The organism is Acidovorax sp. KKS102, from assembly GCF_000302535.1.
Classification (GTDB): Bacteria; Pseudomonadota; Gammaproteobacteria; order Burkholderiales; family Burkholderiaceae_C; genus Acidovorax.
Genome location: NC_018708.1, coordinates 5,097,268 through 5,154,481, shown reverse-complemented (window position 1 = coordinate 5,154,481; position 57,214 = coordinate 5,097,268). Strand labels below are relative to the sequence as shown.

Genomic DNA, 57,214 nt, shown 5'->3' with positions numbered 1-57,214 from the left:
AGCGCCGCTGTACCTCGGCATCTGGGCCAAGCAGGGCAGCAAGGGCGTGAAGTACGACGCCGAAAAGACCGGCTACGGTTTCCGCTCTGAAGTGGCGTGGGACAACTACATCAGCGCCCAGCCCACGTCGTGCCAGATGAAGCGGCCATCCTAGGCACCCCCCCGCGCCGCTCCGGCGGTGCGGGCTTCAACCCAGCCAGCCCTTGGGCACCTTGTCGGCCTTTTTCTCCACGGGATTGGCGGTGAGTTTTTCTGCCGCGTACTGGCGCATGAACTCCTTGGCCTTGTCGGGCCGGGCCGTGAGCCAGGCGTCGTAGGCGCCTTCGTTCAGGATGGCGGGCATGCTCTTTTCGCTGCCGGGCTGGCCGTAGCGGTGCAGCAGGGCATGGTTGTTGGCGTTCACCGTGAGCAGGCAGTAGCTGATGATCACCTCGCCTGACTCGGCCCCTGCGCCCTGCCAGCGCGCCCACAGGCCCGCCACGCCCATCGGCTTGCCGTCCACGCGCGCAACGCGGGTGGGCACGGCCTTGCCGCTGCGCAGGTCGTCTTCATAAAACGCCACCATCGGCACGATGCAGCGCTGGCCGTTCAGCCACGCGTCGCGGAACGCGGTGCCGGTGGAGGCCAGGTCGGACTTGGCGTTGACCAGCTTGGGCGCGCGCAGCTTGGCGTCGGATGCCGACTTGACCCAGTGCGGCACCAGGCCCCATTGCGCGGGCACCAGCACCCGGGTGGAAGCGGCGTCGCTCGGGGTGTCTGAAGCCGTCGTGGGGGCAGCCTCTTCAACCGCACTGACTATGCTGGCCGGCCCTTGGGCCAGGGCGGTGGCCGTTGCTGCATGCACGATGAAAAAGCCCGGCTTGCGGGGCCACAGGTGGCGTTCACCCAGCGCCGCAGGGGGCTCGACCGCAAACGCCTCGCGGTAGGTGTCGGCGTGCTGCAGGGTTTCGTAGTGGGTACTCATGGAGCCATGGTACCTGCGTGGTGATGGGTGTCAGGCCATGTTTCAAGTAAAGCGGGTTGGTAGCGCTAGTGCAATATGCCTGACTAGCTATCAATAGCGTAGCAAATGGGATGCCGTCACCGAAAGCTCCCTGGCAGGCCGTGATGTGCGTCAAGCCCGTTGTCGCCTGCGTTCTGACGTGTGCTGGCGCGGTTTTCACAATGGCCGCATGGACTTCGCACTCTCCCCCCTGGCCCTTGCACTGCGTGATCGCCTGCTGGCTTTCATGGACCGCTATCTGCTGCCCTACAACGCCGCTTGGCACGCGTCCGTGGCGGCGGGCGACTACCCGCCGCCGTTTGTCGAAGACCTCAAGGCGCTGGCGCGTGAGGAGGGCCTGTGGAACCTCTTCTTGCCCACGCTGCGCGACGACGAGCCGGGCACGCGCCTGTCCAACCTGGACTACGCGCCGCTGGCCGAGGCCATGGGCCGCCTGCCCTGGGCGGCCGAGGTGTTCAACTGCCATGCGCCAGACACCGGCAACATTGAGCTGCTGCACCGCTTTGCCACGCCCGCCCAGCGCACCCGCTGGCTGGTGCCGTTGCTGAACGGCCAGATGCGATCGGCCTTTGCGATGAGCGAGCCCGATGTGGCCTCGTCCGACCCTACCAACCTGCAAACCACGGTGCGGCGCGAGGGCGATGACCTGGTGCTCAGCGGCCGCAAGTGGTTCATCACCGGTGCCGCGCACCCGCAGTGCCAGTTGCTCATCGTGCTGTGCCGCAACGCAGATGCCGACAGTGAAGAAGGCCACCATCGCCACAGCATGGTGCTGGTGCCGGTGAACACACCAGGTGTGCAGATCGTGCGCAACATCTCCGTGCTGCACCACCACGCCCCGGAGGGGCATTGCGAGATTTTGCTGCGCAGCGTGCGCGTGCCTGCGGACTACCTGCTGGGCGATTGGGGCGCGGGCTTTGCGATGGCGCAGGCGCGCCTGGGGCCGGGCCGCGTGCACCACTGCATGCGCACCATTGGCCAGTGCGAGCTGGCGCTCTCCCTGGCCACCGAGCGCGCGCTGGAGCGCACGGCGTTCGGCAAGCCGCTGGCCGATCAGGCCAACGTGCAGGAATGGCTGGCCGAGTCGCGCATCGAGATCGACCAGGCGCGCCTGCTGGTGCTGCATGCGGCCTGGCTGCTGGACCAGGGCGGCGCTGCTGATGCGCGCACCGTGCGTGCCCAGGTCGCCGCCATCAAGGTGGTGGCCGCGCGCCTGCAGCAGCGCGTGGTGGACCGGGCCATGCAGATCTTTGGCGCGATGGGCCTCTCGCCCGACACGCCGCTGGCCGCCTTCTGGACCTGGGGCCGCGCGCTGCGGCTGATGGACGGGCCCGACGAGGTGCACCTGCGCACTGTGGCGCGCCACGAGCTGGCGCAGGCGCGCGCGGGCCTGGGGGCATCGGCGGCGTACTTCACCACCCCCGAGCAGCTGCGCGCGCCGCCGCATCTGAGCGCCTGAGGACGGAGACCCACGGAGACCGAGTGCCCGTGCGCGCGGGCCACAGCCGCTGCTTCCCACCTTCCACCGTGCACTTGGTACTTGGCAGCGAAGGCCGGTGTGTTGATACTGCTGGCTCCACCGCCAGCACCGAGGTCTGACCACCATGCACACCCCCACCCACCGCGCTCTCGCCGTTGTCCTTTCCGCCACCGTGCTCGGGCCCGGGCTTTGGGCCACGGCCCACGCCCAGACGCAGAAGCTGCGGCCCGGCCTGTGGGAGAACAGCGTGACCATGAAAAGCCAGAGCGGCCAGCTGGAGGCCGCGATGGCGCAGATGCAGAAGTCCATGGCCAGCCTGACGCCTGCGCAGCGCAAGCAGATGGAACAGGCCATGGCCCAGCAGGGTGTGAGCATGGGCCCCAGCGGCAACACCGTGAAGGTCTGCATCAGCCCCGAGCAGGCCGACCTGGACCGCATCCCGGCGCAGGAAGGCTGCACGCAGAACGTGCAACGCACGGGCCCCAATGCGGTGGCCATGACGTTCAGCTGCAAGGGCACTCAAGGCCAGCCGCCCACCACGGGCGAGGGCACGATGACCTTCCAGGGGTCCACGGCCTACACGGGCAATTTCAAGGTCAAGACCACGTCCAACGGCAAGCCCGAGCAGATCGACATGGTGCAGAACGGCAAGTGGCTGGCCGCGGACTGCGGCGAGATCAAGCCCGTGCGCTAGTCCCAGAGGCCACGGGGCGGTGGGTGGCCGGCGCCACCACCACGCGGTTGCGGCCCAGGGCCTTGGCGTGGTACAGCGCCTGGTCGGCGCGTTCGAGTGTGTGCTCCACGGTGTCGCCCGGCAGGTGCTGGGCCAGGCCGATGGACACGGTGAGCTGCAGCGAGCCTGCGCTGTGGGCAATCTCCAGCGCCTGCACGGCCTGGCGAATGCGTTCGAGCAACTCGCGCGCATGGTCTGCCGAGGTGTCGGTGAGCATCAGCACAAACTCCTCGCCTCCCCAGCGGGCCAGCACGTCGGTGTCGCGCACGCTGGCGCGCACCGTGCCCGCAAAGGCCTGCAGCGCGCGGTCGCCGGCAGCGTGGCCGTGCTGGTCGTTGATGGGCTTGAAGTGGTCGATGTCCAGCTGCGCCAGCAGCAGCGGGCGGCCACTGCGCAGGCTGCGGCGGTGCTCCAGCGCCATCAGGTCGAGCATGGCGCGGCGGTTGATGAGGCCCGTCAGCTCGTCGCGGGTGGCCAGTTCGCGGTTGACTTCGAGCGCCTGGGCCAGTGCCTCGCGCTGCTGCTGCAGCTTGGCGCGGATGCGCTGGATGCGCAGGTTCAGCGCAATGCAGCCGCTGAGCACGATGAGCACCATCAGCGCATAGGCGGTGTCCAGGTAGCCCGAGGCATTGGCATTGAAGCGGGAGCTGACGCCGATGGCGCTGGCAAAGGCCAGCAGCGCATACACGCCAATGCCGATCACCTCAGCCACCGTGAGGCCGAAGGTGCCGAAGAACAGGATCATCGCCAGCACGCTGGGCACCAGCCCGCGCGCATCGCCTGCCAGCACATAGGCCACCGCACCGCTAGTGATGGTCCAGACCATTTGCGGGATGGTGAGCGAGGGGTCGCGCAGGCGGGCGGTTTCGCCCGAGCGGATGAAGGCCGTCATGACCACCAGGCCGCCCACCGACAGTGCGGCCCACCATTGCACTGCGGTCTGGTCCACGGAGGTGCTGGAATGCGCCACCAGCAGCATCACCCCGGCGCTGCCTGCCATCAGCGTGAGCGCCAGCAAGGCCATGCCCACCAGCGTGCGCCGCCGGGGGTCGGTGGAGAGGATCACATCCTTGAGGCGCTGCCAGCGGGCGGGTGGGCGCAAGGTGGGGGGCTCCGGCCAGGAGGGAGGGCCGCGCGGAGCGCGGGCGGGGTGGCTCGAAACCCGTGTGATCCTGGGTTACCGGCTGGTCGGAGATTTTACGGTGAGGTAGTGCCGTGCGTATAGCCCCCCAGCGCTTGTCCGGGCCTTGACCGGGCCTGGGGCCCGCGTGGCGAGCCCGGCCTGCGCGCAGGGTGTCGCGCTACAGCGTGAGAGCGGCCAAGGCGGCCAGCGGGGCCGTCTCCGCGCGCAGCACGCGCGGGCCCAGCGTGACGGGGGCGAAGCCGTGTTGCAGCGCCAGGTCTTCTTCCGCAGGGCTCAGGCCACCCTCGGGGCCGGAGAGGAATAGCATGGGGCGCTGGGCATCGCCGCTGCCTGTGGCTTCACGCAGCGGCACGGTGCCGGGCCGCAGCGACAGCAGCAGGCGTCGGGCGGCGTTTTGGGTGTCCTGGGCTTCCGGGAGCGTTACGCCCTGCCCTGGTGAACGCAGCCAGCCCGCCAGGTCGATGGCGGGGTGCACCACGGGCACACGGTTGCGGCCGCATTGTTCGCAGGCGGCCACGGCCACGGCCTGCCAGTGGGCGATCTTCTTGTCGGCGCGCTCGCCCTTGAGCTTGAGCACGCTGCGCTCGGCCACCAGCGGGGTGATGCTGGCCACGCCAAGCTCGGTGGCTTTTTCGACCAGCCAGTCCATGCGCTCGTTGGCGGTGATGCCGGCCAGCAGGTGCACGGCGCGGGGCGCCTCGCGCTCGATGGCGTGGTGTGCGCCCACGAGCACGCGCACATCGCTGCGGCCCATCTTGACGACGGTGGCGTCGAACTCGCCACCGGGGTCGCCCGCGCCCTGGCCGCCGTGGAACAGGGTGATGCCGTCACCGGGCTGCAGGCGCAGCACCTGCACATGGCGTGCGGCGCCCGGGGGCAGGTCCAGCTCGGCGCCGGTGGCGAGGGGAGCCGGGCAATGGAAACGGGGCATTTGCTATCTTTGTAATAGCTACTAGCGCATGATTTGTCTGCGCTTGAGCCGGTTTTTGCTTGATTTTTTGGGGCGTGCCGTGAATGCAGGGCGCTGTGGCTACATGCGGCCGTACGCAAAGCCCACCACGGGCTCGGTGCCTTCGATCTGGTCCAGCATCTTGAGCAGCGGCCCCAGCTGCCGGTAGCGGTTGGCCGTGGCGCGGATGTACGCAATGAACCGGGGCGCATCGGCCAGGTACTTGGGCTTGCCGTCGCGCAGCGTCAGCCGCGCAAAAATGCCCGCGACCTTGAGGTGCCGCTGCAGGCCCATCCATTCCACCGCGCGGTAGAACTCGCCAAAGTCATCGCCCCAGCCGCTGGCGCTGTTGGCGCCCAGCAGTCCGGCCTTGCGCGCCTTCTCCCAGTAACGCACGGTAATGTCGATGACGAATTCTTCTTCCCAGCTGATGAACGCGTCGCGCAGCAGGCTGGCGATGTCGTAAGTGATGGGGCCGTAGACCGCGTCCTGGAAGTCCAGCACGCCCAGGGGCGCGCCTGCTTCTACAGGTGCCATCAGGTTGCGGGTCATGAAGTCGCGGTGCACATAGACCTGCGGGGCTGCCAGGTTGTGGGCCACGATGGCATCAAAGGCGCCTTGCAGCGTGGCCTGCTGTTTGTCGTCCAGGGCGATGGCGCGGTGCTTGGCGAGGTACCAGTCGGGGAACAGCGCCAGTTCGCGGCGCAGCAGCGGCTCGTCGTAGGCGGGCAGCACGCCGGGGGCGGACGCCTTTTGCCACTGCAGCAGCACATCGGTGGCCTGCTGGTACCAGGCGTAGGCGTCCCGGGGTTTTTCGGGGTTCAGCCGCTCGATCACGGTCTGGTGGCCCAGGTCGGACAGCAGCATGAAGCCGGTGGGCTCATCAAACGCCAAGATCTGGGGCACGTTCAGCCCGGCGACGGCCATCAGGCCCTGCACCTGCACAAAGGGCTTGCAGTTTTCCTTGTCGGGCGGCGCATCCATCACGATGCGGCTGGCGCCCGTGCCCGTGTCGATGCGCAGATAGCGGCGGAAGCTGGCGTCGGCCGACGCGGGGCGCAGGGTGTCAGGCAGCAACTGGTGCGGTCCCACCAGGGGGGCCAGCCAGGCGTCAAAGGCCGCACGGCGGGCGGCATCAGGCCAGCTGACGTGGGTGGGGGCGGCGGGCGCAGCTGGTGCGGCCACGGTGGCGCCCAGGGGCTGGCCAGCGGGCGATGGGGGGATGGGGTGGCTCATGGATAATCCGATTTTACAAACCGGTCGTGGCTGGCGCCGTGCGCGTGGGCCAGGGCCGGTCCCTTTGTCCGCTACCGCCCCATCACCCCACGTGCCACGCTGCCAGCCACCCACCGTGCAGAACCTCACCTCCCTTCGCGCCCGGCCCGCCACGGCGAAGTCTGCACGGCTGCGGCCCCCCGTGCCCCGCGTACTGGCTGTGGGCGTTGCGCTGGCCTGGTGTGGCCTGCCGCTGGCGGCCCTGGCCCAGGACGCCGCCGCGCCCAGCGCCTGGGATGCGCCTCCGGCGCTGCGGTCCTCCCCGCTGCTGCAGGAAAAGATTCCCGACGCCGTGCGCTCGCAATTGCCCGTGTTTGTGAAGGGCGATCACATCAGCGGCCAGACGGACCTGAATGCGCTGATTGAAGGCAACGCCGAGTTGCGCCGGGGCGACACGGTCATCCGCGCGGACCGGCTGGACTACAACGTGCCCGAGGACCTGGCCAAGGCCAACGGCAAGGTGCGCATCAACCGCGCAGGCAACGTCTACGAAGGCACGGCGCTGGAGCTGCGGGTGGAGGCCTTCGAGGGCTTCTTCAGCGATGCGCGCTACCGCTTTCTGGCCACGCAGGCGCACGGAGATGCGACGCGGGTGGACTTTGTGGACCGCTACCGCGCCGTGGTGCACAACGGCACCTACACCACTTGCGAGCGTGGCAACGAAGAAAGCTGGCAGCCCGACTGGGTGCTGCGCGCCGCCACCATCCGCATCGACAACGAGGAAGAGGTCGGCACGGCCGAAGACGCGGTGCTGGAGTTCAAGGGCATCTCGGTGCTGCCCATTCCGTACATCACCTTCCCGCTGTCGGAAAAGCGCAAGTCCGGCCTGCTGCCGCCTACCATCGGGCTCGACAGCCGGGACGGCGTGACCTACATGCAGCCGTACTACTGGAACATCGCCCCCAACCGCGATGCCACCTTGCGCGCGGCGCTCATGACCAAGCGGGGGGCCAATGTGGGCGGCGAGTTCCGCTACCTGGAGCCGACCTACAAGGGTCAGATCAGCGCCGATGTGATGCCCACCGACCGCCTGCGCGACCGGGTGCGCTGGAGCTTCAGCGGCAAGCACGAGGGCGCGTTCGATACGGCCATTGGCGGGCTGGGGCTGAACCTCAACCTCAACCGGGTCAGCGACGATAACTACTGGCGCGACTTCAGCCGCGCCACCGAGCAGCTGCGCCAGCGCCTGTTGCCCAACGATGCCATCCTGTCCTGGGGCCGCAACGACATGTCGGCCACGGTGCGCACCCTCAAATGGCAGACGCTGCAGGATGTCACCTCGCCCATCGTGCCGCCGTATGACCGCATGCCGCAGGTGCAATGGCGCTACAACCCCTCGCAGCTGGGCGGCGGATTCGACGCCAGCGTCGAGCTGGACACCACGCGCTTCGAAGCAGCCCGCGCGCTCACCGGCCAGCCCAACGCCGACCGCAGCTACGCCATGGCGCAGATCAGCCGCCCCTTCCTGTCGCCGGGCGGCTTCATCACCCCGCGCCTGCAGCTGCATGCCACGCAGTACCAGTTTGATTCGGCCCTCTCCAACGGCCAGCGCTCGGCCAGCCGCACACTGCCCACCTTCAGCCTGGACAGCGGCCTGGTGTTCGAGCGCGACACCGCTTACTTCGGCCGGGCCTTCCTGCAGACGCTGGAGCCCCGGGCGTTCTACACCTACACGCCCTACCGCGACCAGAGCATGCTGCCGGTGTACGACACGGCGGCCAATGACTTCAACTTTGCAACCATCTACACCGAGAACGCGTTTGGCGGCAACGACCGGCTGGCCGACAACAACCTGCTGACCCTGGGCGTGACCACCCGCATGCTGGACCCCGACACCGGTGCCCAGGCCGCGCGCTTCGGCATTGCGCAGCGGGTGCGGTTCTCGGACCAGAAGGTGACCTTGCCAGGCGGCACGCCGGTGAGCGAGCGCCTGTCGGACCTGCTGCTGGGCGCGGGCATCAACTGGACACCCCAGTGGGGCTTTGACTCCACCGTGCAGTACAACCCCAAGACCGGGCAGTCCATCCGCTCCACCATCGGCGCGCGCTACAGCCCCAGCAACTACCGCACCGTGAGCGCGGCCTACCGCCTGCAGCGTGGCACCAGCGAGCAGATCGACATCGGCTGGCAGTGGCCGCTGAACGACCTGTGGGGCGACAAGGGCAAAGACCTGGGCCCCGGCCGTGGCCAGGGCGGCGGGCGCTGGTACAGCGTGGGCCGATTGAACTACAGCATGAAGGACCGCAAGCTGGTGGACACCGTGGTGGGCTTCGAGTACGACAGCTGCTGCTGGATCGGCCGCGTGGTGCTGGAGCGCCTGCAAAGCAGCGTGACCAGCTCCAACACGCGCCTGCTGTTCCAGATCGAATTCGTGGGCTTCTCCCGCCTGAGCCTGGGTTCCAGCCCGCTCGACTCCTTCAAGCAAAATGTGCCGCGTTACCAGAACCTGCGCGAGCAGGTCTCCACGCCCAGCCGCTTCAGCAACTACGACTAGACCATGAATCACCGTGTACTCGCACTGGCCTTGACGGCCGCGTTGGCATCCCTCGTGGCGCAAGGCGCTGCGGCCCAGGGCCTGCGTCCTTCGGGGGCCTCGTCTTCGGGCAAGACCGGGTTGTCCTCCTCGCCGTCGTCGCTGACCGCGCGCCCTGCGGCCGTGCCCTCCATCACCTTGCCTGCGCCTTCGGCCAGCACGGCTCCGCGCTCGGCCGATTTCATCGTGGCGGTGGTCAACTCCGAGCCCGTGACCAACTACGAGGTGCGCTCGCGCCTGGCACGTGCCGAGGCGCAGATCGCCAAGCAGGGCGGTGCCATGCCACCGCGCGATGCGCTGGCACGCGAAGTCCTTGAACGCATCATTCTGGAAAAGGTGCAGCTGCAGCAGGCGCGTGAATCGGGCATCAAGGTCGATGACTACGCCGTGTCGCAGGCCGAGCAGGGCGTGGCCCGTCAGAACGACATGACGGTGGACGAGCTGTATGCGCGCCTGGCCCGCGACGGCATGAGCAAGGACCGGTTTCGCGAAGAGTTGCGCAACCAGCTGCTGCAGCAGCGCCTGCGCGAACGCGAAGTCGAAGCACGCGTGAAGGTCAGCGACCTGGATGTGGACCAGTTCCTGCGCGAAGAGCAAAAGGGCACGGACGTCGCTGCCATGGAGATCAACCTCGGCCATGTGCTGGTGGTGGTGCCTGAAAACGCCACCCCCGCGCAGGTGGCCGAACGGCAGGCACGCGCACAGCGCGCGGCCGACAAGGTGCGCGCGGGCGAAGACTTTGCGGCGGTGGCCCGCGAGTTCTCCGATGCGCCCGAAGGCCAGCGGGCTGGTGGGTTACTGGGCCTGCGGCCTGCAGACCGTTATCCGGAACTGTTCGTGAACTCCACCCTCGGCCTGCCGGTGGGCTCCATCGTGGGCCCGGTGCGCTCGCCAGCGGGTTTTCACGTGCTCAAGGTGGTGGAACGTGTGACGGCGGGTATGCCGACCACGGTGGTGCAAAACCATGCGCGCCATATCCTGCTGCGCACGGGCCCCCAGTTGTCCGAAGCCGCTGCCGCCGCGCGCTTGGCCGACTACCGTCGCCGCGTGCTGGCGGGGCAGGCCGACTTTGCAACACTGGCGCGCGAGCATTCACAGGACGGCAGTTCCAAGGAGGGTGGTGATCTGGGCTGGGCCAACCCCGGCCGGTATGTGCCCGAGTTCGAGCAGGCGTTGGACGCCCTCAAGCCTGGCGACATCAGCGAACCTGTGGTCTCGCGTTTTGGCGTGCACCTGATCCAGCTGCTGGAGCGCCGCGAGGCCAAGCTCACCCAGCGCGAGCAGCGCGACATGGCACGCAACGTGGTGCGCGAGAAGAAACTCGACGAGGCCTATGCCACCTGGGCGCAAGAGCTGCGCGGGCGCGCGTATGTCGAGTACCGCGAGCCACCCCAGTGATGAATAAGTGCATCCCCCTGAGGCGCTGCGCGCCTTCCCCCTTCTCTCAAATCGCTGCGCGATTCGGGAAGGGGGACGCCGCCAGCGCGGCGGGGCGGCCCTTGCGCGGCGGCCGCTGGTCTGGATCGCGCCCCTTGCATATCTCGCATGCCGTGGCTCGGCATATCGAAGACATCAGCGAGCCAATGGCATGAAACACATTCCCCGCAAGCGCTTCGGACAACATTTCCTGTCCGACCAGGGCATCATCGACGGCATCGTGCAGGCCATTGCGCCGCTGCCCGGCCAGCCCATGGTCGAGATCGGGCCTGGCCTGGCCGCGCTGACGCAGCCCCTGGTGGAGCGACTGGGGCGCCTTACCGTCATCGAACTGGACCGCGACCTGGCCCTGCGCCTGCGCCTGCATGGGCAGCTCGATGTGATCGAGTCCGACGTGCTGAAGGTGGACTTCACGGCGCTCGCGCAGACTCTGCGCGACAAGGCCGGGCAGCCGGGATTGCGGCTGCGCGTGGTGGGCAACTTGCCCTACAACATCTCCACCCCCATCCTTTTCCACCTGCTGGACCATGTGCAGGTCATCGAAGACCAGCACTTCATGCTGCAAAAGGAAGTGATCGACCGCATGGTGGCCAGCCCCGCCACTGGCGACTACGGGCGCCTGTCGGTCATGCTGCAGTGGCGCTACGCCATGGAAAACGTGCTGTTCGTGCCGCCCGAGAGCTTCGACCCCCCGCCCCGCGTGGACAGCGCCGTCGTGCGCATGGTGCCGTATGCCGAGCCGGCACCGCTATCGATTCCGGTGCTGGAAGAATTGGTCCAGGTGGCTTTCAGCCAGCGCCGCAAGCTCTTGCGCCACACGCTGGGCCGCTGGCTCGAAGCCCGCCAGTTTGCTGGCGAATTCGACACCCAGCGCCGCGCCGAGGAAGTGCCTGTGGCTGAGTACGTGGCGCTGGCGCAGAATTGCTCTTGAATTGATAGCTCGCAGCGCTTACTGGATGGGTGCTAGCGGTCTATGGGGGCAAAAAAATGGGGTGCAGTGCACCCACATCATTCGCATCAATGGCAGGAAAAAAAGGCCTGCCTTGGGTGTGGCAGGCGCTTGATTCAATTCTGCCCTTGACGATGGGAGAGATACCATGCGAGAGACACCGCGCAAGGGCCGCCCCGCCGCGCTGGTGTCGTCCCCCTTCCCGGCGAAGCCGAGAGAAGGGGGAAGCGGCGTAGCCGCTCAGGGGGATGTACCGAGTTATGCGGCGCTGAGCCAGTACCCGGCGTTGAAAGGGCTGCTCATGCGCAGCGCCATGGGCGATACGTCCACAAGTTTGTCTGTGGGCATCTTTTCAGCGGGTTCGCCGTTGATCTCGATGCCTTCGACGGCCTGGGTGTCGCTAGCCTCGTTCGCCCGTTCTGCTTGGCTGGTGGATGCAGAACGGGCTACAGAAAAGAATAGAAACACCGGAAGGGGATCTTGCGATCGCCCCAGTAGTCGGCCGCGTCACGGAAGATGTCGAGCAGCTGCTCGCGCGCTTCCTTGTCGAACTTGCCCGTGGCCGGAATCTGCTCCAGCACCACAATGAAACCAGGCTGCGGGCCCGATTTGTGCAAAGGGTCTGTCATGCAGTCGTACAACGCATCGAAGTTCTTGCCGAAGTGCGATGGGAACGTGAATTGGGCGGCAATCAGGTCTAGCACATCCTGCTTGGACTGCGCGTGGGCCAGATTGGCGTACAAGAAATGGTGACCCATGGAGGTGGCTGCATCCTGCAGGTCCTGCACGCGGAAGGCGCGAATGGACTGCACGATGTTGGTGCGCACGCCACGCAGTGGCGTTTCCAGGTCTTTACGAAGTGGCGTCTGCATCTCCGCTACTCTTTCTTTATAAAGTCCACAAACTTCTGGCATCTCACAGGCTGCAGGATGCGGCCTGTGAATGGGGAATTCAATGGGGCGCGGCGTACGTTTTCAGGGATGGGCTGGCTGGCGCACACCGCAGGGGGTTACTCGACGATCTCGCGAAAACTGGCGTAGTGGTCGCTGGTGTAGTAGCAGGCGTCCGGTGTCCGGGGCTTGCCGCCACACACGATGCGCCGGGCTCCCCGGTCGCGCGATCCTGGTGTTCTGACGGTGTATTCACGGTAGTAGCCCCGCTTTTGGGCGGGTAACAGCCGCTCGCGATTGCCAAAAACCGATCCGTCCTTGTCGTACGGAAAGGGCCCGCCCTCACGGATCAGCGCATACGTTGTCCGCCCTTGGGGCGGCAACTCGGCCAGTGCGATGGGGGTGGTGGACCCGCTTTCGGACGGGGATTTCCGGGCATGTCCCGCAACCGGAGACAGCACGAAAGCAACACCCAAAACACACAATAACCCTGCCTTGCGCGCCCGGGTGGCTACAGCCTTCAGCATCAACGAACCTTTCAGAAACTACGGGTTAACCCGAAATTTCGAGCCGTTAGTGTCGCTCAACGGTCCCCAAAAAGCAAGCGTCTGCACAAAGATTGGGCAGACGCTGAAGGGCTTTGCAAGGGTTTTAAGTTAGCGCTTGCTACCGGATATTGGCTTATCTCGCCACGTTGGCATCGGCCACGGTGAGGGCTGTCATGTTCACGATACGGCGCACGGTCGCGCTCGGTGTCAGGATATGAACCGGCTTGGCCGCCCCCAGCAGCACGGGGCCGATGGCAATGCCGCCACCCGCCGCCGTCTTGAGCAGGTTGTAGGCAATGTTGGCGGCGTCGATGTTGGGGAACACCAGCAGGTTGGCGTCGCCAGTCAGTTCGCTGCTGGGCATGAGTGCCGAACGGGCCTTGCCGTCCAGCGCCACGTCGCCATGCATTTCGCCGTCCACTTCCAGCCAGGGCGCCTGCTGGCGCAGCAGCTCCAGGGTCTGGCGCATCTTTACCGCGCTGGGGCTGTTGCTGGTGCCAAAGTTGGAGTGCGACAGCAGCGCGGCCTTGGGCTTGATGCCAAAGCGCATCATTTCCTCGGCGGCCAGGGCGGTGATCTCTGCCAGCTCCTGCGGCGTGGGGTCGTAGTTGACGTGCGTGTCCACCAGGAACACCTGGCGGCCGGGCAGCATCAGGCCGTTCATGCAGGCATACACCGGCACGTCCTGGGCCGTGCTGTCGGCACCGCCTGCGTGCTTGCCGATCACCTGGTCGATGTACATCAGGTGGTTGGCCGTGGTGCCCCAGGTGCCGCAGATCAGGCCGTCCACTTCGCCCTTGTGCAGCATCATCGAACCGATGAGCGTGAGGCGGCGGCGCATCTCGATCTTTGCCACCTGCTGGGTGATGCCCTTGCGCTCGGTCATGCGGTGGTAGGTCTGCCAGAAGTCGCGGTAGCGGTGGTCGAAGTCGGTGTTGACCACGTCGTAGTCCACGCCTTCCTTCAGGCGCAGGCCAAACTTTTCGATGCGCTGGGCGATGATGGCGGGGCGGCCGATCAGCGTGGGGCGGGCGACCTTCTCGTCCACCACGATCTGTGCAGCGCGCAGCACACGTTCTTCTTCGCCCTCGGCATAGGCCACACGCTTCTTGGCAGCATTGCGGGCCGCGTCAAAGATGGGCTTCATTGTCGTGCCCGAGGCATACACAAAGGTCTGCAGACGGTCGCGGTAAGCGTCCATGTCGGCGATGGGGCGCTGCGCCACGCCGCTGTCCATGGCGGCCTGGGCCACGGCCGGCGCGATCTTCATCATCAGCCGGGGGTCAAACGGCTTGGGGATCAGGTATTCGGGGCCGAAGGTCAGCTTCTCGCCCACGTAGGCGGCTGCCACCACCTCGCTTTGTTCGGCCTGGGCCAGCTCGGCAATCGCGTGCACGGCCGCAATTTCCATCTCATCGGTGATGGTGGTGGCGCCGCAGTCCAATGCCCCACGGAAGATGTAGGGGAAGCACAGGACGTTGTTCACCTGGTTCGGATAGTCCGACCGGCCCGTGGCCATGATGATGTCGTTGCGCACGCTGTGCGCCAGCTCAGGCGTGATCTCGGGATTGGGGTTCGCCAGCGCGAAGATCACCGGGCGCTCGGCCATGGTGGCCACCATCTCGGGCTTGAGCACGTTGCCGGCCGACAGGCCCAGGAACACGTCGGCGCCGACCATCACCTCGGCCAGCTTGCGCGCATCGGTCTTCTGCATGAACTGGCGCTTGTCGTCGTCCATCAGCTCTTCGCGGCCCTCATAGACCACACCGGCCAGGTCGGTGACAAACACGTTCTTGCGCTGCACACCCACCTTGAGCAGCAGGTTCAGGCAGGCCAGGGCCGCCGCGCCCGCGCCGCTGGTGACCAGCTTCACGTCTTCAATCTTCTTGCCTGCCACCTTCAGCGCATTCACGATGGCAGCCGCCACCGTGATGGCTGTGCCGTGCTGGTCGTCGTGGAACACCGGGATCTTCATGCGCTTGCGCAGCTCGCGCTCCACGTAGAAGCAGTCGGGGGCCTTGATGTCTTCGAGGTTGACGGCGCCAAAGGTCGGCTCCAGCGCCGCGATCACCTCGACCAGCTTGGCGGGGTCCTTCTCGTCGATCTCGATGTCGAACACATCGACGCCCGCGAACTTCTTGAACAGGACGGCCTTGCCTTCCATCACCGGCTTGGACGCCAGCGCGCCGATGTCGCCCAGGCCCAGAACGGCGGTGCCATTGGAAATGACGGCCACCAGATTGCCGCGCGAGGTGTAGCGAAACGCGTTGGCCGGGTCCTTGACGATCTCTTCGCAAGGGGCAGCCACGCCGGGCGAGTAGGCCAGCGCGAGATCGTGCTGGTTGATCATCTGTTTGGTCGCGGCAATCGCCAACTTACCCGGCTTGGGAAACTCGTGGTACTCGAGAGCGGCACGGCGCAACTGGGCACGCTTGTCGGAATCGTTGTTGTTGTTCTGGGCCGTGGTGTTCTCGGGCATTCAGTGTCTCCAACTCAGGGGTGAGGGGCCAAAACCGTACTCCAGCGGGTCTGCAGCAGGCTGTCAGCTTTGTAAGGGTCTGCGATTGTAGGGGGATGTGCGTAAAAACCCTAGTAAGCGAATCTGCTTACCTGCGGGCTGTTTGCCCATTCATTGTGTCGTGTGGACAGGGTTTTGAGACCCCCATATCCATGCACAAAAGCTATGAGGTGTTTTGCTTTTTGAGGGGCAAGACCTCAGTTGTCCGAAACGGGTTGCTTCATGGGCTCTTTTGGCGTCAAAAGGCTGCATGCCGCGCCAGCCGTGATCATTGGGGTGCCTTGTCTTCAAACGCTATGTCGAGGCATGGAACGAAAAAAGGCCCCGCGTGGGGCCTTTGTCGTTGAAAATTGAACGCTGACGGATGCTTCAGCGGCTGCTCGGAAAGCTGAACACCGCCCCCTCACGCACGCCCGCCGAGGGCCAGCGCTGCGTGATGGTCTTGCGCTTGGTGTAGAAGCGCACGGCATCCGGGCCGTAGGCGTGCAGGTCGCCGAACAGGCTGCGCTTCCAGCCGCCGAACGAGTGGTAGGCCACCGGCACGGGCAGGGGCACGTTCACGCCCACCATGCCGACCTGGATGTGGTCGGTGAAGTAGCGGGCAGCCTCGCCGTCGCGGGTGAAGATGCAGGTGCCGTTGCCGTATTCGTGGTCATTGATGAGCTGCATGGCTTCCTGCAGCGTCTTCACGCGCACCACGCCCAGCACGGGGCCGAAGATTTCTTCCTGGTAGATCTTCATGCCGGGCTTGACGTTGTCGAACAGGCAGGCGCCCAGGAAGTAGCCTTCCTCATGGCCCGCCACCTTCACGCTGCGGCCATCGACCACCAGCGTGGCGCCTTCGGCCACGCCGCTGTCCACATAGGCCTTCACCTTCTCGAAGTGGGGCTTGGTCACCAGTGGGCCCATGTCGTTGCTGTTGTCAGTGCCGGGGCCGACCTTCATCTTGGCGATCTCGGTCTTCAGGCCCGCAATCACGGCGTCACCCACTGCGTCGCCCACGGCGATCAGCAGCGGAATGGCCATGCAGCGCTCGCCGCACGACCCGTAGGCCGCTCCCATCAGGGCGCTCACGGCGTTGTCCACGTCCGCGTCGGGCATGAGCACGGCGTGGTTCTTGGCGCCGCCCAGGGCCTGCACGCGCTTGCCGTGCTTGCAGCCTTCGCTGTAGATGTATTCGGCAATGGGGGTGGAGCCCACAAAGCTCACGGCCTTGACGCGTGGGTCTTGCAGCAGCGTGTCCACGGCCAGCTTGTCGCCGTTGACCACGTTCAGCACGCCGGGCGGCAGGCCGGCTTCGAGCGCGAGCTGGGCGATGAACAGCGCGCTGGTGGGGTCGCGCTCGGAGGGCTTGAGCACAAAGGTGTTGCCACACGCCACGGCCATGGGCCACATCCACAACGGCACCATGGCCGGGAAGTTGAACGGCGTGATGCCGGCGGTGACGCCCAGCGCCTGGAACTCGCTCCACGAATCAATCGATGGACCGACATTGCGGCTGTGCTCGCCCTTGAGCAGCTCGGGCGCGTAGCTGGCGTATTCCACGTTTTCAATGCCGCGCTGCAGCTCGCCGTGGGCGTCGTTCAGCACCTTGCCGTGCTCGGCCGTGATCATGGCGGCAATCTTGTCGGCGTTCTCCTCCAGCAGCACCTTGAGCTTGCTCATCACGCGCGCGCGCTTGAGCGGCGGCGTGTTGCGCCAGGCGGGGAAGGCGGCCTCGGCCGAGGCAATGGCGGCTTCCACCGTGGCCTTGCTGGCCAGCGCCACGCTCGTGGTCGATTGGCCGGTGGCGGGGTTGAACACCGGCTGCGTACGCTCGGTGTCTGCAACGAGCTTGCCGTCGATCAGGTGGCCGATGGTGGTGGTGACGTTCTTGTCGTGGTTCATGATGATTTCAGGTAAAAAGTGCCGGAAGCGCTAGTGCGATATGCGCCACAAGCTATCAAATTAATAGTAACTAGGCTGCCGCGGCCTGGAGCTCCAAGACCGGCAGCACATGCGCCAGCGCGCGGTCGATGTATTCCTGTTTTTCGCCCACCGGGGCAAAGTAGTGCAGCACCTCGCGCGCGGCGTCCAGCCCCTTGAGGCGTGCCAGCAGCCACGCCACCAGGTACTGCGACGCCAGGCACCCACCCGCCGTGGCCACATTGCCACGGGCGGTGAAGGCGCGCGGCACCACGTCCACGCCCGACTCCACCACCCAGGGTTTGCTGGTCAGGTCCGTGCACGCGGGCGTGCCGCGGAGCAGGCCCAGGCGGCTGAGCAAAAAGGTGCCCGAGCACTGCGCCGCCAGCAATTGGCAGTCAGGGTTCAGCGCACGCAGCTGCTCCATCAGCGCCGGGGTGTTCGCCACCTCGCGCGTCTTCATGCCGCTGCCCACCAGCACCGCATCGGCCTGGGCCAACTGGCTCAGGTCTTCATGTGCGTCGATGGTGAGCCCGTTCATGGACGTGACGCGCGGCGTGGGGCTCGCAATGCGCACCTGCCAGTCCGCGTCGCCCAGCAGCGCGATGCGGCTGAGCATGCCAAACGCCACGAGCGAGTCGAGGTCGTTGAAGGCGTCGAAGGTGAGGATAGAGATGCGCATGGCTTGGCCGCGACTGTCGGCTTACGCTGTTTCGTGCAGCGCGTCGCCCAGGGCGCTGATCAGGCGGTCGATTTCGGCCTGGGTGCTGATGAAGGGCGGTGCCAGCTGGATGGTGTCGCCACCGTACCGTACGTAAAAGCCCTTCTTCCAGCAGTTCATCGCAATTTCATACGGGCGCTTGGCGGGCTCGCCGGGCACGGCAGCAATGGTGAAGCCGGCAGCCAGGCCAAAGTTGCGTATGTCGGCCACGTGCTTGGCGCCCTTGAGGCTGTGCACCGCGTTCTCAAAGTACGGGGCCAGCGCCTTGACGCGGCCGATCATGTCTTCCTTTTGCAGGATGTCGAGAGCCGCAATGCCCGCTGCGCAGGCCACCGGGTGGGCCGAGTAGGTGTAGCCGTGCGGGAATTCGAGCATGTACTCCGGCCCGCCTGCCGCCATGAACGTGTCGTAGATCTCTTTGGTGGCCACCACGCCGCCCAGCGGCTGCGCGCCGTTGGTGACCTGCTTGGCAAAGTTCAGGATGTCGGGCGTCACGCCAAAGGCTTCAGCACCCGTCCAGGCGCCGCTGCGGCCAAAACCGCTGATCACCTCGTCAAAAATCAGCAAGATGTTGTTTTGTGTGCAGATCTCGCGCAGGCGCTGCAGGTAGCCCACGGGCGGGATCACCACACCGGCCGAGCCGGAGAAGGGCTCGACGATGACGGCGGCGATGTTCGATGCATCGTGCAGCGCAATCACTTCCAGCAGGCGGTCGGCCAGCTCCTTGCCCGTGGGCGGCATGCCCTTGTGGAACGAGCCTGCGGGTGGCTGGGTGTGGGGCAGGTGGTCGGCCTCCACGCCCTGGCCAAACAGCTTGCGGTTGGCCACGATGCCGCCCACCGAGATGCCGCCAAAGTTCACGCCGTGGTAGCCCTTTTCGCGACCGATCAGGCGCGTCTTGGTGCCCTGGCCCTTGGCGCGCCAGTAGGCGCGGGCCATCTTCAGCGATGTGTCGGCCGACTCGGAGCCCGAGCCGGTGAAGAACACATAGTCCAGCCCTGCGGGTGTCAGCTCTTTGACGCGGTTGGCCAGCTCGAACGACAGCGGGTGGCCAAACTGGAAGGCGGGCGCGTAATCGAGCTTCATGGCCTGCTTGCCAATGGCCTCGGCGATCTCGCGGCGGCCATGGCCCAGGCCCGCGCACCACAGGCCCGAGAGGCCGTCAAAAATCTTGCGGCCTTCGGAGTCGGTGTAGTAGGCGCCGCTGCCCTCCACGATCATGCGCGGGTTGGCCTTGAACTGGCGGTTGGCCGTGTAGGGCATCCAGTGCGCGTCCAGCCACTCGGCGTCCATGCGGGGGCCTTCGGCACCAGCGGCGGGTTTTTCGATGTTGACGAAGCTCATGGGGTTCTCCAGTGCAAAGGCGGCGACAAAAAGCGGACAGCCCCAGCGGCCTGGGGCTTGACGTAGGGCATTGTTGCGCCGCCTGTTAATCTCTCAAATAATCCAATATCAATGTTTACTTGACGATTTATGCAAGTAAAAGACCCCGCTCCACCCCCACCCATCTCCGCGCCTGCCGGACCTGGAAAACACCGCGCCGTGCTGGGCCAGCTCAGCGACATGGACCTGCGCCTTTTGCAGGTCTTCAAGAGCGTGGTGGAGTGCGGCGGCATGTCGGCCGCCGAGCTGGAGCTGAACATCGGCACCAGCACTGTGAGCCGCCACATCAAGGACCTGGAAGCCCGCCTGGGCCTCACGCTGTGCCGCCGGGGGCGGGCGGGGTTTGCGCTGACGGCCGAGGGGCAGCGGGTGTACGACGAAACCCTGCGCCTGCTGGCCTCGGTGCGCAGCTTTCGCGACAGCGTGGACGACATCCATTCGCGCATGGGCGGGCAGCTGGCCGTGGCGGTGTTCGACAAGACCGCCAGCAACCCGGCCGCCCGCATTGGCGAGGCGATAGCCGCTTTCACCGCCCAGGCGCCCGATGTGCAGCTGCAGCTGCATGTGGGCTCCATCAACGCCATCGAGCGTGGCGTGATCGACGGCAGCTACCAGGTGGGCATCATCCCTGCGCACCGCAGCTCGCAAAGCCTGGCCTATGCCGACCTGTTTGGCGAGACCATGCTGCTGTATTGCGGTGCGGGCCACCCGCTGTTTGGGGCGTCATCGCCCCCGGCCGACTGGCACGCGGTGCGGGGCTACCAGTTTGCGGGGCTGGGCTACCACTCGCCCAACATGGAGCTGAGCCACCAGGCCCGGCTGCAGCGCGCGGCCACGGGTTTTGACCAGGAGTCCATTGCCACGCTGATCCTGTCGGGCCGCTTTCTGGGGTTCTTGCCCGATCACTATGCCGAGGCCTTCGAGCGCCAGGGCCGCATGCAGGCCGTGAATCCGTCGCTGTTCCACTACCACTGCCAATTTGTGAGCCTGATGCGCCGCTCGCCTGCGCCCGCCCGCGCGGCCCAGGCGTTTGCGCAATGCCTGGAAGACGCGCACCGCCCCGGTCGCTGACAGGGGCATTGCGGGGCTGCGGCTTGCCAGCGACTGCGGTGAGGCGGACAATTCGCCTTCTTTGCAACATTGTGTGACATCGGGAGCAGCGCCCATGGCCAGTATTTCCTCCATCGGCAGTTCAGGCCTTCAGGCCGCCCAGTTGCGGCTGGACGCGTCGGCCAACAACGTGGCCAACATGAACACCCCCGGCTACCGCCGCGAGGTGGTTGCACAAGAAGAAGTGGCCGAAAGCGCCGGTGTGCGCGCCACGGTGCAGCGCGAACAGGACGCCAAGGGCGTGGCGCTGGAACAGGAGGCGGTGGAGCAGATGTCGGCCACCTACGCGTTCAAGGCGAACTTGCAGACCATCAAGACGCAGGACGAGATGATGGGCTCCTTGCTGGATGTGAAGGCCTGAGCCCTGCCCATTCCGCGCCCGTTTGTATTCCCGCCCCATGCCCCGCTGGCCGGGGCATGTTCGTTTCTGGCGAAGGCACAGAGGACTGCCCGTTATCACGCTTATCGCTTATCAATTGGTATGCGCCAGCCCCGCCAGGCGCTGGACCAGCCAGCGTTGAAAGGCCAGGCCCGTGGCGGTGCGGCTGCGCAGTGGAATGGCGTACATAGCGGTGCTCCTTGTCGTGAGTTTGTTCAGACGCCCTGGATGGCTGGACTGCCACTGGGCGATGCCGTAGCGCTTTGGCGTGCAGCGCGCCGGCCCGCCCGGTCCCACGCCTTTTCATGGAAGAAGAAGGCCACCGCCTGCACCGTGGGCTCCAGCAGGCTCAGAGTGAGCGAGGCCCACAGGTTGCCGGTGACGGCATAGGCCACCAGGGCGGCCACGCAGATGTGGATCAGGTAGTAGCTGCCCGTTTTCATCAGCATGGTTTGGTTCTGGCGGGCAACGCGGCGGATGAGGGACATGGCGGACTCCTACTTCTTCGGTTCAACAGAGACTGCGGCAGTGCAGCAGGGATGGTTGAATGGTAGTGATTCGCAATATCAAAAGCCAATTGATCATCACTAAAGTGCAGATAGCCGCTATCCCATGGCGCTGTGCGAAGCGCCGCAGCGCCTATCCCAAACAGACTGGTTCTGCGCGTGAACTAGTTCACGTTCGAGGCCTGAAAAAAGCCGCTGCGACCAAAGCCCCCGTTGCTATGATGGCCGCTCTTTTCAACCCCCTCTTTTGCTTTGGGAGCACACATGGCCCTCATGGACTTCATCAAGAAACAGTTCATTGACATCATTCAGTGGACCGAAGAGGGGGACGGCACGCTGGCCTGGCGCTTCCCCATGCGCGACATGGAAATCCAGAACGGCGGCACGCTGGTGGTGCGCGAGTCGCAGATGGCCATCTTCGTGAACGAAGGCCAGGTGGCCGACGTGTTCGGCCCCGGCACCTACAAGCTCACCACGCAGACGCTGCCGGTGCTCACGTACCTCAAGAACTGGGACAAGCTCTTTGAGTCCCCCTTCAAGAGCGATGTGTACTTCTTCAGCACACGCCAGCAGATCGACCAGAAGTGGGGCACGCCCCAGCCCATCACGATCCGCGACAAGGACTTTGGCGCCGTGCGTCTGCGCGCTTTCGGCAACTACGCCTTCCGTATCGCCGACCCCAAGCTGTTCCACACCGAAATCTCGGGCACGCGCGAGTCCTACCCAGTGGCCGACCTCGAAGGCCAGTTGCGTGGCCTGGTGCTGCAGAACATCAGCAACGCCATCGCGGGCAGCGGCCTGCCGTTCCTGGATCTGGCGGCCAACCAGGTCATGTTTGCCGACGCGCTGACCAAGGAACTCGCGCCCATCTTTGCCAAGCTGGGTATCCTGATCGAATCCCTCACGGTGCAGAACGTCTCGCTGCCCGAAGAGCTGCAGAAGATCCTCGACCAGAAGATCGGCATGGGCATGGTCGGCAACGACATGGCCAAATTCATGCAGTACCAGACGGCGCAGGCCATCCCCAAGTTTGCCGAGGGCGCCAGCAACGGCGGTGGTGTGGCGGGTGACGCGATGGGCCTGGGCGCCGGTGTGGCGCTGGGGCAGGTGCTCGCGCAGAACCTGCAACAGGGCCTGCAAGGTGGCGGTGCAGCAGCCCAGGCAGCGCCTGCAGCAGCGGCCGCTGCGGTGGGTGTCAAGCCCGAAGACGTGATGGCCACGCTGGAGAAGCTGGGCGAGCTCAAGTCCAAGGGCATCCTCACGCAGGAAGAGTTCGACGCCAAGAAGGCCGAACTGCTCAAGAAGCTCGTCTGACCGATTGGCTCGATTGCTATCATAAAAATAGCTGCTTGCGCTGGAGGGATAGGCGCTAAAGGCCAAAAAGGCTTCAAAACCGCTTAGTGCGGCGCGGGCAGAACACTCCACACGATGGCCACCGACCCCACCCAGCGCTATTACCGCGCGCCCTGCCCCGGCTGTGGCGCGCCGGTGGAGTTCAAGAGCGCGCAGTCCACCCATGCCGTCTGCGGCTACTGCCAGAGCACCGTGGTGCGCAGTGGCGACGTGCTCACGCGCCTGGGCAAGATGGCCGAGCTGTTTGACGACCACAGCCCGCTGCAGCTCATGGCCAGCGGGCGCATCCAGCTCGATGGCAAGGACGTTCCCTTCACCCTCATCGGCCGCCTGCAGTACAAGGGCGATGCGGGCGTGTGGACGGAATGGGCGGCCTTTCTGAATGACGGAACGCTCGCCACGCTGGGCGAGGACAACGGTGCCTACGTCTTCACCCGGCCCATCGACCCCGGCCGCGAGATGCCTGCGCCCGAGCGCTTTCGCATCGGCACCACCACGGCCATCAACGGCAAGCCCTACAGCGTGGCCTACACCGGCCAGGCGCAGCTGATCTCGGCCCAGGGCGAGCTGCCCAAGCTGCCGCCGCTGGGCCAGCCCTTTGGCATGGTCGAGTTGCGCAGCGCCGACGGCGAAGTGGTCAGCATCGACTACGGCCACACCCCACCCAATGTAGAGCGCGGCAAGGCCGTGCTGCTCGAAGACCTGCAGTTGCAAGGTCTCAAGGACGAATCGGCCAAGGACGAAAAAGGCCGCCAGTTCAACTGCCCGCACTGCGGTGCACCGGTGCAGGTACAGCTGTCCACCTCCAAAAGCATCACCTGCGGGTCGTGCGCCAGCATCATCAGCCTCGATAGCGGCGTGGGCGGCGAACTGCGCTCGGCCGAGCAGGACGAACCCGTGCAGCCCCTCATCCCGCTGGGCAGCAAGGGGCAGCTGCAGGGCGTGCACTGGCAGGTGGTGGGCTTTCAGCACCGCATGGGCGTGGAGCCCGGCGACGACGAGCACTTTGGCTGGAGCGAATACCTGCTCTACAACCAGAAGCGCGGTTTTGCGTTCCTGGTCGATTCCGAAGAAGGCTGGAGCATGGTGCGCCCCACCACCGGTGCGCCGCAGATGGCGGCCACGGGCCGCTCCGCCACGTACATGGGCACCAAGTACGACCTCAAGTACACCTATGAGGCCGAGACCACCTATGTGCTGGGCGAGTTCTACTGGCAGGTCACGCGCGGGCAGAAAACCACCAACCGCGACTTTGCCAGCAGCAAAGGCCTGCTGTCGATGGAGCAGAGCCCGAACGAGATCACCTGGTCTGCGGGCGACAAGCTCTCCAGCGATACGGTGGCCAAGGCGTTCAAGCTGGACGACAAGAAAGATGTCCTGAAGCGCGACGACCCCGGTCCATTCGTGGCCAAATCCGGCCTGGGTTGCGGCACCATCATCATCATCGCGGTGGTGATCCTGATCCTGCTCATCCTGCTGAGCCGCTGCTCCAGCTGCGATCCCCGGGTCGAAAACTGTTCCTCGTCCTCCAGCTACCGCAGCTCGGGGGGCTCGTACGGCGGATATTCGTCCGGCGGCAGCCACAAGTAGTGCAGCGTCTGCGCTTGTCCACCGTCTACCCGCCACTGTCACTGACCACACGTTTCAAGGAGATCACACCATGATGGGATTCGAATGGCTCAAACCCGCGGCATTTCTCGGGTCCATCCTCTACGCCATCATTGGCGTCATCATCTTCTGGCTGGCCTTTGTCATCGTGGACAAGATCACGCCCTATGACCTGTGGCGCGAGATCGTTGAAAAGCAGAACCAGGCGCTGGGCCTGGTGGTGGCGGCGATGTGCCTGGGCATCAGCATCATCGTGGCGGCTGCCATCCATTGACGCATCGACGTATTAACGCATTGACGCGTTTTCGAGCCCCTACCGCCTGAATGAACGAAGCGGCGCACCCGGCAGGGTGCGCTGACCGCCGCCTTGTCGTCTCTCACCCCGCCTTCCACTGCGCCCGCGCCTGCGGTGCCGCCCCCAACCTCCGGCCCCCGCCCCATCGACATTGCGCTGCTCATCAGCGTGTTCGTGGTGGCTGCCTGCGGTCTGCTGTACGAGCTGGCGGCGGGGGCGCTGGCGTCCTATGTGCTGGGCGACTCGGTGCTGCAGTTCAGCACCATCATCGGCACCTACCTGTTTGCCATGGGCCTGGGATCGTGGTTGTCGCGCTATTTCGAGCGGCAGCTGCCCGCGCACTTCCTGCGCATCGAGCTGCTGGTGGCGCTGATCGGCGGCGCGCTGCCCGCCACGCTGTTCCTGGCCAATGCGTACGCGCCGGGCGCGTTCCGGTTTCTGCTGTACGGCATGGTGCTGGTGGTGGGCACGCTGGTGGGGCTGGAGATTCCGCTGGTCATGCGCATCCTCAAGCGCAACGTGGTGCTCAAGGACCTGGTCTCGCAGGTGCTCACGTTCGACTACCTGGGCGCGCTGGCGGTGTCGCTGGCGTTTCCGCTGCTGCTGGTGCCGCACCTGGGGCTCATCCGCACGGGCCTGCTGTTCGGGCTGATGAACGCCGCTGTGGCGCTGTGGGCGGTGTGGCTGTTCCGGCATGAGCTGCGGCGCCTCCAAGCCCACTTGTTCGCCTGCCTGATGGTGGTGGGCCTGTTGCTGGCGGGGCTGGCGGGGGCCGAGCAGATCACGAGTCTGGCCGAGGACAAGTTCTACCAGGACCGCATCATCTTCACCACGGCCACGCCCTACCAGCGCATCGTGGTCACGCAGGGCCGCTATGGCCACCGGCTGTACCTCAATGGCAACCTGCAGTTTTCCGAGTCCGACGAATACCGCTACCACGAGGCCCTGGTGCACCCCGCCATGGCCGCGCACGGCGCGCCCAAGCGGGTGGCGGTGTTGGGCGGCGGCGACGGCATGGCGGTGCGCGAGATCCTCAAGTACCCCTCGGTCGAGTCCGTCACCCTGGTCGAGCTGGACCCGGCCATGACGCGCATCTTCAGCGAGAACCCCACGCTGGCAAAGCTCAACGGCCACGCGCTGCAAAACCCCAAGGTGACCATCGTCAACACCGATGCGTTTGGGTGGCTGCAGCAGGGGACGGACCTTTTTGACGTCATCGTGGTGGACTTTCCCGACCCCACTAACTTCTCCATCGGCAAGCTCTACACCAACAGCTTTTATGCCTTGCTGGACAAGCGGCTGGCGGCCAGTGGCTACGCCGTGGTGCAGACCACCTCGCCGCTGGTGGCGCGCCAGAGCTTCTGGACGGTGGTGCAGACCATCGAATCCGTGGGCCTCTCGACAGCGCCGTACCACGCCCATGTGCCCAGCTTTGGCGAATGGGGCTACGTTATTGCCAGCCGCAGGCCCTGGCGCCTGCCCGATGCCTTGCCGCCGGGGCTGCGGTTTTTGAGCCCACCGTCGCTGCCGCTGCTGTTCGACTTTCCGCTCGATATGGCGCGGGTGCCGGCCGATGTGAACCGCCTGTCCAACCAGGCCCTGGTGCACAGCTACGAGCGCGAATGGGGCAAGGTGGTGGCGCATTGAGCCATCCGTGGTCCGTGCCCCACCAGCATTCGCCGAGCGATTTGCAGGGGTTCTGCCCGCTGCCACCCACTTCACAATCGGCTACAAAGCTGTCAAGACTTGATCGCCGTGGGCGCCCCTGATGCTGGACCTTTTTTTCCTTTCTGACGCACAGCCCTATCCGCTGCTGTGGGCGCAGCACGATCCCTGGCTGGTGGCGCTGTCGGTGGGCATGGCGGTGCTGGCCTCGGTGCTGGCGCTGCAGATGGCGGGCCTGGCCCGGCGCGCCGACACCCGGTGCATGCGCCAGATGGCGCGGGGGTCCGGGGCTATGGCGCTGGGCGGCGGCATCTGGTCCATGCACTTCATCGGCATGCTGGCCTTCACGGTGTGCGCGCGCGGCCAGTTTGATGCGTGGACCACTGTGCTGTCCCTGCTGCCCAGTGTGGGCGCGTCGTGGGTGGCGCTGGGCTTGCTGATGCGCCGCGAGATCAGCCGTACCGCCCTGGTGGTGGGCGGGGTGCTGGTGGGCGCCGGCATTGGTGCCATGCACTACATCGGCATGGCGGCGTCGCAGTGGGCGCCGGTCATGCGCTACGACCCCTGGGGGTTCGCCGCCTCGGTGCTGGTGGCAGTGCTGCTGGCCATCGTGGCCCTGTGGGTGCGGTTTGGGCTGGAGCGTGTGGTGCGCTGGCGTGCCCGTTGGCTCAATGCGGTGGCGGGCGTCGTCATGGGGCTGGCGATTGCCGGCATGCACTACACCGGCATGGCGGCCTTGCGTTTTACCGATGAACCCGACGAACTGGACCTGCTGGCTGCGGCGGGTGGCACGCCCCTGGCGCTGGCCGTCGCGGCGGTGGCGGTGGGCGTTGGCCTGCTGGTGATTGCCATTAATGCCGGCCTGCGCTACCGGCAGATGTTCCTGCAGATGCGCCAGAGCGAGTCCCGCCTGCGCGCCATTGCCGACACGGCCGTGGACGGCATGGTGATGATCGACGCGCAGGGCCGGGTGCAGTCCTTCAATGCGGCGGCCGAACGCATCCTGGGCTGGCGCCCCGAGGATGTGGTGGGCCAGAACGTGTCCATGCTCATGCCTGAGCCCGACCGCTCGCGCCACGACACCTATCTGCAGCGCTACCTGCAGGGCCAGGGCGGTGGCGTGGTCGGCGCCAACAGCCGCGAGGTGCTGGCCTTGCGCCCCGACGGCAATACCGTGCCCATTCGCATTGCCGTGGGACGCGTACCGCTGGATGGCGAACCGGTGTTTGTGGGGTTCATCAGCGACCTGACCCAGCGCCGCGCGATGGAGCAGGAGCTCAAGGCGAGCGAGCAGCGTTTGCGCTCGCTGATAGGGAACATTCCTGGTGTGACTTTTCGCTGTCGCTATGACGCCGACTGGACCATGCTCTTCATCAGTGATGCCGTGACAGCGCTGACGGGGTGGCTGCCGCAAGACTTCCTGCAAGGGCGTGTCAACTTCACACAGTTAACGCTGCCTGAAGAGGTGGACCGTCTTTGGAACGAGGTGTCGGCAGCCATTGAGGAGCACAGGCCTTATCACGTGGAGTTTGGCCTGCGTGACCGCGAGGGCCGCTTGCGCTGGGTGTCCGAAAGCGGGCGCCCCGTCGTGGGGGACGATGGCCAAGTGCAATGGATTGACGGGGTCATCATGGACATGACCGCCTTCAAGGAGCGCAACGCAGAGTTCGAAAGCACCGTGCGCGCCATCAACCGCGCGCTGGCGGTAGTGGAGTTCGACATGCAGGGCCGTGTGCTCCACGCCAATGACAACTTCCTCAGTCTGATGGGCTATGGCCTCCAGGAGATCGTGGGCCAGCACCACCGCATGTTCTGCGAGCCCGCCTACGCGCAGACCGAGGCGTATGCGCAGTTCTGGGACCAGCTCCGATCCGGTCAGCTGGACGGCGGCGAATACCTGCGCCTGGGCAAGGACGGGCGGCGCATCTGGATCCAGGCCACCTACAACCCCATTTTTGACGCGCAGGGCCAGCCCTTCAAGGTCGTCAAGTTTGCGACCGACCTCACCCAGCGCCGCACCATGGAGCAAGAGCTGCGCGCCGCCAAGGAGCGTGCCGAGCAGGCCGCTGCCGCGCGCAGCACCTTCCTGGCCAACATGAGCCACGAGATCCGCACGCCCATGAACGCCATCATCGGCTTTACCGAGGCCCTGCTCGACACCCCCATGGACGCGCAGCAGCGCCGCCACCTGGGCACCGTGCAGCATGCGGCGCGCTCCATGCTGCGCCTGCTCAACGACATCCTGGACACCGCCAAACTGGAAAAAGGCGCGGTGGAACTGGAGATTGCAGACTTCTCGCTGCAGGAGGTGTGCGACCAGATCCTCGCCTCGCTGCGCATCCATGCGGGCAAGAAGGGGCTCGCGCTGCAGTGCGTCACGGACGACCGGGTGCCGCCCTACCTGCGGGGCGATGCTCTGCGCCTGCAGCAGGTGCTGCTCAACCTGCTGGGCAACGCGCTCAAGTTCACCGAGCGCGGCCATGTGCTGCTGCGGCTGGACTACCACGACGGCACGCTGGTGATGGAGGTGGAGGACACCGGCATCGGCATTGCCGCGCAGCACCTGGAGCGCATCTTCGACCCCTTTGCACAGGCCGACGCGTCCACCACGCGGCAGTTCGGTGGCACCGGCCTGGGCACCACCATCTCGCGCCAGCTGGTCGAGCTGATGGGCGGCAGCATCAGTGTGCGCAGCACCCTGGGGGTGGGCACCACGTTCACGGTATGTGTGCCGCTGCCCGTGGGCCAGGCCCTGGCTGCCGTGGCCAACGTCAGTCAGGCCGTGCAGCTGCCGCCGCTGCGCATGCTGGTGGTGGACGATGTGCCGGCCAACATCGAGCTGCTGCAGATCCACCTGGACCGGGGGCGTCACCAGGTCACCGTGGCGCGGGACGGGGAAAGCGCGGTCGCCGCCTACGAGGCCGGGCGCTTTGACGTGGTGCTGATGGACCTGCAGATGCCCGGCATGGACGGCCTGGAGGCCACGCGCCGCATCCGCGCGTTCGAGCAGGCGCAACGGCGCAAGCCGGTGCCGGTGATCGCCCTGTCCGCCAGCGTGCTGGAGCAGGACCGGCGCAACGCCCGCGCTGCCGGTATGGACGGCTTTGCCAGCAAGCCGCTGGAGCCCGCCCGCCTGTTCCGCGAGATCGCCCGCGTGCTGCACCTGCAGCCTGATGCCTCCTCCTCGGGCTGGAGCAGCCTGCAGACCCTGGCGCGCGGCCCCGACTTGCCCCCGGGCCCCCAGGCTACCGTGCCTGCCGTGGACTGGGAACGCGGCACCCGCCTGTGGGGCCAGCGCGCCTTGCTGCGCGATGCCGTGGCGCGCCTGCTGGCCGACCACGCTGCCACCCCCGCCACCTTGCAGGCCATGGTGGTGCAGCCCGACATGGACGCGGCCCGCGCGCTGGCCCACCGCCTGCGTGGTGCGGCAGGCAACCTGGCGCTGGGCCCGCTGCAAACGCTGGCGCAGCGCATTGAGGAGGCGGCCCACAGCCTGGACCGCACGGCGCTGCAGCCGCTGGTGGCTGCCTTGCCCGCCGCGTTGCAGGCCGTGCAGCAGGCCCTGGCCCACGAGGCCGAGGCCGCCGCAGCACCCGCCCCCGGCGTGGGCCAGCACGCGCCGCTGACCGCCGACCAGCGCCAGCAGGCCCGGGCCGCCGCGCACGCGCTGCAGCAGGCCCTGGCCCAGTCCGAGCTGGCCCAGCCGCCGCTGGACGTGCTGGTGCAGCTATTGCCCGCCGACGCCACCGAGCGCCTGCAAGAGGCCATTGACCGCTTTGACTTTGACCAGGCCGTGGTGGAGCTGCAGCAGCTGCGCACGCACTGGCTGGACGAACCCCTGGAGAGCCCCGCATGACCCTGGCCCCCGAACAGCGGCCCCGCCTGTTGCTGGTGGACGATGAGCCCACCAACTTGCAAGTGCTGCGCCACATCTTGCAGGCCGACTACCGCCTGCTGTTTGCCACCGACGGCGAACGCGCGCTGCAGGTGGCGCGCGAGCAGCGGCCCGACCTGGTGCTGCTCGACATCATGATGCCCAACCTGGATGGCTACGCCGTCTGCCGCGCGCTCAAGGCCGATGCCGCCACGGCCTCCATCCCGGTGATTTTCATCACCGCCCTCACCGACAGCCAGGACGAAACCGCCGGGTTTGACGCAGGCGCGGTGGACTACATCACCAAGCCTGTCAGCCCGCCCGTGGTGCGCGCGCGGGTGCGCACCCACCTGTCGCTGGTGCGCATGGACGAACTGCGCGAAACCCGCCTGCAGATCGTGCAGCGCCTGGGCCGCGCGGCCGAATACAAGGACAACGAAACCGGCATGCATGTGATCCGCATGAGCCACTTTGCCCAGCTGCTGGCGCTGGCCGCAGGCCACAGCCCGGCCTGGGCCGAAGACCTGCTCAACGCCGCGCCCATGCACGACGTGGGCAAGATCGGCATCCCCGACGCCGTGCTGCGCAAGCCCGGCCCGCTGGACGCCGCCGAGTGGGACACCATGCGCCGCCACCCCGAGATCGGCGCCGAGATCATCGGCGAGCACCCGTCCGGCGTGCTGCAGCTGGCCCGTGAGATTGCGCTTGCCCACCACGAAAAGTGGGACGGCAGCGGCTACCCGCGCGGCCTGGCGGGCGAGGCCATTCCGGTGTCGGCGCGCATCGTGGCGGTGGCCGATGTGTTCGATGCGCTCACCACCCGCCGCCCCTACAAGGAACCCTGGCCCGTGCAGGATGCGCTGGACCACATTGCAGCGCAGGCCGGCAAACACTTCGACCCCGCCCTGGTGGCGCTGTTTGCCCCGCTGGTGCCGCAGCTGCTTGAGATCCGCGCCCGCTGGGCCGATTGAGGCGTGACCGCATGACCCCCTGGACCCTGCAGCGTCGCCAGTTTGTGGCGGGCGCCGCCGCCCTGGCCACGGCCGCGCTGGGTGGGTGCGACCGCGCCGCGCCGCCGCTGGAAGGCGGCTTCACCGGCATCGACATGGCGCGCGGCCACCAGCTGCGCGAGTGGCTGGCACGGGGCACCTGGCCCGAGCCCGCCGTGGTGCGGCGCGCGCAGGTCATCATTGCCGGTGGTGGCGTAGCGGGGCTGGCCGCCGCGCGCGCGCTGCGCCTGGCGGGCGTGCAGGACTTTGCGCTGCTGGAGCTGGAAGACACCGCAGGCGGCAACAGCCGGGGCACCGCCGTCAACGGCATGGCCTGCCCGCAGGGCGCGCACTACCTGCCCGTGCCCGGCGACGATGCGCGCGAGGTGCAGGACCTGCTGGAGGAGTTGGGCCTGCGCCAGCGCGTGGCCGGGCACTGGCAGTACGACGAACGCCACCTGTGCCACAGCCCGCAGGAGCGCCTGTACTTCGATGGCGAGTGGCAGGACGGCCTGCTGCCCGTGCAGGGCGTGGGCGAGGCCACGCTGGCGCAGTACCGCCGCTTTGCCCGGGCCGTGGACGCGCAGGCCCGCGCCGCCCGGTTTGCCATGCCCGCACTTAAGCTGTGGACCGCCCGGCGCCCACTGGCGCCCAGCCAGCAGGCGCTGGACGCGATGACGTTTGCCGCCTGGCTGGCGCAGGAAGGGCTGGACGATGCCCACCTGCGCTGGTACCTGGACTACTGCTGCCGCGACGACTACGGCGCCGGGGCCGACCGCGTCTCGGCCTGGGCGGGCATCCACTACTTTGCCAGCCGCCATGGCTTTCATGCGCCCGGCGAGGCCGTGGACGAAGCCCGCGAAAGCGTGTTGACCTGGCCCGAGGGCAATGGCTGGATCACCCGGCGCCTGGCCGAGCCGCTGGCCAACACGTCCCACGGCGGCGGCCAGCTGCGCACCGGCACCAGCGTGCTGCGCATCACCGAAGGCCGCCACGGCGTGGAGGTGGATGCGTTCAACCACGCCACCGACAGCGTGGAACGCTGGCAGGCGCCACGCTGCATCGTGGCGCTGCCCGTCTTCGTGGCGGCGCGCGTGGTGCAGAACCCGCCCGCCTTCCTCACCGGGGCGGCCCAGCGCCTGTCCTGGGCGCCCTGGCTGGTGGCCAACATCCACATCCACAGCCCGCTCACCGACCGCCCGGGCGCCGCGCCGGCCTGGGACAACGTCCTGTACGCCGACCCTACGGCGGGGGGCCTGGGCTATGTGAACGCCGGCCACCAGCGCCTGGACACCCGCGCCACGCTGGCCGGCCCCACCGTGCTCACCTACTACCAGGCGCTGGGCGACCGGGCGGACGGCCGTCAGCAACTGGCCACCCAGCCCTGGCAGCACTGGGCCGACGCCGCCCTGGCCGCCCTGGCCGTGCCGCACCCCGACCTGCGCCAGCGCGCCACGCGCGTGGACATCACCCGCTACGGGCACGCAATGTCCATCCCCACACCGGGTTTGCAGCAGTTTTTGAGCCAAATCGGCCTGGAGCGGAGGTCTTTCATGCCCAAGGTGCTATCAAATGGTGAGCGCACCGCCTGGTTGCCCACGCCCACCACCGCACGGCTGGCGTTTGCGCATGCCGACTGGTCGGGGTATTCGGTGTTTGAAGAAGCCTTCACGCGCGGGCATGGCGCGGGGCTGGTGGCCGCCGCCGGTTGATGCCTGCGGCGATTCGTCCGGGCGGCCCCTGGGGATCTTCTGCACGAATCGAGCGGTAAGTGGGCACTGCGGATCGGGATGGGCTGCAAGGCGCAAAACGCAGCAATAGCCGAAGCTATTGCGAGTATTTGCAACGCCGCAGACCGCCCGAGGCCGCAGATGCACACGGCGCGGTGATTCGTGCAGAGGGTCCCTAGCCGCGCTGTCCGTCCCACCACATCCCCAGGCACAGCGCGACGCCCACGGCATACAGCAGCCAGGTGGCCGAGACGACATAGGGATAGAACATCAACGCCACGCCCCACCAGCGGGTGCGCGGCTGATGCGCACGCTTGCCGTGCCAGTAGGCCGCCATGCCGATCAGGCCAAACAGAATGGCCCCCACGATGTAGGCCGGGCTGGGCAGCTCCAGGCCGAGGGATTGCAGTGCAGAGAGGGTTTCCATGGCGGGGGCGCAGGCTGTGCGGGTGGGGTGAGGCCGGTGTGATTCCTGCCAGCGGAAAAAGGTCCCTGGCACGGTTCCTGGTGTGTGCCCGATTCGGCGTTGCCTGGTGGGGGGCGTTGGAGAACCGCTTTTCATGGCGGTGTCACAGGGCGGCGGCATCGTTCACGGTTTTGGCTCTCTTCCCCTTGACCACCATGTCCCGACTGTCCCCAATTGCCGCCTGCGCAGCGCTGCTGTGCGCTGCCGCCACCCCCGCCATCGCCCAGCAGGCCTACCCCGCCACCCTGGCCGGTCACGCCGTGCTGCCCGCCCTCACCGTGGTTGCCGCACCCAAGGACGCGCCGCAAGACCTGCAGGTGGCCGGCAAGTTCACCACCCCCCGCCGTGTGGACGCCGTGGGCAGCGTGATGGGCCAGTCGGGCGGCCGCGACACGGGTGTGTCGTTGCCGTTTCAGGGCCAGCCCCTCCAGGGCCACTCGGGCATCAAGCGCATGGCCGACGGATCGTTCTGGATCCTCACCGACAACGGCGCGGGCTCCAAGGCCAACTCGCCCGACTTCATGCTGCACCTGAGCCACTACACCGTGGACTTCAAGTCGGGCCAGTTCAACCGTCTCAAGACCCTCTTCCTGCACGACCCCGACAAGAAGATCCCCTTCCGCATCACCCACGAAGGCACCGACAAGCGCTACCTGACCGGCGCCGACTTCGACCCCGAGAGCTTCCAGTTCGCCGGTGGCGCGCTGTGGATCGGCGAAGAGTTTGGCCCCTTCCTCATCAAGGCCGATCTGAACGGCAAGGTGCTGGCCGTGTTCGAAACGCAGGTGGACGGCCAGGTCGTGCGCTCGCCCGACGCCCCCGGAGTGTTGATGCCCGGCGCACCCGACGCCAAGCCCACGCCGTTCGAGGTCAAGCGCTCCAAGGGCTACGAAGGCATGGCCTCCAGCAAGGACGGCAGCAAGCTCTATGCGCTGCTCGAAGGCGCGCTGTGGAACGACGGCGCCAAGGCGTACGAAAACGTGGGCGGCAAGCAGTACCTGCGGGTGCTCGAATTTGATGTGAAGACCGAGCAATGGACCGGCCGCCACTGGAAGTACGTGCTGGAAGCCAACCACCACGCCATTGGCGACTTCAACATGATCGATGCCACCACGGGCCTCATCATCGAGCGCGACAATGGTGAAGGCACGGCCGACAAGGCCTGCCCTGAAGGCCAGAAGCGCACGGACTGCTTCCACGACCTCGCCAAGTTCAAGCGCGTCTACAAGGTCGAGCTGAGCGACGCCAACGTGGGCGGCGAAATCCGCAAGGTGGGCTACATCGACCTCATGAACATCCAGGACCCGCAGCGCCTGGCCCGTAAGCCGCTGAACAACGGCGTGTTGACCTTCCCGTTCTTCACCATCGAAAACGTGGACATCGTGGACGGCACGCACATCGTGGTGGGCAACGACAACAATCTGCCTTTCAGCAGCAGCCGCGACCCGAACAAGGCGGATGACAACGAGCTGGTGTTGTTGGAGGTCGGGGAACTCTTGCGCGCCAAGTAACCCGGCGCCAGCGCGCGGTGGGGGCCGGGTGGCAAAATTCCCGGTTCCCGTTCCAACGTACCCGGAAGCCGCGCCACCATGTTCACAGGCATCGTCCAAGCCACGGCAGGCATTGCCGCCATTCACGACCGCGCAGGGCTGCGCACGTTCACACTCGATTTCCCCGAGGGCTTCTGCCAGGACCTTGCCATTGGCGCCAGCGTGGCCACCGATGGCGTGTGTCTCACGGTCACCGAGATCCTGTCGCCCACGCAGGCCAACTTCGACGTGATGCTGCAGAGCCTGAACATCACCACGCTGGGCAGCTACGCGCAGGGCGACCGTGTGAACGTGGAGCGCGCTGCCAAGGACGGCGCCGAGATCGGCGGCCACCCGCTGTCGGGGCATGTGGACTTCACTGGCACGCTCATCGAGCGGCGCGAGTTCGACAACAACCTGGTGTGGCGCGTGGCCGTGCCCGAGGCGTTCCGCCGCTACATCTTTGCCAAGGGCTACATCGCCATCCACGGCGCCAGCCTCACGGTGGCCGAGGTGAACCGGCAAGAGGGCTGGTTCGAGATCTGGATGATCCCCGAGACCCGCCGCGCCACGGTGTTTGAGCACAAGAAGGTGGGCGACCGCCTGAACATCGAGATCGAGCGCAGCACGCAGGTGGTGGTGGACACCGTCCGCGAGGCCGTGCAGGAGAGCCTGGGCCGCCTTCAGCCCTTGCTGGAGGCGTTGTTGAAGGAAAAGGGCCTGTCGCTCGACGACTTTGTGCAGGCGCCCGTGCTGCCGCACTGACCCAGCGAAGCTCTCCCATGTCCGTGGTGGTGCGCCCGCTGGCGCTGAGCGATCTGGCCGACCTGCTGGCCGTGCAACTGGCCTGTTATGGCGAAGGGTTTGTGGAGAGCGGCGAGGTGTTTGCCCGCCGTCTCGCCAGCCCCGCCAATTGCTCGCTGGTGCTGGTGCAAGGCGGCGCGGTGTGTGCCTACCTGGCGGCTTACCGCAGCGTGCGTGGCAAGGTCACCCCGCTGCACGGCGACTTTGAAGCCGCTGCTGAGCCCGACACGCTGTACCTGCACGACATGGCTGTGTCGCCAGCGTGCGCGGGCCAAGGACTGGCCCGCACGCTGCTGCAACCGCTGTGGGCCCAGGCTGCTGCCGAAGGGCTGCGACACACGGCCCTGGTGTCGGTGCAGGGTACGCAGCCGTACTGGCAGCGCCACGGGTATGCACTGCAGGTACTGCACGATGCGGAGCAGCGCGCACGAGTTGCCAGCTACGGCGATGGTGCGGTGTACATGGCGCGTGCGCTGTGGGAAAGCGGATGGCCTGCTGGTTGCGACAAACAGAGAGTGGCCATGACGAGGCAATAAGACTGGCTTATCCTGGCCTTGCACACCGCATGCAGAGATTGATGCGGTCTCCTTTGCCACGAAACAAACGGCCATTGATCGCATTGAATGGCGATGGACGCTCAGCATGCCGTGAGCGTTTTGGGATTGCCCCTGAGCTCGGGCACTTCTCGCTTCACATTGGTGTCCTGGCAGGAGACCGGCTAACGGAGGCACAGGCCAACCGCTTTGCGATTACTGTTGTTGCCAAGGACCACCCTCCCGACTGAAAGTCGAGTATCCACACGAGGCCATCGCCTCAACTGGCAGGGCCTTTCAGGGCCTCAGCTCCGGGGGGCCGTCTCAAAGGCCACCATCTTTTTTAGAGGGCGTCAGCTTGGACTCCTTTCAGCAGACCAAGCTCGGACAGGTTATGTGGGACTCAATCGGCATGGTGAGGCACCGAGGGAGGCGGAAGTCCATCTGATTCCGAACGAAAAGCCGGAAGTGCTTGCAGAAGGACTGAAGGTTATGAGGGAGCATTTCAGCGTCCCTCAGTCTGCCGTTGCTATAGAGATGCGGGCGCAGCCACGGCTTCTTCAGGCGCTCATTTGAGCAACGCCAGTGAGCCCACCGCGAACGTTGTCAGCATGCTCAAACCGCCAATACGCAGAGTTGGTGCACCCTGAGTCCCGTCGCCGAGCATTCTGTAGTGCCTGACAGGCACATCCTTGGCCAGTTTCTAACGATCTACTCCCACTTTCACGGAACCGTGCCCGAGCCGGCAGCACCGGCAAGCTCGTTCGCGCTGAAGCCGCGCTCGTGCATCTCGTGAACCAATTTCCAGTCATTCATACAAATGCCCCGTGATGCTATCGACTCGCGGGCAGGCGTCGCGATACCGCGCCCCGCTTGGCGCCGTCGGAACTGCTAATGTGCCGATCCCACAAGTTTTCGTAGTCTGCAGACCTTGAGGAAGGCGGACTGCCGGGTCGATGCAGGTCCGTGTCGACTGTGTCCACCGGCCGTGCGAAATGGGCCACCCATCAGGCAGTCGAGCCACCTTTGGGTGCCGAACTCTCAGAGTTTTCCGGTCTTAGCTTATCAACGCGACATGCACCGAGGAGGATCATGGTGCGCACAAAATCTTCACGCAACGTGCGCAGCCAAGTCTCGACACCGTGCTGGCCCGAAGCAGCAAGCGCGTAGAGGACCGGCCGTCCGACCAGGACCGCTTTCGCGCCGAGGGCCAATGCTTTCGCTACGTCCGTACCGCGTCGGATGCCGCTGTCCATCAGAACGGGGATGCTCTTCCCAACAGCACTAACCACGGATGGCAAGGCAGAGATCGCCGAAGGTGAGGCATCCAGCTGCCGCCCGCCGTGGTTAGAGACTATGAGCCCATCAATGCCGTGGTCGAGCGCTCTGCGGGCATCCTCAGCGTGCAGGATTCCCTTGAGCAGCAGCGGCCCCTTCCACAACTCTCGCAGCCATGCAAGCTGTTCCCAGGCCAACGTGCGGTCCATGGCACGTGCCAACAGTGCTGCCTGCAAGGCCGGTGAAATGGCCTCGCCATCGTCAGGCCGCAGATTGGCGAACTCCGGTGCGCCATGGCTTACCATCCCGAGCGCCCAGCCAGGATGCCGAGCAATGTCGAGGGCGAGCCGTGCTGATGGCTTAAAAGGCAGACGAAAGCCGTTGCGCAGATCGAGTTCCCGATTGCCGCTCACCGGCACATCCACCGTAAGCACCAAGGCTTCATATCCGGCAGTCTGTGCACGCCTGACGACGCGTTCAGCCATCTCCCTGTGCATCACATACAGCTGCATCCATTGCGCGCTGTCCGGAGCCGTCGCCCGCACCTCTTCCAGACGCGTGTTCGACGCCGTTGACAAGGCAAACCCGATCCCGGCTCCTGCGGCAGCTCGCGCGATGGCGCGGTCGCCGTCAGGCCGGATCAGCCCATTCAACCCAGTCGGCGCGACGCCGACCGGCATGGTCCACCGACGGCCGAACAGCTCGACGCCAGTGTCGAGCATACTGGTATCGCGCAAAACCCGAGGCTGCAGGATGCAAGCGTCGAGGTCTGCACGATTGCGCTTCAGACACAGCCCGTCGTCTGCCGCGCCATCGATGTAGTCGAACACGAATCGCGGCAGACGGCGCTGGGCGGCGGCTCGCCAATCACCTACATTGAGCAACATGCGCGCGATGGTCAGTCGAGCTTGACGTTGGCCGACTTGATGACCGCACCCCATCGGGCGCGTTCGGCCTTCACGTAGGTGTTCATCTGTTCCGGCGTGCCGGGCATGGCTTCAATGGCCAGCGCTTGCATGCGGGTCTTGACAGGCTCTGAAGCCAGCGCGCTCTGCAGCGCCGCAGTCAACGCCGTAATCTGCTCTTTCGACGCACCTGCAGGAACGACCAACCCTTGCCACGCAAACGCCTCGAAATCAGGTAAGCCCTGCTCAGCCAACGTAGGCATGTCAGGCAACACCTTCACCCGGCTGGTGCTGGCCACGCCAAGGGCCCGCAAGCGACCTCCCTGCAAGTGAGGGACGACGCTTGCACTGTCCATCAAGGCCATTTCAACCTGTCCGCCCATGATGTCTTGTACAGCCAGCGCCCCACCACGGTACGGTACGTGCTGAAGGTTCAAGCCTGTTCTTTCACGGTAAAGCTCGCCTGCCAAATGCTGCGGGCTACCGATACCGGCCGAAGCGAAACTGATGGGTGTCTTGCTGGCCTTTGCCCAAGCAACAAACTCTTTGTAGTTGGTCACGGGCACCTGCGGACCGACCACCAGCACCAGAGGAAACCGTCCGAGCAGTCCGACCGACTTGAAGTCCTTGTCAGGATCAAACGGCAACTTGGCGAAAAGCCAGGGGTTGGCCGCCAGCGTTGCAAAGTCGGCTGTGAAGAGCATGTTGTCATGCGCTTTCGACTTGGCAACGTAGTCGGCCGCAATATTGGTGGCCCCGCCCGGCTTGTTGTTGATGATGATGTTGCGGCCCATGGTCTTACCCATCTGTTCTGCGACGGTGCGGGCCAATGCGTCGGAACCGCCTCCTGCTGCGTAGCCGACCACCCATTCGGTGGTACGGCTGTCCTGCGCGAAGGAGCACAGCGGCGCTGCGAGCACGAGTGCTGCAACAGCGCGACGGGTCAGTTGAAATGCGATCATTTTTGATGTCTCCTGGGGTGCATTGAAAAAATCGATTGAAAGGAAGGCAGCTTCAAGTCCTTGAGAGTCTGAAGGCTGACATTCGCCGCGGAACTTGGAGCGCTTGAACTGGCGCTTTGTTGGGCAGAACCATGAAGTTCGCTGGCCTGTGTACAGACACGCTGGTTAGCTCAATGCTTGGAATGGATTCCCGCCTGTCGCTCCTGCACGAGCCGCACAACCTGCAGCAACGTGCGTGTGCAGGGAACCGGAATGCCGAGGTCTGCAGCGGTAGTCACCACGGCGCCGTTGATCGCTTCGATCTCGGTATTCCGTCCGGCTAGCACGTCCTGCAGCATCGAGGGCTTGTGGCCCACGTGGCGTGCGATGGCGTCGGCCACGCGTGCCTTGCATGCTTGCGTTTGCACAGCGATGCCACGCGCCTGCGCGACGGCTAGCACCTCGTCGACCACGGCAAATGCCAGAGCCAGCCCGTCTTCGATGGCGCCAAGTTGGTCCACAGTGCAGTGGGTGGCAGTGCAAATACTGTTCAGGGCGGCGTTGAAGGCCACCTTTTCCCAGATGGCGGACCACACTGCGGCGTCTGCTGTACAGGCAAGCCCTGCACCATTGAGCGCCTGCACGACCTCGGCTACTGCAGGGTGGTCCCGTCCGTCTGCGGACATCAGGCGGACCAGGCCCTGGCCGTGGGAATGGACATGGCCAGGGCCCACCAGATCGGCAGGCCATGTGGTCACACCGATCAGAATGCGCTCGGCGGGCACATGCTGCGCAATGATTTCCGCATTGCCCAGCCCATTCTGCAAGGAGAGCACATGGGTATGGGCCCCGAGCAGATGGGCCACGCCAGCGAGCGCACTGGATGTGTGCAAGGTCTTGGTGAAGACCATGAGGAGGTCCGGCGCGCCGCTTGCCTGCGAGGGCGAACAGGCCCGAAGCGAACTCACGTGGCGATCACCTTGGTCCGTGTGCAAGCGAAGCCCCCTGGACCCGATGGCTTCGACGTGCGCAGCATTGACGTCCACGAGCGTCACGTCGTGGCCCGCCTCCGCAAGCAACCCACCGAACAAAGAGCCCATGGCACCTGCGCCGACCACCATGATCTTCATGGCGCGACACCTTGCGTGCAGGTTGATTTGAAAGACGTCATTGCATCAATTCCCAAAGAAGGCGCGGTTCGGTCATGCGAACCCGGACATGGGGGATGGTTTGGGCACCAGGTCAGAAGGGGTAGTGCCTTTCTGCGGTCTGGACAGTGATCCAGCGCAGGTCGGTGAACGCCTCGATTCCGACACGTCCGCCGAAGCGCCCCCAGCCGCTGGCTTTGACACCGCCAAACGGCATCTGGGCTTCGTCATGCACGGTGGGACCATTGATGTGGCATATGCCGGACTCGATGCGCTGGGCGACCCGCCAGCCACGTGCAGCATCGCCCGTGAACACTGCTGCAGACAGACCAAACGCGTTGTCGTTGGCGCAGGCGATAGCTGCCTCTTCCCCATCCACACGCACGATGGCCTTGACTGGCGCGAACGTCTCTTCCGCGTAGATGCGCATGCTCGCTGTCACATGGTCCAGCAGAGTGGCAGGCATCAATGTGCTATCGGCCTTGCCACCGCAAACGAGCCTCGCGCCCTTGCTCAGAGCGTCGTCGATGAGTTCGTTGACCCGATGCACCGTGCGCATGTCCACCACCGAGCCGAGGACCACAGGACCCTTACGGGGATCGCCCAGCGGCAAGGCCTGGGCCTTGGCTGCCAGCCTGGCCACGAAGGCGTCGGCAATCTTGTTGTCGACAACAATGCGCTCGGTGGACATGCAGATCTGCCCCGAGTTGGCAAAGGCACCAAACGCGGCTCCATTGACGGCGGCGTCGATGTCTGCGTCATCAAGGACCAGAAGCGGGGCTTTGCCGCCCAGCTCCAGCACCGACGGTTTTAGGTGGAACGCACAGCGCGAAGCGATGATGCGCCCCACATGGGTGGATCCCGTGAAGTTCACACGCTTGACTGCCGGGTGCGAGATCAGGGCCTCAACGACCTCGGCAGCGTCATTCGGTGCGTTGGTGACGAAGTTGACCACGCCTGGAGGCAGACCCGCATCCTGCAGCGCCTGGATGATCAGGCCATGGGTGGCTGGGCACAATTCGCTGCCTTTGAGCACCACCGTGTTGCCACAGGCCAGCGGGACGGCAACAGCACGCACGCCCAGGATCACGGGAGCGTTCCAGGGAGCCATGCCCACCACGACACCAGCCGCCTGCCGTGTTGCCAGTGCCAGGCTGCCCGGCACATTGGAGGGGATGACCTCGCCGCTGATCTGCGTGGTCAGCGCAGCGGCCTCCACCAGCATGTCCGCGGCCAGATGCACGTTGAAGCCGGCCCAGATGCCCGAGGCTCCGATCTCGCTGGCCATGGCGGATGCGAAGTCGGCGGCTTTGCTCTCCAGCGATTGAGCGGCCTTGAGCAAGAGGACCCGGCGCTCTCCGGGGGCCGTTTGGGACCAGGCGGGGAATGCAGCTGATGCGGCGTCCACGGCTGCGATAGCATCTTGCGGGGTGGCCGCTGGCGCGGTGGTCGCGACTGCGCCATCCAGCGGGTTGCTGCGCGTGAAGGTGGCGCCTCCGGTGGCGGTTCGAGCCTCGCCATTGATCAGCATCGTGATGGTGTTCATGCAGTGTCTCCTGAGTGAGTTATGGGTTGTTAAGCGTGGTGAGATCAGGCGACTACCAGTTCGATCAGTCGCGGCCCTTCGGCGTGCAAGGCAATGCGCAGTTCTTCAGGCAGGTTTAAAGGGTTGTCCACACGGCTGGCCTGCAGGCCCTGGCCCTTGGCCAACAGCACAAAATCCAGATTAGGCAAGTCCGTACCGGCAGGCTTTTCTCCCGCAGCGAAGCCGAAGACCGGGGCGAAGTCCTGCAGCGCCGCATAGCGCCGGTTGTTGAGAATCACGAAGGTGATGGGCAGGGCCAGTTGCGCGGCGGTGTAGAGCGCCTGAATGGAATACATGCTCGACCCATCGCCGATGAGCGCGATGGTCCGGCCCTTCAGGCCCCTCTTCTGCCGGCCCAGCGCCACGCCTACCGCAGCCGGCATACCAAAGCCCAAGCCACCACTGGCCATGGTGTAGAAGCTGTCCGCACCGGCCATGGGCAAACGCGCCTGCATCACACCCCGCGAGCCGGGAGCCTCTTCCACAACCACATCGTCTTCGTGGCGTGTTTCGTGCAGCACCTGAAGCGTATAGGCCACGCTCATGGGGCTGTCTGCCGGCACAGGTTCTGCGCGCGGCCTAACCGCAGGAGGCACCCGCTTCTTGGTGGTGGATGCCTCAAGCAAGGCTTTGATCGCAAGATGCAAGCTGGACACGAGGCTGTTGCCAATCGGCGCCCAGGCGGCGATCTGGGGGTCATCCACGATCTGCCACAAGGTGGCGCCAGGCGGAATGTGCGGACCATGGCCTTCGACGTGGTACAGGAACGCAGGGGCGCCCAGCACCAGCACCAGATCGTGATCCTGCAGCCGCTGCACGATAGGCTCACGCATGGCGGGGAGAAAACCACCAAAAAGGCGGTGCCCTTCAGGAAAGCTGCAGCGCGCGCTCATGGGAGCGGTGTAGACGGTCGCCTGGTGCGTTTCAGCCAGTTGCACCAGCCAATCCATCGCGCCGTCACGGTCCACGCCTGTGCCTGCCACGATAGCTGGGTTCTGCGCATTGTTGAGCGCCTGCGCCACTTGCTGAAGCACCTCGGGATCGGGTGCGATGCTGCGGCTGACCTTGCGCGGTACCACCCAGTCGGTGGTCTTTTCCCAGTCGTCTGCAGGAATTGACACGAAGACCGGCCCGCAGGGAGCCTGCATCGCCATGTGGTAGGCACGGGCCAGGGCCAGCGGCACATCTTCCGCACGGGCAGGTTCGCACGCCCATTTGACGTAGGGCTTGGGCAACTCCGTGGATTGGGCTGCGAACAGGAACGGATCGAACGGCAGCATGGAGCGTGCCTGTTGCCCTGCAGTGATGATGAGGGGTGTCTGGTTCTTGAAGGCCGTGAAGATATTGCCCATCGCATGCCCCACGCCCGCAGCGGAATGCAAGTTCACCAACGCTGCATTGCCTGTGACCTGTGCGTACCCGTCTGCCATGCCCACCACCACGGACTCCTGCAGGCCCAAAACGTAGCGAAAGTCTTGCGGGAAGTCCCGGAACATGGGCAGTTCAGTGGAGCCCGGGTTGCCGAAAATGGTGTCAATCCCGAGATCTCGCATCAATTGCAAGAATGCTTCGCGCACGGTTGGTAAGTGTTTCGAATGGTTGTGCATGGCGTTTCTGCAGTGTCTGCAGATGTAGAACAGCCCGCAGTTTCGGCATACCAAGAAAATTCGACAAGAATATGAGCCTACTAAGTGCTATTGGATAAACCAATAAATGGAACAGCTCGATCTGAACCTTCTGAGGGTGTTCGATGTCATCTATCGCACCCGCAATGTGAGCCGTGCATCGGAACAACTGGGGATGTCCCAGCCCTCGACCAGCCAAGCGCTGACCAGGCTGCGATTGGCGTTGGGTGACCCGTTGTTTGAAAGAACACGAGGTGGCATGCGCCCCACGCCTCGGGCCGATGACTTAGCGCGGTCGGTCCAATCAGGGCTGGCGCAGCTGGAGGCCGGACTGTCGTCCGACAACACCTTCAATCCGCACCATTCGACGACTGAATTGCGGATTCACCTCACCGACATTGGCGAGGCACGGTTTCTGCCGGAGTTGATGTCCGAGATGAGAAGAATTGCTCCTGGCATAGAAGTTCGCGCACGCGCCTGGCCGCAATCCGAGATTGGAATGGCCTTGGACAGTGGAGACATCCATCTTGCGATTGGCTTTCTCCCCGAGCTGACAACCTCCGTCCACGAGCAGCTGTTGACTGATCGCTACGTCGTTCTGCTGCGTGCGGGCCATCCGGTGGCCGAACAGATCAAGCGCAACGCCCTAACGATGAAAAAGATGCAGCTGCTGGATCTGGTCGCAGTGCGCTCGCACGCACAAACCCTTCAGATGCTTCGCGCTGCCAACCTCGACAGGCAGATAAGGCTCACGACCTCGACTTTCCTGGCACTGCCCGCCATCGTGAGAAACACCGATCTGGCGGTGCTGATGCCCAGAGCAATTGCCCGTGAGTTCCTGCCCTATGAAGAGTTCCTGCTGGTTGAAACCGATTTGCCGTTTGCTGTGTTCACCGTGTCGGTGCACTGGAGCCGGCGCTATGAACACAACCCTCTGGTGAAGTGGGCCCGGCAGGTTGTCTCACGTCTTTTCAAAGAGCAAGGGCCTCTGAAATGACCGCTCCTGCCGCGTGGGAGCGCCTGGAGTAACGCAATTTGTTCAGCAAACCGTCTATGCATTGACGTCAACAAAAATCCCCCGCAACCTGGACAAACGCACTGAACGCAGACCTATTTCAAGCCTCGGGGGATGTGATTGGTGACATTTGGGCGGCGATCACGGCCCGTGTTGTTGCGCATAGCGACGTCCGACTCCTAACACCATCGATCAAACCCTGTTGTAAGGCTTGACCACTCATCGCTTGCAAAAGCCACTCACTGTTCGCAGCAATCACCTGCATAAACCTCGCGTCACCGCCTCTCGTCATAATGCCCGCCATGCCCCACCGCTGGAAACCCAACGTCACCGTGGCCGCGCTCATCGAGCGCGAGGGCCGCTTTCTTCTGGTCGAGGAAGAGACCACGGATGGCCTCAAGCTCAACAACCCCGCCGGCCACCTGGACCCGGGCGAGTCGCCCATCCAGGCCTGCGCGCGCGAGGTGCTGGAAGAAACCGCCCACGACTTCGAGCCCACGGCGCTGATCGGCGTGTACCTCAACCGCTTCACCAAGACGCGCACGGGCGACGACACCACCTACCTGCGTTTTGCATTTGCAGGCACGCTGGGCACACACCACGACTGGCGCACGCTCGACACCGGCATCGTGCGCACGCTGTGGCTCACGCCCGACGAGATCCGCGCCTGCCCCGAGCGCCACCGCAGCCCGCTGCTGCTGCGCTGCCTGGAGGACTACCTGGCGGGCCAGCGTTTTCCGCTGACGCTGGTGCACACCGACATTTCGGTCACCGAGCCCGCTGCGCAATAGCTCTGCGCTGGCTGGGTGACGCGAGGTCTTGTGACCTCAGTCCGCGGTCAGCTTGCGTTCCTTGATGATGGTGGCCCACTGGGTCGATTCCTTCTTCATGAAGGCCGTCAGCTCGGCGCGTGTGGTGGGCTGCGGCGTGAGGCCGTGCTTGTTCAGTGCCTCCTTCACGCTTGGGTCGTTCAGCACCTTCACGATCTCCTGGTTCCAGCGGTCCAGCAGCGGCGCAGGCGTCTTGCCGGGGGCCACGAAGGCGTACCAGTTGAGCGCTTCAAACCCCGGGTAGCCCGCCTCGGCCACGGTGGGGATGTTGGGCATGTAGGACGGCCGCGTGAGCCCGGTGGTGGCCAGGGGGATGAGCTTGCCGGCCTCGATGTGCGGCAGCGCGGTGGGCGGCGCGGCAAAGTACGAGGTGACGCGCTCGCCCAGCAGGTCCTGCAACGCCGGGGCGCCGCCCTTGTAGGGCACGTGGGTCATGTCGATGCCCGCGCGCTGGTTGAACAGTTCACCCGCCAGGTGCGATGCCGAGCCCGCGCCGGTGGAGGCAAAGTCCACGCTGCCGGGCTTCTTCTTGGACAGCTGCACAAACTCGGCCAGCGTCTTCACGCCCGCGCCCTTGTGCACCACCAGCACGTTCGGAAAGTTCACGCCGCCCGACACGGCGGCCAGGTCCTTGAAGGGGTCGTAGTTCACCTTCATCAGGTGCGGCGCAATGGTCAGCGGCCCCACCGATCCGAGCAGCAGCACCGAGCCATCGGCGGGCGCATTGGCCACAAACTGGTGGGCGATGTTGCCGCCCGCGCCGCCCTTGTTGTCCACCACCACCGACTGGCCGATGTTCTCGCCCAGCTTCTTGGCGATGAGCCGCGCCGCCGCATCGGCCGCGCCGCCTGCGGCAAAGCCCACGACGAGCGTGACGGGCTTCTTGGGCGGGAAATCCTGCGCGTGGGCTGCGCCAGACAGTGTCGCGACAGCGGTGGCAAGTGCCAGCGCGCTCATCAAGAGGGTGCGTTTTTTCATGGAGGTCTCCTTCATCGTGGATGGTGGGTGCGGGGATCAGTCGGTGCCGAGGCCGATGGGGTTGGGCTGGCGCTTCTCCACCGCATGGCGCAGCAGCGAGGCGGTGCGGAAGATGCCGTGCGCAAACTTGCCGTAGGGCATGGTGGCAAACAGTGCCATCACGGCGCCCAGGTGCAGGCACAGCAGCAGCGGCAAGGCGGCGGTGCCGCGCGCGGCCCACAAGGCCAGGCCGCTGGTGGCGGTGAGGAACAGCAGGGCGATGAAGGCGCGGTCCATGGGCTTTTGCGCGGCGTCGCCGTGTTGCGGGTGGCGGCGCAGGTTCAGCCGCCACAGGCCTGCGGTGCCCATCGCCAGGCTGATGCCGCCCACACCGCCCAGCAGTTTGGGCAGGCTGGGCAGGTCGTACGGTGCGGGTGCGCCCAGCAGGTAGTGGTACAGCGTGGCCACGCTGGTGGCCGCAAAACACAGCGTGAACCCGTAGAACGTGAGGTGGTGCATGCGCCTGCGCGACAGGGTGTAGGCGTCGTCCTCGTTGTGGCAGCCGTCGCCGTGGCCGCCATCCAGGTACTTCAGACGCAGCACCGCGTCGGTGGCCTCGGCCGTGGCGGGGGCGCTCAGCGGCGCGCCGCTGGTGGCGGGCGTCACGTCGCGCCAGAAGCGGCGCACGCCCAGGCCCAGCGCCAGCACGGCAAACAGGAACACGGGTGCGAAAAGGCCCACCAGCAGGTTGTGCGGAAAGATGCCATAGAAGCCGCCCACGGGGGCCTGCCACAGCGCGGCAATGCCCTGGCCGTGCAGCGCCACGGCCAGCAGCAGGAACAGCGTGAGCCCTGCGACCAGCGCCAGCGCCAGCGTGAGGCCGTTGCGCTGGTAGAGCTGGCCCAGTGCGGGCGGCCAGGCGTAGTCGGCATAGGTCTGGCCGCGCACCTGGGCCATGGCCTGCGGAATGTTCACCGCAAACTCGTGCGGCGGCGCGTACTGGCAGGCGTGCAGGCAGGCGCCGCAGTTGTGGCACAGGTTGGCGATGAAGTGGATGTCGGCCTTGCCAAACTCCAGCCGCCGCGTCATGGCCGGGAACACGGCGCAAAAGCCTTCGCAGTAGCGGCAGGCGTTGCAGATCTGCAGCTGGCGCGCCACCTCGGTCTCGGGCGCAGACAGCACGATGTCGCCATTTGCCAGCGCCCGGGCGTCGCGCGTGAGGGCCTCAAGCGTTTGCATGGTTTGCTCCTTGTTTTGTAGCGTTTGAGGCATGTTCGACTAGCGCTACCGGCCGTTTGGAGGCCAAAGCTGCCTGCGTGCCCGCAATGCGGCCAAACGCGGTGCCAATGCTCATGCCCACCCCCGCGGTGTAGCCCTTGCCCAGCACGTTGCCGGCCATCATTTCGCCAGCCACAAACAGGTTGGGGCTGGGCTGGTTGTTGAAGCGCACCGCAGCCGTGTCGTCGGTGTGCAGGCCCAGGTAGGTGAAGGTGACGCCGGGCTTGAGCGCATAGCCGTAGAACGGCCCGGTGTCGATGGGCCGCGCCCAGTGCGTCTTGGCGGGTTCGACGCCTTCGGTGTGGCAGTCGTCCAGCGTGGTGTGGTCAAACTGGCCCACGCGGCAGGCAGCGTTGTAGGCATCGAGCGTGCGGGTGAAGGTGTCCACGGGCAGGCCCAGCTTTTGCGCCAGCTCGGGCAGGGTGTTCGCCTTCACGCCCGGGAACACGGGTGGCATGAAGCGGCCGATGGCCTTGCTGTCGATGATGGAGTAGCCAATCTGCCCCGGCTGCTGCGCCACCAGGCGGCCCCAGATGGCATAGCGCTTGGGCCAGAAGTCCTCGCCCTCGTCGTAGAAGCGCTCGCCGTTGCGGTTGACCACCACGCCCAGCGACACGCAGTCGATGCGCGTGCAGATGCCGCCGTCGTACAGCGGCGCGCGCGCGTCAATCGCCACCATGTGCGCCTGCGTGGGGTCGCCGATGCGATCGGCGCCGTGGTCATCCAGCAGGTGCTTGAGCAGCACGCCCTTGTTGTAGGCCGTGCCGCGGATCAGGAAGTTGTCGGCCGGCCACTCTCCCCGCTCGTTCTGGCCCCAGGCCTCGCGCAGCCATTCGCGGTTCGATTCAAAGCCGCCCGCAGCCAGAACGCAGCTTTTGGCGGCAATGCGCTCGCCGTTCGCCAGGTGGGCGGCGACGAAGCGGCGGCCGTCCATCTCGATGCGCTCCACAGGCGCTTCGTATCGGATCTGCACGCCCAGCTGCTCCGCGCTGCGGTAGTAGGCATTGACCAGCGCCTTGCCCCCGCCCATGAAGAACGCGTTGGTGCGCGCCACATGCAGCGTGCCCGCCAGCGCGGGCTGAAAGTGCACGCCGTGGCGGCGCATCCAGGGCCGGCAGGTGCTGGATTCGCGGATCACCAGGCGCGCCAGGTGTTCGTTGGTGAGGCCGCCCGTCACCTTGAGCAAGTCCTGCCAGAACTCTTCCTCGGGGTAGGCGTCGACCAGAACATCTTGCGGCGCGTCGTGCATGCAGCGCAGGTTGCGCGTGTGGGCGGAATTGCCGCCGCGCCAGGCGCGCGGGGCGGATTCGAGCAGCAGCACGCTGGCGCCCGCCTCGCGTGCCATCAGGGCGGCGCACAGGGCGGCATTGCCGCCGCCGATCACCAGCACATCGACCACAGCATCGCCGCTCATGGCCGGTGGCTCCCGGCGGTGTGCTGCGAGCGGGGGAATGAAGAAGGGGGTGTGGGGCCCATGGGGTGTCTCCTGGCGTGGTCGCCGTGTCGTTCATCGGGGTGATGGCGACTGTAGGGAGACGCAGGCCCGCTGAGCAGCGGGTTCAGGTCATGGGGGTATCACGGATCGTGATGGCTGCGGGGTGGCCGCTCAGGCGCTGGTGTCTTGTCCGCCTATCCATGTCGTGCCAAACCACTGGCCGCTCGTCACCAATTCACGCACGCAGTCCGTCAGCACCACCCGCGCGGCCAGCGCAGCGGGCGAGAGTTCTTCGTCGGGCAGGCTGCACAGCAGGTTGACGCGGCGCGCGGGCGCGTCGGTGAGGCGTGCGCACTGAAAGCGCTCGGCCGCATCGGGGTAGCGGCCCATGGCGGCCCAGGGCTGCACGGTGGAGCCCAGGCCCGCGTCCACGGCGGCCATCACCATGGCAAGCGAGTCCACCTCCAGCACCACGTGCGGTGCCACGCGGTCGCGGGCAAAGGCCGTGTCCAGCGTGCTGCGCAGGCCGTGTGGGCCGGTGGGCAGGATCAGCGGCTCTTGCACCAGCTCGGCGACGGTGATGGTTTCCGGCAGCTGCCGGCCACGGGGGTGGCCGGGGCCCTCCCCTCGGTCACGGGCGCAGATGAGGAACAGGTCCTCCTCCAGCAGCGGCGCCATGTCCCAGCGGCGCGCGCCGGTGGCCTGCTGCGCCTGGTGCAGGCGGGTGTCGAACAGCACGGCCAGGTCCAGCTCGCGCGCATGCAGCATGGCCGTAAGGTGTCCCGACATGCTCTCCACCATGTGCAGCCGCACGTCCGGGTAGCGTGTGCGCATGGCCTGCATCAGCGGCAGGCCCAGCACGCCCGACGTGGTGGGCGCCAGCCCCACGGTGACAGTGCCCGACAGCCGCGCCTGCTGCGCTGCGCGCACGGCCTGGTCGGCATGGCGCAGGGTGAGCTGCGCCTCGCGAAAGAACGCCAGCCCCGCCTCGGTGGGCGTCACGCCACGCGGCGTGCGCTGCAGCAGCCGCGTGGCCAGCTCGCTCTCCAGCCGGGTGATCTGCTGGCTGAGCGCGGACTGCACCACGTCCAGGTCCAGCGCAGCGCGGCTCATGGAGCCTTGCTCCACCACACGCACGAAATAGCGCAGTTGTCTCAGTTCCATGGCGCCCTTTTGGTCATGCGGCACTGTACTCCGGCGTGTCCGTTGCCCCCGGGAGCACTGATACACCGGTGCCGCCACTCGCACCTGACTCGTTGGCGACTGCGTGCGGCGCGCGCAACGCAGCACTTTCAGCAGGCTGACGCCGTTGCTCCGGGTAAACACGCAGTCCGCGCATCCGGGGCGCGTCAATTCCCTGTGGAAGCTGGGGACTTGAAATTATTTGCACCGCCGGTGGACTGCATTTCAAGAGCGCCACCAGCGCTTTCCCGAAGAATCCGCCGGCGAGCTGGCACAGGCGAATGCTGCGCCCGCATCTTTTCACTTCAACCCTTTCCGAACGGAGACAGGCCATGATCTGGCAACAAATCTACAACCCGGCGGGCAATATGGTTGTGTCCACCGCACTGGCTGCGATCCCGGTGATCATCATGCTGGCCGCCCTGGGGTTCTTTCACATCAAAGCCCACATTGCTGCGGGCATGGGGCTCGTCGCAGCACTGGTGGTGGCCATATTTGCCTATGGCATGCCTGCCGACATGGCTGGTCGCGCCGCTTTGTATGGCGGCTTCACGGGGCTGCTGCCGATCGGCTGGATCGTGCTGAACATCATTTTTCTGCACCAGCTCACGGAGCAGAACGGCAGCTTCAAGGTGCTGCAGGACTCGCTGTCCAACATCACGGAAGACCGCCGCATCCAGCTGTTGCTGATTGCGTTTTGCTTTGGCGCGTTCTTTGAAGGTGCCGCCGGTTTCGGCACGCCCGTGGCGGTCACTGCCGCGATCCTGATCGGGCTGGGCTTCTCGCCGCTGGCCGCCTCGGGTCTGTCGTTGATTGCCAATACGGCCCCCGTGGCGTTCGGTGCCCTGGGCACGCCAGTGATCACGCTGGCCAAGGTGCATGGCTACGATCTGATGGAAGTGACGGCCATGATCGGCCGCCAGTTGCCCTTCTTCTCGGTGCTGGTGCCGTTCTGGCTGATCTGGGCATTTGCCGGGCGCAAGGCCATGTGGGAGATCTGGCCTGCCATTCTGGTGGCCGGTGTGTCGTTTGCCATTCCGCAGTTCCTGGTTTCCAACTACATCGGCCCCGAGCTGGTGGACATCATTGCGGCCATCATCTCCATGGCGAGTCTGATCGCGTTCCTGCGCGTGTGGCAGCCCAAGAAGATCTGGATCTCGCCTTCGATGCGGGGCCACGACCCAAGCGCTGCCGAAGCCAAGCCTGCACAGCCGGTCGTTCGCTACTCACGCGCCCAGCTGATCAACGCCTGGATGCCTTGGCTGATTCTGTCGGTGTGTGTGTTTGTCTGGGGGCTGCCATCGGTGAAGGCAGCGCTCAACGGCATCTTCGCCCCGGCTTTCCCGATGGACGGGCTGCACAACCTCATTGAGAAGATGCCTCCGGTGGTGCCCAAGCCCACCAAGGAAGGCGCGGTCTACACGTTGAACCTGCTGTCGGCCACCGGCACGGGCATCTTGCTGTCCGCACTGATCAGTGCCCTGCTCATGCGCTACAGCCCGGTCGCCATCGTCGGCACGTTCTTCCGCACCATCTGGCTGGTGCGCTATTCGCTGCTGACCATCGTGCTCATGCTGGCCCTGGGTACGCTCACCCGCTACTCGGGCACGGACACCACCCTGGGTCTGGCATTCGCCAACACCGGCGTGTTGTACCCCTTCTTTGGCACCCTCATGGGGTGGCTGGGTGTGGCGCTGACCGGCTCGGACACTGCGTCCAACGTGCTGTTCGGGGGCATGCAGAAGGTGGCGGCCGAACAGCTGGGCCTTTCGCCCAACCTCATGGGCGCCGCCAACAGCTCGGGCGGCGTGATGGGCAAGATGATCGATGCGCAGTCGATTGTTGTGGCCTCTACCGCCACCCGCTGGTTCAACCATGAAGGGGACATCCTGCGCTTCGTCTTCTTCCACTCGATCGCGCTGGCCTGCCTGGTGGGGCTGTTGGTGAGTCTGCAGGCTTATGTGTGGCCCTTCACGTCCATGGTGGTGCGATAGCGGGTCGACAGACTCTCCCTTCCCGCCCCCTGCGGCGGGTGTGCTCCGCGCCAAAGGGAGCTTTGGGGCACAAGCCTCCAAAAGACCTGTGCCCAGCGCCCGCCGTATCGGCCTACAGGGCTCAGAACGTGTGCACCACACCGGCGGAGATGCCGGTGGCCGTGGCCTTGTTGGCCGTGCCCTGGAAGCCGTTGCGCCAGCGGGTGTTGTCCAGTTCGGCATACACCTTGTTGCGGCGCGAGAGCTTGTACTCGGCAAACGCCACCAGGCGGCCGTAGCCGTCGTCGGCCGCCCCGGTGCGCGAGCGGTCCACCTTGTAGTAGGCCGCCGTCAGGTCCACCCACGGCGTGGCTGCCCAGGTGCCACCAGCGGACAACACGCGCTGCACGGTGAAGCGGCCTGCGGCTGTCTCGGCCTTGTTGCGGCCGGCGTTGGCGGCCAGGCGCACACTGCCCCACTGGTACGCGGCGCCCAGGGTGGTGCCGTCGAGTGATCGCTTGTTGGCGTCGTTGAAGCTCTGGTAGGCGCCGGACACCACAAAGCCGTCCGCAGCCCACGCCAGGCCCACACCGCGTGACGATAGAGCCGAGGCCTGCGATGCGACTTCGCCCAGGCCCCACATGGCACGTGCGGTGAAGCCGCCGAACCGGCCCGTGTACTTCAGCGAATTGTCCAGCCGGTAGGAGCCCGAGTTGGCGCCTGCGCTGCCGTATTCGATGCCAAGCCCATGCTGGCTCAGCGCCGTCACGCCGATGTTGGGGTTGAAGCTGGCAAAGCGCATGGCCAGTGGGTCCACGGGCGAGATGGCGTCGGCCAGCGTGGTGGTCTGGCGGCCCAGGGCCAGCGTGCCCCAGCCGCCTTGCAGGCCGACCCACGAGGCGCGGTCGAAGTATTTGGTGGCATTGGCCGGTGCGCCGGTGTCTGCGTTGAGGCCGCTCTCCAGGTTGAACAGCGCCTTGGCGCCGCCGCCCAGGTCTTCGCTGCCCCGCAGGCCCCAGCGGCTGGTGGTGTGGATGCCGCTGCCCAGGCTGTGGCTGGAGCCGGCCGTGGGCGCGTTGGATGCGGACAGGCCGCTGCCGTTGCGCAGGCCCAGGTCCACCACGCCGTACAGCGTCACGTCGGTGCCTTGTGCCATTGCGCAGTGGCCGATCAGTGCAGCGCAGGCCGCTGTCATCCTTGTTCTCATCTGTGTCTCCGCTTGTTGAAATGTGGGCACGCGTGCCGCGCAGGGGCGGTGGCGCCCGTCTGCCTCCCAGAGCCGTCTTCGCCGGGGCTCAATCGGGGGTGAGCTGGGCCTTGACCACCACGCCCTTCCACTTGGCGAGCTCCTGCTTGACGGTCAGTGCCAGTTGCTCGGGCGTGCTGGTGTCCACCACCGCGCCTTGTTCCTCGATGCGGCGCACCACGTCCTTGTCGGCCAGTGCGGTGTTCAAGATCTTGTTGAGCAGGTCGATCACCGGGCGGGGTGTCTTGCCGGGTGCGAACAGGGCATACCACTGGGTGATCTCCACCCCCTTGATGCCGGCCTCCTCCAGCGTGGGCACATCGGGCAGCAGCGACGAGCGCTTGGGCCCGGCCAGCGCCAGGGCACGCAGCTTGCCGCCCTTCACGTGCGGGTAGGCGGAGAACAGACTGGGAAACATCACCTGCGTCTGCCCGGCCATGGTGTCGTTCATCGCGGGCGCCGCACCCCGGTAGGGCACATGGGCCATCTGGGCGCCGCTTTCCAGTTTGAAGATCTCGGCTGAGAAATGCGGGGCCGTGCCGTTGCCGGCCGATGCGTAGTTGAAGTCATGGGGCTTGGCCTTGGTCAGCGCCACCAGCTCGCTCACGGTCTTGGCGGGCACCTTGGGGTTCACCACCATCAGCGTGGGCGAGTAGCTCACCATGCCGATGGGCTCGAACTGCGTGATGGGGTCGTAGCGCAGCTTCTGCAGCGCGGGGCTCATGCCGTGGGTGCCGATGTAGCCGAACAAGATGGTGTGCCCATCGGGTGCCGCACGGGCCACGTATTCGGCCGCAATGGCCCCGTTGGCCCCGGCCTTATTCTCCACGATGACCTGCTGGCCCAGCAGGGTGGAGAGCTTGATGGCCACGACGCGCGCCATGCCGTCGTTGCCGCCCCCGGCGGCGGTGGGCACGACCAGCGTGATGGGCTTTTCGGGATAGGCCGCATGGGCGGTGCCTGCGGCCCAGAAGGCGCTGGACGCGAGCGCCAGTGCCGCCGTGGCCAGTGCCGTGCGGCGCGTGGTGGAGTGAATGGAACGGGTCATGGTTTGTCTCCTGTCGTAATGGTTGGAATCGTTGAAGTCGTTGGGCGGGCGCTGCGCAAGCTGCGCCCTGAAGAGCGCTCAGTGCGCGGGGGCGCTTTCGGGTACGAACAGCGTGCCTTCCAGAATCTTTCGGGCGGTGCGAACCAGCGCGGCCTGCACCAGCTTGAACTGGCCATCCACCTCGCTGAGTTCCACCTCCACCTGGATGCGGCCTGCCGGGTGTTGCACCTCTACGCGGCGCAGTCCGGCGGTGGGCGCATGCCGTTCGTCGGTGGCCACCGTGCCCGGCAGTACCGAGGCCGCCGCCACGCCAATCGCGCCCGTGACGGCATGCGAGCGGTGGCACTGGTGGGGGGTGAAGTAGCGCGACACCACGCTGCCTAGTGATGTGCCTGGCGACAAGATCACCGGCTTGGGCAGCACGCTGTGGGTCACATCGCCCATGCCCATGCGCTGACCGGCTTCGAGGCGCACGGTGTCCAGGCGGGCGAGCAAGGCGGTGTTGGCGTCCAGCTCGGCGGGTGTCTCGTCGCCGCGCAGGCCCAGGTCGGCGGCGCGCACCAGCACCATCACTTGCGCTGCGTCGATGCAGGTGACCTGCAGGCCCCGGATGGTGTCGATGCGCTGACCGGTGGGAAAGATCTGCCCGGTGACGGCGCCCCAGGCATCCAGGAAGTTCATCAGCACCGGGGCGGCCGTGCCCTGCACGCCGTCGATGCGCACATCGCCGTCGTAGTGCACCTGGCCGCCCGCAGTGCACACCTGCACGTCGATGCGGGAGCGGGTGTTCACGTTGTAGACGCGCACCGTGGTGGTCTGGCCTTCGCGGTCTGCAGGGACCAGCCCCTGCTCGATGGCGAAGGGCCCCACACCGGCCAGCATGTTGCCGCAGTTGGGGCGGGTGTCCACCCGGGCCTCCTGCACGCTGACCTGGGCAAACAGGTAGTCCACATCGCAGTCGGGCTGCGTGGAGCGCGAGACGATGGCGACCTTGCTGGTCAGTGAGTTGCCGCCGCCCAGGCCGTCGATCTGCAGCTCGTGCGGCGATCCCAGGGCTGCAATCAGCGTGCGGTCGCGGGCCTCAGAGTCGCGCGGCAGCCAGTCGGCCAGGAAGAACGGCCCCCGGGAAGTGCCGCCACGCATCAGAACGCAAGGAATGTTGGTGCTCATGGGTCGGCATGGTGCTGCGCCGTCGATGATCTGTGAATTGCATTGTTGGCAACGATTGATGCATGCTGTGCAATAGGCTGTAGCGGCTTGTACATGCTCCAATCTCGGCCGTGAATTGCAATGTTCTGATCGTTTGATGCACGGCTTACAACGCTGCCAACGCCCTGAAGCGCACACTAAGGACGCCCGATGAACAACAAATTCGACCTGGCCGACATCCAGGCCTTTGCGGCGGTGGCCGAGCTGCAGAGCTTTCGCGCGGCGGCCGACGCCATCCACCTGTCGCAGCCCGCGTTCAGCCGCCGCATCGACAAGCTGGAAGAAGCGCTGGGTGTGCGCCTGCTTGACCGCACCACGCGCCGCGTCACGCTCACGGCCGTGGGGCGTGACTTTGCGCGCAAGACCCGCGTGTGGCTGGACGACCTGGACGGCATGCTCATGGGCCTGGGCGATGTGGCCGCGCGGCGCATGGGCGAGGTGACCATTGCCTGCGTGCCCTCGGCTGTGTATTACTTTTTGCCGCAGGTGGTCAAGCGCTACCACGAGCGCTTTCCGAAGATCCGCGTGAAGGTGCACGACGCCAGCGCCAACGAGGTGCTGGTGGCCGTGGCACAGGGCGATGCGGACTTTGGCCTGAACTTCATCGGCAGCCAGGAGGCCGAGATCGAGTTCAAGCCCGTGCTGGCTGAGCGATTTGTGGCTGCCTGCCGGCGCGACCATGTGCTGGCGCGGCGCAAGAAGGTGAGCTGGGCCGAGCTGGGCCAGCACGACTTCATGTCGGTGGGCAAGACCTCGGGCAACCGCCTGCTCATGGACCTGGCGCTGGCCAACGTGCCCGACCGGCCCCAGTGCCTGTACGAGGCCAAGCATGTGACCACGCTGCTCGGCCTGGTGGAGGCGGGCCTGGGCGTGGCGGCCGTGCCCAGCCTGGCCATGCCGGGCAAGGACCATCCCACGCTGGTCAGCATCCCGCTCGTGGAGCCCATCGTGACGCGGCAGATGGGGCTGATCAAGCGCCGGGGCAAAACCCTGTCGCCTGCCGCGCAGCAGCTGTATGACCTGCTGGTGGCTACGCGTTCTGCGCGCCCGCGCAGTGCCCCGGCGGCATCAAAAATACAATCGGGGCAATGACTTCCCCTACCAAACAGCGCGTTGTCGTCGGCCTTTCCGGCGGCGTGGACTCGGCCGTGACCGCCTACCTGCTCAAAAAGCAGGGCCATGAGGTGGTCGGCATCTTCATGAAAAACTGGGAAGACGATGACGACAGCGAGTACTGCTCGTCCAACATC

General features: G+C 65.8%; 48 protein-coding genes (2 of these 48 running past the window's edge). 23 read left to right on the top strand and 25 right to left on the bottom strand.

All coding sequences use genetic code 11. The features are described 5' to 3' along the window. A protein-coding gene (locus C380_RS23680) for a branched-chain amino acid ABC transporter substrate-binding protein (protein WP_083871642.1) crosses the window boundary here: on the top strand, positions 1–154 show its end. 1,106 nt of this gene lie to the left of the window's left edge; only the last 154 of its 1,260 coding nucleotides appear in the window; the start codon falls outside the window, past its left edge; the stop codon is at positions 152–154. Positions 155–187: 33 nt separating this feature from the next. On the opposite strand, the gene C380_RS23675 is transcribed toward C380_RS23680, so the two are convergent. Beyond that, complete coding sequence (locus C380_RS23675) at positions 188–964, bottom strand: SOS response-associated peptidase (protein ID WP_015016376.1); 777 nt, start codon at positions 962–964, stop codon at positions 188–190. Positions 965–1,172: 208 nt separating this feature from the next. On the opposite strand from C380_RS23675, the gene C380_RS23670 reads away from it, so the two are divergent. Then, on the top strand, positions 1,173–2,462 hold the full coding sequence (locus C380_RS23670; protein ID WP_015016375.1) for an acyl-CoA dehydrogenase family protein: 1,290 nt from the start codon (positions 1,173–1,175) through the stop codon (positions 2,460–2,462). A 145-nt stretch (positions 2,463–2,607) separates the two neighbouring features. Beyond that, positions 2,608–3,177 carry a DUF3617 domain-containing protein gene (locus C380_RS23665; RefSeq protein WP_015016374.1) on the top strand — a complete coding sequence of 190 codons (570 nt, stop codon included), beginning with the start codon at positions 2,608–2,610 and terminating at the stop codon, positions 3,175–3,177. Here C380_RS23665 and C380_RS23660 read toward each other — a convergent pair. The 3 genes from C380_RS23660 to C380_RS23650 all read right to left on the bottom strand — a co-directional run bounded on the left by C380_RS23660 (position 3,161) and on the right by C380_RS23650 (position 6,545). After that, a complete protein-coding gene (locus tag C380_RS23660; RefSeq protein WP_015016373.1) occupies positions 3,161–4,318 on the bottom strand; it encodes a diguanylate cyclase in 1,158 nt (385 codons plus the stop codon). The genes C380_RS23665 and C380_RS23660 overlap by 17 nt on opposite strands. Positions 4,319–4,517: 199 nt before the next feature. Further along, on the bottom strand, positions 4,518–5,291 hold the full coding sequence (locus C380_RS23655; protein WP_015016372.1) for a 16S rRNA (uracil(1498)-N(3))-methyltransferase: 774 nt from the start codon (positions 5,289–5,291) through the stop codon (positions 4,518–4,520). Positions 5,292–5,390: 99 nt separating this feature from the next. Next, a complete protein-coding gene (locus tag C380_RS23650; protein ID WP_015016371.1) occupies positions 5,391–6,545 on the bottom strand; it encodes an aminoglycoside phosphotransferase family protein in 1,155 nt (384 codons plus the stop codon). A 115-nt stretch (positions 6,546–6,660) separates the two neighbouring features. Between C380_RS23650 and C380_RS23645 the strand changes: the two genes are divergently transcribed. From C380_RS23645 to rsmA, 3 genes are all read left to right on the top strand, one after another. Further along, positions 6,661–9,078: an LPS-assembly protein LptD gene (locus tag C380_RS23645; RefSeq protein ID WP_015016370.1), complete on the top strand. Its 2,418-nt coding sequence runs from the start codon at positions 6,661–6,663 to the stop codon at positions 9,076–9,078. A gap of 3 nt (positions 9,079–9,081) precedes the next feature. Continuing rightward, positions 9,082–10,515, top strand: coding sequence for a peptidylprolyl isomerase (locus tag C380_RS23640; protein WP_015016369.1), 1,434 nt, complete (start codon positions 9,082–9,084; stop codon positions 10,513–10,515). Positions 10,516–10,705: 190 nt separating this feature from the next. Continuing rightward, positions 10,706–11,485, top strand: coding sequence for a 16S rRNA (adenine(1518)-N(6)/adenine(1519)-N(6))-dimethyltransferase RsmA (gene rsmA / locus C380_RS23635; RefSeq protein WP_015016368.1), 780 nt, complete (start codon positions 10,706–10,708; stop codon positions 11,483–11,485). 276 nt (positions 11,486–11,761) lie between these two features. Here rsmA and C380_RS23630 read toward each other — a convergent pair whose 3' ends face one another. From C380_RS23630 to C380_RS23600, 7 genes are all read right to left on the bottom strand, one after another. Next, positions 11,762–11,971, bottom strand: a complete 210-nt coding sequence (locus C380_RS23630) for a hypothetical protein (RefSeq protein ID WP_015016367.1) — start codon at positions 11,969–11,971, stop codon at positions 11,762–11,764. Next, positions 11,950–12,375, bottom strand: coding sequence for a barstar family protein (locus C380_RS23625; RefSeq protein ID WP_015016366.1), 426 nt, complete (start codon positions 12,373–12,375; stop codon positions 11,950–11,952). Before C380_RS23625 ends, C380_RS23630 begins: the two co-directional genes overlap by 22 nt. Positions 12,376–12,512: 137 nt before the next feature. Continuing rightward, positions 12,513–12,920 (bottom strand): ribonuclease domain-containing protein, encoded by a 408-nt coding sequence (locus C380_RS23620; RefSeq protein ID WP_015016365.1) that lies wholly within the window; start codon positions 12,918–12,920, stop codon positions 12,513–12,515. Between the two features lie 154 nt (positions 12,921–13,074). Continuing rightward, the gene (locus tag C380_RS23615) at positions 13,075–15,420 is read right to left on the bottom strand and encodes an NADP-dependent malic enzyme (protein ID WP_015016364.1); all 2,346 of its coding nucleotides are present in this window, start codon (positions 15,418–15,420) and stop codon (positions 13,075–13,077) included. A 408-nt stretch (positions 15,421–15,828) separates the two neighbouring features. Next, positions 15,829–17,346 carry a CoA-acylating methylmalonate-semialdehyde dehydrogenase gene (locus C380_RS23610; protein WP_015016363.1) on the bottom strand — a complete coding sequence of 506 codons (1,518 nt, stop codon included), beginning with the start codon at positions 17,344–17,346 and terminating at the stop codon, positions 15,829–15,831. Positions 17,347–17,416: 70 nt separating this feature from the next. Beyond that, positions 17,417–18,046 carry a DJ-1/PfpI family protein gene (locus C380_RS23605; RefSeq protein WP_015016362.1) on the bottom strand — a complete coding sequence of 210 codons (630 nt, stop codon included), beginning with the start codon at positions 18,044–18,046 and terminating at the stop codon, positions 17,417–17,419. A 21-nt stretch (positions 18,047–18,067) separates the two neighbouring features. Beyond that, on the bottom strand, positions 18,068–19,429 hold the full coding sequence (locus tag C380_RS23600) for an aspartate aminotransferase family protein (RefSeq protein WP_015016361.1): 1,362 nt from the start codon (positions 19,427–19,429) through the stop codon (positions 18,068–18,070). Positions 19,430–19,558: 129 nt separating this feature from the next. On the opposite strand from C380_RS23600, the gene C380_RS23595 reads away from it, so the two are divergent. Then, positions 19,559–20,539: a LysR family transcriptional regulator gene (locus tag C380_RS23595; RefSeq protein WP_083871641.1), complete on the top strand. Its 981-nt coding sequence runs from the start codon at positions 19,559–19,561 to the stop codon at positions 20,537–20,539. 94 nt (positions 20,540–20,633) lie between these two features. Then, a complete protein-coding gene (locus C380_RS23590; RefSeq protein WP_015016359.1) occupies positions 20,634–20,939 on the top strand; it encodes a flagellar basal body protein in 306 nt (101 codons plus the stop codon). Positions 20,940–21,172: 233 nt separating this feature from the next. Here C380_RS23590 and C380_RS23585 read toward each other — a convergent pair whose 3' ends face one another. Continuing rightward, on the bottom strand, positions 21,173–21,445 hold the full coding sequence (locus C380_RS23585) for a DUF2061 domain-containing protein (RefSeq protein ID WP_015016358.1): 273 nt from the start codon (positions 21,443–21,445) through the stop codon (positions 21,173–21,175). Between the two features lie 282 nt (positions 21,446–21,727). Here C380_RS23585 and C380_RS23580 point away from each other — a divergent pair, with 282 nt between their 5' ends. The 7 genes from C380_RS23580 (at position 21,728) to C380_RS23550 (ending at position 32,959) form a co-directional block, all read left to right on the top strand. Next, positions 21,728–22,777: an SPFH domain-containing protein gene (locus C380_RS23580; protein WP_015016357.1), complete on the top strand. Its 1,050-nt coding sequence runs from the start codon at positions 21,728–21,730 to the stop codon at positions 22,775–22,777. Positions 22,778–22,891: 114 nt separating this feature from the next. Then, positions 22,892–24,406: a DUF4178 domain-containing protein gene (locus C380_RS23575; protein WP_015016356.1), complete on the top strand. Its 1,515-nt coding sequence runs from the start codon at positions 22,892–22,894 to the stop codon at positions 24,404–24,406. 73 nt (positions 24,407–24,479) lie between these two features. Continuing rightward, positions 24,480–24,698, top strand: a complete 219-nt coding sequence (locus C380_RS23570; RefSeq protein ID WP_015016355.1) for a DUF350 domain-containing protein — start codon at positions 24,480–24,482, stop codon at positions 24,696–24,698. A 93-nt stretch (positions 24,699–24,791) separates the two neighbouring features. Continuing rightward, positions 24,792–26,366 carry a polyamine aminopropyltransferase gene (locus C380_RS23565; RefSeq protein ID WP_015016354.1) on the top strand — a complete coding sequence of 525 codons (1,575 nt, stop codon included), beginning with the start codon at positions 24,792–24,794 and terminating at the stop codon, positions 26,364–26,366. 121 nt (positions 26,367–26,487) lie between these two features. Continuing rightward, positions 26,488–30,240, top strand: a complete 3,753-nt coding sequence (locus C380_RS23560) for a PAS domain S-box protein (RefSeq protein ID WP_015016353.1) — start codon at positions 26,488–26,490, stop codon at positions 30,238–30,240. Beyond that, positions 30,237–31,229, top strand: a complete 993-nt coding sequence (locus C380_RS23555; RefSeq protein WP_015016352.1) for a two-component system response regulator — start codon at positions 30,237–30,239, stop codon at positions 31,227–31,229. The genes C380_RS23560 and C380_RS23555 overlap by 4 nt, the downstream gene beginning before the upstream one ends. An 11-nt stretch (positions 31,230–31,240) precedes the next feature. Beyond that, positions 31,241–32,959 carry an NAD(P)-binding protein gene (locus C380_RS23550; protein WP_015016351.1) on the top strand — a complete coding sequence of 573 codons (1,719 nt, stop codon included), beginning with the start codon at positions 31,241–31,243 and terminating at the stop codon, positions 32,957–32,959. Between the two features lie 193 nt (positions 32,960–33,152). Here C380_RS23550 and C380_RS23545 read toward each other — a convergent pair whose 3' ends face one another. Next, positions 33,153–33,404 (bottom strand): hypothetical protein, encoded by a 252-nt coding sequence (locus C380_RS23545; protein ID WP_015016350.1) that lies wholly within the window; start codon positions 33,402–33,404, stop codon positions 33,153–33,155. Between the two features lie 194 nt (positions 33,405–33,598). On the opposite strand from C380_RS23545, the gene C380_RS23540 reads away from it, so the two are divergent. The 3 genes from C380_RS23540 to C380_RS23530 all read left to right on the top strand — a co-directional run bounded on the left by C380_RS23540 (position 33,599) and on the right by C380_RS23530 (position 36,312). After that, positions 33,599–34,954 (top strand): esterase-like activity of phytase family protein, encoded by a 1,356-nt coding sequence (locus C380_RS23540; RefSeq protein ID WP_015016349.1) that lies wholly within the window; start codon positions 33,599–33,601, stop codon positions 34,952–34,954. A gap of 78 nt (positions 34,955–35,032) precedes the next feature. After that, positions 35,033–35,737: a riboflavin synthase gene (locus tag C380_RS23535; protein WP_015016348.1), complete on the top strand. Its 705-nt coding sequence runs from the start codon at positions 35,033–35,035 to the stop codon at positions 35,735–35,737. 17 nt (positions 35,738–35,754) lie between these two features. Further along, entirely contained in the window at positions 35,755–36,312 is a 558-nt protein-coding gene (locus C380_RS23530) for a GNAT family N-acetyltransferase (protein WP_015016347.1), read from the top strand. 1,004 nt (positions 36,313–37,316) lie between these two features. Here the strand turns inward: C380_RS23530 and C380_RS23525 are convergent. From C380_RS23525 to mdlC, 5 genes are all read right to left on the bottom strand, one after another. Next, a complete protein-coding gene (locus tag C380_RS23525; protein ID WP_015016346.1) occupies positions 37,317–38,474 on the bottom strand; it encodes an alpha-hydroxy acid oxidase in 1,158 nt (385 codons plus the stop codon). 11 nt (positions 38,475–38,485) lie between these two features. After that, complete coding sequence (locus C380_RS23520) at positions 38,486–39,454, bottom strand: tripartite tricarboxylate transporter substrate binding protein (protein ID WP_015016345.1); 969 nt, start codon at positions 39,452–39,454, stop codon at positions 38,486–38,488. A gap of 170 nt (positions 39,455–39,624) precedes the next feature. Beyond that, the gene (locus C380_RS23515; protein WP_015016344.1) at positions 39,625–40,563 is read right to left on the bottom strand and encodes a ketopantoate reductase family protein; all 939 of its coding nucleotides are present in this window, start codon (positions 40,561–40,563) and stop codon (positions 39,625–39,627) included. Positions 40,564–40,675: 112 nt separating this feature from the next. Next, positions 40,676–42,127, bottom strand: coding sequence for an aldehyde dehydrogenase (locus C380_RS23510; protein WP_015016343.1), 1,452 nt, complete (start codon positions 42,125–42,127; stop codon positions 40,676–40,678). A gap of 44 nt (positions 42,128–42,171) precedes the next feature. Next, the gene (gene mdlC / locus C380_RS23505; protein ID WP_015016342.1) at positions 42,172–43,773 is read right to left on the bottom strand and encodes a benzoylformate decarboxylase; all 1,602 of its coding nucleotides are present in this window, start codon (positions 43,771–43,773) and stop codon (positions 42,172–42,174) included. A gap of 106 nt (positions 43,774–43,879) precedes the next feature. Between mdlC and C380_RS23500 the strand changes: the two genes are divergently transcribed. Together C380_RS23500 and C380_RS23495 are read left to right on the top strand one after the other, a co-directional pair. Further along, on the top strand, positions 43,880–44,788 hold the full coding sequence (locus C380_RS23500; RefSeq protein ID WP_015016341.1) for a LysR family transcriptional regulator: 909 nt from the start codon (positions 43,880–43,882) through the stop codon (positions 44,786–44,788). Between the two features lie 320 nt (positions 44,789–45,108). After that, positions 45,109–45,597, top strand: coding sequence for an NUDIX hydrolase (locus tag C380_RS23495; protein WP_015016340.1), 489 nt, complete (start codon positions 45,109–45,111; stop codon positions 45,595–45,597). 36 nt (positions 45,598–45,633) lie between these two features. Here the strand turns inward: C380_RS23495 and C380_RS23490 are convergent, their stop codons facing one another. The 4 genes from C380_RS23490 to C380_RS23475 form a co-directional block, all read right to left on the bottom strand. Further along, complete coding sequence (locus C380_RS23490) at positions 45,634–46,614, bottom strand: tripartite tricarboxylate transporter substrate binding protein (RefSeq protein ID WP_015016339.1); 981 nt, start codon at positions 46,612–46,614, stop codon at positions 45,634–45,636. A 36-nt stretch (positions 46,615–46,650) separates the two neighbouring features. Then, on the bottom strand, positions 46,651–47,832 hold the full coding sequence (tcuB, locus tag C380_RS23485; RefSeq protein ID WP_015016338.1) for a tricarballylate utilization 4Fe-4S protein TcuB: 1,182 nt from the start codon (positions 47,830–47,832) through the stop codon (positions 46,651–46,653). Continuing rightward, positions 47,819–49,285, bottom strand: a complete 1,467-nt coding sequence (gene tcuA / locus C380_RS23480; protein WP_015016337.1) for an FAD-dependent tricarballylate dehydrogenase TcuA — start codon at positions 49,283–49,285, stop codon at positions 47,819–47,821. Before tcuA ends, tcuB begins: the two co-directional genes overlap by 14 nt. Before the next feature lie 192 nt (positions 49,286–49,477). Continuing rightward, positions 49,478–50,470: a LysR substrate-binding domain-containing protein gene (locus tag C380_RS23475; protein WP_015016336.1), complete on the bottom strand. Its 993-nt coding sequence runs from the start codon at positions 50,468–50,470 to the stop codon at positions 49,478–49,480. 350 nt (positions 50,471–50,820) lie between these two features. On the opposite strand from C380_RS23475, the gene C380_RS23470 reads away from it, so the two are divergent. Continuing rightward, positions 50,821–52,482, top strand: coding sequence for an L-lactate permease (locus C380_RS23470; RefSeq protein ID WP_015016335.1), 1,662 nt, complete (start codon positions 50,821–50,823; stop codon positions 52,480–52,482). A 121-nt stretch (positions 52,483–52,603) separates the two neighbouring features. Here C380_RS23470 and C380_RS23465 read toward each other — a convergent pair whose 3' ends face one another. From C380_RS23465 to C380_RS23455, 3 genes are all read right to left on the bottom strand, one after another. Next, on the bottom strand, positions 52,604–53,668 hold the full coding sequence (locus tag C380_RS23465; RefSeq protein ID WP_043565811.1) for a porin: 1,065 nt from the start codon (positions 53,666–53,668) through the stop codon (positions 52,604–52,606). A gap of 88 nt (positions 53,669–53,756) precedes the next feature. Then, positions 53,757–54,755 (bottom strand): tripartite tricarboxylate transporter substrate binding protein, encoded by a 999-nt coding sequence (locus C380_RS23460; RefSeq protein WP_015016333.1) that lies wholly within the window; start codon positions 54,753–54,755, stop codon positions 53,757–53,759. A 78-nt stretch (positions 54,756–54,833) separates the two neighbouring features. Then, positions 54,834–55,925: a 4-oxalomesaconate tautomerase gene (locus C380_RS23455; RefSeq protein WP_015016332.1), complete on the bottom strand. Its 1,092-nt coding sequence runs from the start codon at positions 55,923–55,925 to the stop codon at positions 54,834–54,836. A gap of 189 nt (positions 55,926–56,114) precedes the next feature. On the opposite strand from C380_RS23455, the gene C380_RS23450 reads away from it, so the two are divergent. Both C380_RS23450 and mnmA read left to right on the top strand, forming a co-directional pair. Then, a complete protein-coding gene (locus C380_RS23450; RefSeq protein ID WP_015016331.1) occupies positions 56,115–57,056 on the top strand; it encodes a LysR family transcriptional regulator in 942 nt (313 codons plus the stop codon). Next, on the top strand, positions 57,053–57,214 hold the start of the coding sequence (gene mnmA / locus C380_RS23445; RefSeq protein WP_015016330.1) for a tRNA 2-thiouridine(34) synthase MnmA. It continues 1,008 nt past the right edge of the window; 162 of the gene's 1,170 nt are visible here — the first part of the coding sequence; its start codon is at positions 57,053–57,055; the stop codon falls past the right edge of the window. Before C380_RS23450 ends, mnmA begins: the two co-directional genes overlap by 4 nt.

Excerpts from the sequence above, each read along its gene's own strand:
- C380_RS23540 (WP_015016349.1), top strand. The coding sequence starts at position 33,599 with ATGTCCCGACTGTCCCCAATTGCCGCCTGCGCAGCGCTGCTGTGCGCT.
- C380_RS23465 (WP_043565811.1), bottom strand. The coding sequence starts at position 53,668 with ATGAGAACAAGGATGACAGCGGCCTGCGCTGCACTGATCGGCCACTGC.
- C380_RS23495 (WP_015016340.1), top strand. The coding sequence starts at position 45,109 with ATGCCCCACCGCTGGAAACCCAACGTCACCGTGGCCGCGCTCATCGAG.
- C380_RS23595 (WP_083871641.1), top strand. The coding sequence starts at position 19,559 with ATGCAAGTAAAAGACCCCGCTCCACCCCCACCCATCTCCGCGCCTGCC.
- tcuA (WP_015016337.1), bottom strand. The coding sequence starts at position 49,285 with ATGAGCGGCGATGCTGTGGTCGATGTGCTGGTGATCGGCGGCGGCAAT.
- C380_RS23615 (WP_015016364.1), bottom strand. The coding sequence starts at position 15,420 with ATGCCCGAGAACACCACGGCCCAGAACAACAACAACGATTCCGACAAG.
- C380_RS23475 (WP_015016336.1), bottom strand. The coding sequence starts at position 50,470 with ATGGAACTGAGACAACTGCGCTATTTCGTGCGTGTGGTGGAGCAAGGC.
- C380_RS23515 (WP_015016344.1), bottom strand. The coding sequence starts at position 40,563 with ATGAAGATCATGGTGGTCGGCGCAGGTGCCATGGGCTCTTTGTTCGGT.
- C380_RS23605 (WP_015016362.1), bottom strand. The coding sequence starts at position 18,046 with ATGCGCATCTCTATCCTCACCTTCGACGCCTTCAACGACCTCGACTCG.
- C380_RS23620 (WP_015016365.1), bottom strand. The coding sequence starts at position 12,920 with ATGCTGAAGGCTGTAGCCACCCGGGCGCGCAAGGCAGGGTTATTGTGT.
- C380_RS23580 (WP_015016357.1), top strand. The coding sequence starts at position 21,728 with ATGGCCCTCATGGACTTCATCAAGAAACAGTTCATTGACATCATTCAG.
- C380_RS23575 (WP_015016356.1), top strand. The coding sequence starts at position 22,892 with ATGGCCACCGACCCCACCCAGCGCTATTACCGCGCGCCCTGCCCCGGC.
- C380_RS23450 (WP_015016331.1), top strand. The coding sequence starts at position 56,115 with ATGAACAACAAATTCGACCTGGCCGACATCCAGGCCTTTGCGGCGGTG.
- C380_RS23670 (WP_015016375.1), top strand. The coding sequence starts at position 1,173 with ATGGACTTCGCACTCTCCCCCCTGGCCCTTGCACTGCGTGATCGCCTG.
- rsmA (WP_015016368.1), top strand. The coding sequence starts at position 10,706 with ATGAAACACATTCCCCGCAAGCGCTTCGGACAACATTTCCTGTCCGAC.
- C380_RS23560 (WP_015016353.1), top strand. The coding sequence starts at position 26,488 with ATGCTGGACCTTTTTTTCCTTTCTGACGCACAGCCCTATCCGCTGCTG.
- C380_RS23555 (WP_015016352.1), top strand. The coding sequence starts at position 30,237 with ATGACCCTGGCCCCCGAACAGCGGCCCCGCCTGTTGCTGGTGGACGAT.
- tcuB (WP_015016338.1), bottom strand. The coding sequence starts at position 47,832 with ATGCAAACGCTTGAGGCCCTCACGCGCGACGCCCGGGCGCTGGCAAAT.
- C380_RS23530 (WP_015016347.1), top strand. The coding sequence starts at position 35,755 with ATGTCCGTGGTGGTGCGCCCGCTGGCGCTGAGCGATCTGGCCGACCTG.
- C380_RS23600 (WP_015016361.1), bottom strand. The coding sequence starts at position 19,429 with ATGAGCTTCGTCAACATCGAAAAACCCGCCGCTGGTGCCGAAGGCCCC.
- C380_RS23590 (WP_015016359.1), top strand. The coding sequence starts at position 20,634 with ATGGCCAGTATTTCCTCCATCGGCAGTTCAGGCCTTCAGGCCGCCCAG.
- C380_RS23500 (WP_015016341.1), top strand. The coding sequence starts at position 43,880 with ATGGAACAGCTCGATCTGAACCTTCTGAGGGTGTTCGATGTCATCTAT.
- C380_RS23665 (WP_015016374.1), top strand. The coding sequence starts at position 2,608 with ATGCACACCCCCACCCACCGCGCTCTCGCCGTTGTCCTTTCCGCCACC.
- C380_RS23510 (WP_015016343.1), bottom strand. The coding sequence starts at position 42,127 with ATGAACACCATCACGATGCTGATCAATGGCGAGGCTCGAACCGCCACC.
- C380_RS23625 (WP_015016366.1), bottom strand. The coding sequence starts at position 12,375 with ATGCAGACGCCACTTCGTAAAGACCTGGAAACGCCACTGCGTGGCGTG.
- C380_RS23535 (WP_015016348.1), top strand. The coding sequence starts at position 35,033 with ATGTTCACAGGCATCGTCCAAGCCACGGCAGGCATTGCCGCCATTCAC.
- C380_RS23525 (WP_015016346.1), bottom strand. The coding sequence starts at position 38,474 with ATGTTGCTCAATGTAGGTGATTGGCGAGCCGCCGCCCAGCGCCGTCTG.
- C380_RS23520 (WP_015016345.1), bottom strand. The coding sequence starts at position 39,454 with ATGATCGCATTTCAACTGACCCGTCGCGCTGTTGCAGCACTCGTGCTC.
- C380_RS23570 (WP_015016355.1), top strand. The coding sequence starts at position 24,480 with ATGGGATTCGAATGGCTCAAACCCGCGGCATTTCTCGGGTCCATCCTC.
- C380_RS23650 (WP_015016371.1), bottom strand. The coding sequence starts at position 6,545 with ATGAGCCACCCCATCCCCCCATCGCCCGCTGGCCAGCCCCTGGGCGCC.
- C380_RS23470 (WP_015016335.1), top strand. The coding sequence starts at position 50,821 with ATGATCTGGCAACAAATCTACAACCCGGCGGGCAATATGGTTGTGTCC.
- C380_RS23585 (WP_015016358.1), bottom strand. The coding sequence starts at position 21,445 with ATGTCCCTCATCCGCCGCGTTGCCCGCCAGAACCAAACCATGCTGATG.
- C380_RS23610 (WP_015016363.1), bottom strand. The coding sequence starts at position 17,346 with ATGAACCACGACAAGAACGTCACCACCACCATCGGCCACCTGATCGAC.
- mdlC (WP_015016342.1), bottom strand. The coding sequence starts at position 43,773 with ATGCACAACCATTCGAAACACTTACCAACCGTGCGCGAAGCATTCTTG.
- C380_RS23545 (WP_015016350.1), bottom strand. The coding sequence starts at position 33,404 with ATGGAAACCCTCTCTGCACTGCAATCCCTCGGCCTGGAGCTGCCCAGC.
- C380_RS23640 (WP_015016369.1), top strand. The coding sequence starts at position 9,082 with ATGAATCACCGTGTACTCGCACTGGCCTTGACGGCCGCGTTGGCATCC.
- C380_RS23455 (WP_015016332.1), bottom strand. The coding sequence starts at position 55,925 with ATGAGCACCAACATTCCTTGCGTTCTGATGCGTGGCGGCACTTCCCGG.
- C380_RS23460 (WP_015016333.1), bottom strand. The coding sequence starts at position 54,755 with ATGACCCGTTCCATTCACTCCACCACGCGCCGCACGGCACTGGCCACG.
- C380_RS23490 (WP_015016339.1), bottom strand. The coding sequence starts at position 46,614 with ATGAAAAAACGCACCCTCTTGATGAGCGCGCTGGCACTTGCCACCGCT.
- C380_RS23655 (WP_015016372.1), bottom strand. The coding sequence starts at position 5,291 with ATGCCCCGTTTCCATTGCCCGGCTCCCCTCGCCACCGGCGCCGAGCTG.
- C380_RS23675 (WP_015016376.1), bottom strand. The coding sequence starts at position 964 with ATGAGTACCCACTACGAAACCCTGCAGCACGCCGACACCTACCGCGAG.
- C380_RS23550 (WP_015016351.1), top strand. The coding sequence starts at position 31,241 with ATGACCCCCTGGACCCTGCAGCGTCGCCAGTTTGTGGCGGGCGCCGCC.